Genomic DNA, 57,367 nt, shown 5'->3' with positions numbered 1-57,367 from the left:
AAAAAAGGCCTGTCCCAGGATAATACCGTTATTGTTTCCGGTATTGGCTGCTCGTCCCGTGCTTCGGGATATATGGATTTTGATACGCTGCATACGGCCCATGGCCGTGCCATCCCGTTTGCTACGGGAATCAAGCTGGCCAATCCGGACCTCAATGTGGTGGTTATCACCGGCGATGGCGACTGTACGGCCATTGGCGGCAACCACTTTATTCATGGCTGCCGCCGCAACATCGATTTGACGGTGGTGCTCTTCAATAACAATATTTACGGCATGACCGGCGGTCAGGCGTCGCCGATGACGCCCCTGGGCAAGAAGGCCACCACCGCACCTTATGGTTCGGTTGACCGCCCCTTTGATGCTTGCCATCTGGCTGAAGCTGCCGGGGCAACCTATGTGGCCCGCTCTACGGCGTTCCATGAGAAACATCTGGTGGATATGATTGCCGATGGTTTCGATAACAAGGGATTCTCCTTCATCGAGGCCTTGGTTCAGTGTCCGACGGCCTATGGCCGCAAGAACAAGCTGGGCAGTCCGGCCAATATGATGATGTGGATGCGGGACAATGCCGTGATGAAAGCGGCCTGGGATAAGCTGCCAGAGGATAAGAAGACTGGGGAGAAGTTCCCCATTGGCTGCTTCTACAAGGCAGAAGCGTTGGATTATGATACAGCCTATGACCAGGTTATTGAGCGGGCAGGAGGTGCAGCAAAATGAGAAAACAGCTGAGATTATCCGGGTCCGGCGGACAGGGCGTCATTACGGCTGCCATCATTCTGGCGGAGGCTGCGGTTATGGAAGGGAAAGAGGCGGTCCAGTCCCAGTCCTATGGCCCGGAGGCACGTGGCGGCGCCTCGAAGTCTGAGGTCATCATCGATGAGGGAAAGATTTTCCACCCCCATGTATTGGTGCCGGATCTGGTATTGGCCATGACCCAGAAGGCTGCGGATAAATACTACCAGGACCTGAATCCAGAGGGACTCTTGGTGCTCGATGACAGCCTGGTTCCAGAAACGCCGGACTTCCCGCAGGTCGTCCGCATACCGATTACGAAGCTGGCTATCGAAGAAGTGGGCAAGCCGCTCTTTGCGAATATCGTAGCACTGGGCGCTTTGGTTCATCTGACCGGAATCGTGTCCTTCGATACGATCAAGAAATCGGTGGCAAACCGCGTTCCACCGCATACGGTAGAGCAGAATATGAAAGCTTTGCAGGTAGGCTGGGATGCAGCGGCAAAGGCATAACCGTTAAAGGCATAACCGTTAAAAATAAGACCCCCGTTGACTTTTTCGAGTCAACGGGGGTTTTGCTGTTATGATTATGGTTTACGTCCAGATGTGTTTTAAGCAAAGGACGATGAAGCAGACGATGGCGATGCCAAAGGTAAAAAATTCGACGCAGCGGATGGGATAGGCGTAATGCAAAGGAATGTCGATGACACGGGGAACGTTGCTGGCCAGCAGTGATGTGGCAATGGAGACATAGAGCAGTACATTGACCAGTGGAATCATCAGTGCAGTAGCAAAAGCGCGAATCAAAAGATAAATCGCAAAGGCGATAAAGAAATAAGCTAACTTGTCAGCATGCAGGCGAACATTCATATCATCACTTCCTTTATTGTTTCTTATGATAGTATTAATATTTCGCTTGTTGTGAGAAAAATCCTGCCGCTTTTTATCGTGAGTGTAAGATTCTTTCGGATAATTTGCATTAACGAAAGGGGAAAGAAAGCGTTATAATAGAAATAATGGTTTTACGACTGATGGACTAGGAGGTGCGGATATGCGAAGCTTTTGGTCAGCGGCAGAAATTATGGGATTGCTGCTGATATTGACTTTTTGGGCAGCAGGCTGTGGTAGGACAGAACCGGTTCAAAAAAATGTCATGGTTATGGACACAGTGGTGACGCTGACTGCGTCAGGCGAAAAAGCCAATGATGCCGTGGAAGAAAGCATAAAGCGTCTCAAGGAAATTGACGAGATGGCCAGTGCCAAGGGGGAGCACAGCGATTTAAAAAAACTGGCTGCTGCCGCAGGCAATGGGGCGTGGATTTCCCTTCATCCTGAAGTCTTTCACATGCTGGCGGTATCCCAGGAATACAGCCGCCTCAGCGATGGCGCCTGGGATGTGACCACTGGGCCGTTGGTAGAATTGTGGGGCATAGGGACGGAGCAGGCAAAGGTTCCAACGGCTGAGGAGCTGGCAAAAGCAAAGGCAAAAGTCGGCTGGCAGAAATTGGAACTAAACCCGGAAACGCAGTGTGCTCGTTTACGTGAGGCCGGCATGAGCCTTGACCTCGGTGGCATAGCCAAGGGCTTTGCTGCCGATGAAGTGAAAAAGATTTATGAGAAATACGGCGTGAAAAATGGCCTGATAAATCTTGGGTCAAGTTCCCTTTATGCCCTGGGGAAAAATGCCAAGGGCGAGAGCTGGCGCGTCGGCATTCGCCATCCCCGCAGCGAGGATAAGGACAGCCGGCTGGCGGTGGTGGCCCTTTCCGATGGGGCTTTATCCACCTCGGGGGATTATGAACGCTTTTTTGAGCGGGATGGTGTCCGCTATCACCATATCCTGGACCCTCGGACTGGCCGACCTGCCGATAATGGTGCCGTTAGTGATACGATTGTGGCAGAGGGCAGCCTGCCTGATGCGGGCATGATTTCCGACTTGCTGACCACTACCGTTTTTGTATTGGGGCCGGAAGCGGGCCGAGACTTTTTGGAAAAGCTGCCGCCAGCGGTTCGCGGCATGGTTTGCGACCATAAGCTGCGGCTTTGGACGGCCCATGGTTTTCAGGAGTGCCTGCAGCAGGTTCAGCAGGATTTTATTTTAGCAAAATGACTTTTGCAAAGGATAGATTATTTATGAAAAATGACTTGAATGATAAATTAATGAAATTAAAGGCATATCTGCGGGAATTAGGAAGCGTGGCGGTAGCTTTTTCCGGCGGCGTTGATTCGACATTCCTGCTGCGGGTGGCGCGTGAAACCCTGGGGGATAAGTGCATAGCTTTTACTGCCGCCTCGGTATTTGTGCCTCAGCGGGATGTGGAGGAGGCAAAGGCTTTCGCGGAAAAAGAGGGGGTGCACCATATCCTCAAAACTTTTGACGTTCTGGCCCTTGAAGGGATTCGCATGAATCCCGAAGATCGTTGCTACCGCTGCAAGTATGCACTGTTCAGTCAGTTTAAGGAACTGGCCGCCCAAAAGGGGCTGAATTTTGTGGTGGATGGCTCCAATCGCGATGATGATGGGGACTACCGGCCCGGACGCCGGGCGCTGCGGGAGCTGGATATAAAAAGCCCCCTTTACTATGCCGGTATGACGAAGCAGGATATTCGCTGTCTTTCCGAAGAAATGGGTCTGCCCACTTGGAATAAGCCATCTTTTGCCTGCCTGGCGTCTCGTTTCGTTTATGGGGAGGAGCTTTCGGCAGAGAAATTGGATGAAGTCAACCGGGCGGAGGAATATCTCCTGCGCAAGGGGGTCCGGCAGTTCCGCGTGCGCCGTCACGGCAACCTCGCCCGTATCGAACTGCTTCCGGAGGAAATCAGCCGGTTTATGGAGCCGGAACTTCGTCAGGAAATCGCAGATGCCTTCAAGGCTATCGGTTTTGACTATGTGACTATGGATTTACAAGGGTACCGGACAGGCAGCATGAATGAGAGTTTGGATGTCAGGGGGAAATAAATTGGCCAAAAGCAATCAGACAACACTTTGCTATATTGAACGCGAGGGGAAGTATCTCATGATGCATCGCGTGAAGAAGGAAAAGGATATCAACAAGGATAAATGGGTGGGGATTGGCGGCCATTTTGAGGCTGATGAATGCCCGGAGGAATGCCTGCTGCGCGAATGCCGTGAAGAAACAAGCCTCGAGCTGACCGATTACCGGTTGCGCGGTGTCATCACGTTTATTTCCGACCGCTGGCAGACAGAGTATATGTTTCTTTATACGGCCAATGGGTTTGAAGGCGAGGTCGGTTCTTGCAACGAAGGAGATTTGGAATGGATTGATAAGTGCAAAGTCTATGATCTTCCCGTTTGGGAGGGGGATAAGATCTTTTTCCGCTTGCTGGAAACGCGTGCCGATTGTTTTTCGCTGAAGCTTCGCTATGTGGGAGAAGCTTTGGTGGAAGTCCTTTTGGATGGCAGGGCTGTCGATTGGCAAGCGATGATTTCTGCGATAGATTGAGTTATTTTTTTCGTGTGTTTTTTTTTATTCCTTATTGCTATAAGCAGGAGAATTTATTCGGGGTGGCGAAAATAGATAAGACAAGTATGGATCCCCCGGGGAGGGTAATTCGTTAGTTTTTTCCTATAGCTAGATAAGTAATATCTATAGGTGCAAGGAGATATAATTGTAGTTTTTTATTTTCGATAAGCGTATAATGAAAGTATCTTGTGGGGTACCTTCTGCCGGCTGATATTGAGCCATCAGCCTGAGGGATTCTATATGCAAGTATCCATACGGATAATAATGAGGAGGTAAAAAAGTGGACAAACGGGAGAGTATGTGGGATTTATATCTCAAAAAAGGCATGAGCCGCCGCACGTTCGTCAAGAGCTGCGTCGCGCTGACGTCGCTAATGGGACTCAGCACAGATCAGGTATCGAAGGTCGTTGAGGCTGCGGAACAGAAACCGCTGCCGGTAGTCGTTTGGATTCATGGTCATGAGTGCACGGGGTGTGATGAGTCGTTCATCCGTTCCGGTGCACCGCTGGCATCTGACTTGGTATTGAGCCAGATTGCTTTGGAGTATGACCATCTGCTGAGCGCTGCATCCGGTGCTCCGTTTGAAGCGCATCTTGAGGAGACTATTGAGAAGTACAAAGGAAACTATATCCTTTGCGTTGAGGGTGCTGCCTGCACGAAGGACAACGGAGTGTACTGCATGTCCGGCGGACACACCTTCACGCATCTGCTTCAGCATGCGGCTCAGAATGCGAAAGCAGTTATCGCGTATGGCACCTGTGCCGTATCTGGCGGTATCCAGGCTGCAAAACCAAATCCGACGGGATCTTCGGGGATCGGGTATTTCACTGGCGGCACGCCGGTGGTAAATGTTCCGGGCTGCCCGCCGATTCCGGAAGTCATGACGGGTGTCGTCATGCATATCGCCCTGTTTGGGACGGTTCCGCCCCTTGATGGCGAAGGCCGCCCGAAACAGTTCTATGGCAACCGTATTCATGATACTTGCTATCGCCGTCCGTTCTTTGATGCCGGCATGTTTGCAGAAAGCTTTGATGATGCTGGCGCTAAGGCTGGCTGGTGCCTCTACAAGCTGGGCTGCCGCGGCCCGGAGACGTACAACTCCTGCGGCAATCTGCGCTGGTTCCAGGGCATGAGCTACCCCATCCAGTCCGGTGCTCCGTGCATCGGCTGCTCCAACGCGCACTTCTGGGATGATGGTGCGATGACCGAGCGTCTGCCGAAATTCGGCCAGCCAATCGGTGATGTCGATCAGATCGGTGCTGTCATGGCTGCCGCTACGGCAGTCGGTGTCGCCGGTCATGCCGCGGCAAGCGTTGTTCAGAAGAAAAAACGCATTGCTGATGAAAAGAAGAACGAGGGAGCAGGTGAAGAATAAATGAAACACGTAGTAGTAGATCCGGTAACCCGTATCGAAGGTCATCTTCGCGTCGAGGTTCAGGTAGATGAAGCAACGGGCAAGGTAACCGATGCCCTTTCGTCCGGTACAGCATGGCGCGGTCTTGAGCTCGTCATGAAGGACCGTGATCCGCGTGATGCTTGGGCATATATCCAGCGCATTTGCGGCGTTTGCACGACGGCCCATGCATTGGGGGCTGTCCGCGCGGTGGAGGATGCTCTGGGCATCACGATTCCGAAGAACGCTCATTATATCCGCAACATCATGGCAGCTACGCTGACGGTACAGGACCACATTGTCCATTTTTACCATCTGCATGCCCTGGACTGGGTAAGTCCGCTGGAGGCAGCTGCCGCTGACCCCATTGCTACCGCTAACCTGCAGAATACTGTCTTGAATACCTATAAGCTTCCCTTCCGTGCTCCGGGCACGTCGGTAACGGAGGCTTTTGAGCATGATTTCCCGGCTGCTACGCCGCAGTATTTTGCGCAAATCCAGGAAAAGGTCAAAGCCATCGTTGCGAGCGGCCAGCTCGGCATTTTCTCGGCAAATTGGTGGGACCATCCGGATTATAAACTGCTGCCGCCAGAGGTTCATCTCCTGGCTGTAGCTCACTATCTCGAGATGCTCGACAAGCAGCGTGAGCTGGTTACGCCGCACGTCATCTTCGGCGGCAAGAACCCGCATCCGCACTATGTTGTCGGCGGTATGCCGTGCTCCATCTCGTTGGAGGACGGCAATGCACCGGTCAATACGGCCCGCCTCGACATCGTCGATCGTGCTATCAACATGGGCCGTTCTCTGGTCAACAACTATTATCTGCCGGATCTTCTGGCGATTGGCTCTGCTTACGTCAAAGCTGGCCGTGTCGATGGCGGTGGTATGGCCAAGACCTGCGTGCTCGGCTATGGTGCTTATCCGGAAGAGCCGTTCAGCGGTACGAAGAACGGTGGGTTCTTCAAGAACCTGCTGATCCGCTGCAATGGTGTTGTTGAAGACTTCGGTAAGGGGCTCGCTGGCTGCAAAGTCACCGAGGTCAATGGCGAGGATTTTGCGGACCGCAAGGTATTTACCGAGAGCGTCGATCACTCTTGGTACGAGTATCCGGCTAAGAGCGAAGCTGCACTGAACCCGTGGGATGGCGTCACCTCGCCGAAATACACGGGGCCGAAAGAGGGCTCGGCTACCGAGTGGAAGGCTCTCAATGAGACGGGCAAGTACTCCTGGCTCAAGACGCCGAAATGGAATGGCAAGCTCTGCGAGGTCGGTCCGCTGGCCCGCTATATCATTATCTATGTCAAGGCTAAGAAGGGCTTGCTCGGCGAGCTGACTTGGGCGGAGAAAATGATGATGGATCAGATCGATGCCGTATCGAAGGTCCTCGGCCTGGCTCCGGAAGTCTGGCTCCCGACGATGGTCGGCCGTACGGCTGCCCGTGCACTCGACTGCCAGCTGGCTGCCGAGATCAACAAGTACTTCTTCGACAAGCTCATTGCCAACCTCAAGACTGGCGATACGAAAGTCGCGAGCAACGAGAAATGGGACCCGTCAACCTGGCCGAAAGAGTGCGAAGGCGTTGGCATTTACGAGGCTCCGCGCGGGGCACTGTCCCACTATATTGCCATCAAGGATGGCAAGACGGACAACTACCAGTGCATCGTTCCGACGACCTGGAGTGCTTGCCCGCGTGATGATAAGGCCGGCCACGGCGCTTATGAGATGGCTATGATGGACACACAGGTCAAGGTTCCGGACAAGCCGCTCGAGATTGTCAAGGTCGTCCGTTCCTTCGACCCGTGCATGGCTTGTGCAACGCATATGTTCAATGCGAAAGGCGAGAAGATAAACGTCATCACCACGGATCCGTATTCTGGCACGCACGTTGAGAAATAAGCCGGATACCGGATGGAAAGGAAGGGAACAGTAGAATGAAAGAAGAAAAGCGTAAAATCTACTACCTGTTCAGTCCGTATTTGCGGATTTTCCATTGGATCATGGTGCTGGCTATCGTCGTGCTGTTCATCACGGGGCTACTGGTCACAAAACCGGTGACTGTGCTGGGCATTGAACCGACCTACACATCCATGTCCATGGACTGGGTAAGAAATATCCACTTTATCGCGGCGTTTGCCTTCTGTGCGGCTTTTATCCTGCGCATTTATGGCTTCATCGTGAACAAGGGAGATCGTCTTTTCCCACGCGTATGGGAAGGTCATTTTTATAGTGAAACCATTGATGTGGCCCTTCACTACATGCTGTTAAAACCGAAGCATGCGCCGTTTTTGCGCAACCCGCTGGCACGCTCCTCGTATGCCGGCCTCTACGCAATGGTACTGGTGGAGATCCTCACGGGCTTTGCCATGTACTATATGACGGAACCGTCGGAAATCGGCGGCCTGCTTTTCGGCTGGGTCAATGTAGTCCTGGGCGGTGAGATGATGACCCATTGGGTACATCATATCGTCGCATGGCTTATCATGCTGTTTGCTATCGGTCATGTCTACATGGTACTGCGGGCAGATATCATGGAGGCCGAGGGCGAAGCTTCGTCGATGTTCTCTGGGGTGAAATTCCTGGAGCATGTTCCGAAGGATGCCAATGAGGTAGAACCGCCGAAAGAGGCAAAATAAAACGTAACCTATCAGTCAGATAAAAGGAGAATCAGATTATGTGTAAAGAATGCGGCTGTGGGGAGACAAACGGCAACACGCGTCTCCAGTTCTTTGTAAAAGGCTATACGGAAGAAAATGCCAAAGAAGTCGAGAGGGCTCTGTTGGGGCTTCCGGGTGTGCTCTTTGTCCATATCCATGCACATGATGGCGAAACGGTGGTAGATTATGCACCGGCCAAGACAAAGCTCATGGATATCATCGGTGTATTCAGCGCACGTGGTCTTGAGGCTGCTTTGTAATTGATGCGTTAGTATGAGGGGGACCGCTGCTATAATGCGGCGGTCCCTTTGTTATGTACAGATAGGCTGCAGGAGGCCTTGAGGTGCAGGAGGAAAAACTATGCATGAAATGGCGCTGGCGGAGGGCATTTTGGATATTGCCCTGGATTATGCAAAACAGAACGAGGCCAAGCGGATAGCTGAGGTCGGCCTGCTGATCGGCGAAATGTCCGGTGTGGAGCAGGAATCGCTACGGTTTTCGTTTGAAATGCTGGTGAAGGGGACGATTGCCGAGGGAGCAAAACTGGTCATCAAGAATGTTCCCCTCATGGGGAAATGCAGCAAATGCGGCAAGGAATTTCACATCGAGCATTACGACTTCTGGTGCCCGGAATGTAAAGACGGGGTCCTGACGACGATTTCCGGCCGTGAGATGAAAGTAGAGTATTTGGAGGTGGACTAACATGGCAGAGATTCAGGTCATGAAAAATATTTTGGGAGAGAACGACCGCATTGCGGCGGAAAACCAGGCGATGTTTGCCGCCAAGGGGGTATATGTTGTCAATCTGATGGGATCGCCGGGGGCCGGTAAGACATCGGTGCTGGAAAAGACCATGGAAAAGCTCAAAGATGAGCTCAAGATGGCTGTCATTGAGGGGGATCTCTTCACCAGCAAAGATGCGGACCGCATTGAGCGGCATGGGGTTCCCGTCATCCAAATAAACACTGCTGGCGGCTGTCATCTGGATGCCCCTATGGTGCAGAAGGTTGCTAAGCAGATGGATCTTGATAATTTGGATTTGCTGATTGTCGAAAACGTTGGCAATCTGGTCTGTCCCGCTGAGTTTGCCGTCGGTGAGGACGACAAGGCGGTGGTATTGTCGATTACCGAAGGCGATGACAAACCACTGAAATATCCGTTGATCTTCAAGGAATCGGCCATTGCCCTGCTGAATAAAGTCGATATTCTGCCCTATTGCAATTTCGACATGGAGTCGGCCAAGGAGGATATAACCACCCTTCATCCCGGGATGAAGGTGCTGGAGGTTTCCTGCACGACGGAGCAGGGAATCGATGCATGGTGTGCGTGGTTGAAAGAAAAAGTGGCGGGGAAGAAAAATGGCTGATGTATTTGGAAACGGCTCGGAACGCGTTTCGAGCATCGACAACGTCCTGCACCGGTCGGAAGTAACGGTCCTTGGGGTAGGCAATGTAATCCTGCGGGATGAAGGATTTGGCGTTCGGGTGGTGGAATATCTCGATGCTCACTATGAATTCCCGGAAAACGTCCAGTTGGTGGATGGCGGTACCCTGGGGATTGAGCTTACCCAGTATGTAACGGGAACCAATAAACTCTTGGTCATTGATTCCATCAATGGTGGGGCGGACCCAGGAACGATGTTCTGCTTTCACAACGACAATGTCATGGAGCATTTTCAGGACAAATTGTCGGCCCACGAAGTGGGAATACAGGACGTCTTAGGACTGTTGACGGTGACAGGCCATAAGATTCCCGAGGTAATCGTGATCGGTGCTCAGCCCTTTGACCTGGAGGCTGGCGTGGAGTTGTCCGCCGGTATGCAGAAGCTGCTGCCTCAGGTGGTGGAAACAGCTCTGGAGAAACTTCGCGGCTGGGGAATCGAGCCGGTGAAAAAGAAAGTTCCCGATGCGATGGATTTCGGCGTCGTAGCGGAAGAGGTTATCAGGACTAGAGGATAAGGAGCGGTAATATGTGTCTTGCAGTACCAGCAAAAGTGCTTGAAATAGAAAATGCCATTGGCAAGGTTGAGATTTCCGGGGTCAGCCGTGAAGTTTCCATGATGCTTTTGCCAGAGGCAAAGGTTGGTGATTTTGTTCTCGTACATGCGGGGTTTGCCATGCAGATTGTCGACGAGAAGGACGCGGAGGAAACCAATGCACTGCTGGCAGAAATGAATGGTGCGCCACGAACTGTAGCTTCGCTAGAGGAGTCGGTGGCTCATGAATAAGAAAGAGGAACGTGAACTGGCGCAAAGGCTGGTAGCAGAAATCAAAACAATGGCCGATGAGGTGGGACGTAAACTCCGTTTTATGGAGGTCTGCGGCACCCATACGGTTTCGATTTTCCGGGCGGGCATTCGCCAATTGCTGCCGGACAATGTGGAGCTTGTTTCAGGGCCTGGATGTCCCGTATGCGTGACGCCCGATGACTACATGGACAAGGCCATTGCCTATGCCCAGCATCCCGATGTCATCATCACGACCTTTGGCGATATGCTGAAGGTGCCGGGGACGAAGTCCAGCCTTGGCGAAGCCAAGACCAATGGCGCGGATATACGCATTGTGTATTCCCCGCTGGATTCGATCCTGATATCAAGGGAAAATCCGGACAAGAAGGTAGTATTCCTGGCGGTCGGCTTTGAGACGACGGCGCCAACGGCGGCGGCTACCGTTCTGGCTGCTGAGCAGCAGGGCATAAAGAATCTCTTCATGTTGTCGGCGCAAAAACTCGTGCCGCCGGTCATGGAGGTGTTGCTCAGTGACGAGCAGGTGCATGTGGATGGCTTTATCCTGCCGGGACATGTTTCCGTGGTGACAGGGACGGGAATCTACGAGCCCATCGTCGCGAAGTATCATGTACCGGGTGTGGTTACGGGGTTTGAACCGTTACAGATTCTGCGTGCCCTTTACCGGCTGGTCAAGCAGGTAAAGAGCGGGGAAGCAAAAGTGGAAAATGAATACGAGGCCGTTGTACGGCCGGAGGGGAATCTGGTATCCCAGCGCATTACGGATACGGTTTATGAACCGGTAGATACGGGCTGGCGCGGCATGGGTGTTGTGCCTTTATCGGGGCTCAAGATGCGGGAGGCGTATAAGTCCTACGACATTGAAGAGGTTATGCCGCTGGCGATGGCAGAACTGCCGGCACCGAAGAAGACGGCCTGCCGCTGCGGGGAAGTGCTCCGCGGTATCGTGACGCCGCCACAGTGCCCGCTGTTTGCCAAAGCCTGCGTGCCGACCCATGCAATCGGACCATGCATGGTTTCGGTTGAGGGGGTATGTGCCGCCTGGTACAAATATGGTCAGGGGAGATTCGAATATGGTAAGTGATAAAGTAACGCTGGCCCATGGTGCTGGTGGTAAGTTAAGTCAGGAACTCATGGAAGAAGTCATTCTGCCGGCCTACGGCAATCCGCTGCTCAATGAGCTCCACGATGGAGCCCAGGTGCAGATGGGCGGTCAGGTAGCTTTTACGACAGATTCTTATGTGGTACAGCCGCTCTTTTTTGCTGGAGGCAATATCGGCAAACTGGCGGTATGCGGTACGGTCAATGACCTTTCGATGACCGGGGCGGTGCCCCGCTATCTGTCGGCGGGCCTTATCATCGAGGAAGGCTTTCCGGTAAAAGACCTCAAAGAGATCGTGGCAACGATGCGCAAGATGGCTGATGAAGCCGGCATCTACATCGTTACGGGGGATACGAAGGTGGTGGAAAAGGGTAAAGCCGATGGCATCTTTATCAATACGGCAGGTATTGGTGACGTCATTCGCGGAACCCATATTTCGCCCCAGAATGTCAAGCCGGGCATGAAGGTAATCCTGTCGGGCTATATTGGCGACCATGCGGCGGCAATCCTGGCTGGCCGTCACGGCCTTACCCTTCCCGATACGGTCAAAACCGACTGCGCACCGCTCTGCCATATGACGAAGGCAATGCTTGAGGCGGTTCCCGATATCGCCGTGCTGCGTGACCCGACCCGTGGCGGCGTGGCGGCGGTGCTCAATGAGATTGCTGAAGCCTCGGATTGTGGCATTCTCATCGATGAGGAGGCCTTGCCGATTCACGATGAGGTTCAAGGTGTTTGCGATATCCTTGGCTTTGATCCGCTTTACCTGGCCAATGAAGGAAAATGTGTGGCCTTTGTGCCGGCGGATAAGGCCCAAGAGGTGGTGGATATCATGCGGGCCCACAAATACGGCTGCGACGCGCGTATTATTGGTGAAGTTACGGATACGGCCAAGGGCCAGGTGGGCTTGCGCACGGCCATTGGTGGCATCCGCGTAGTGGATATGCCCTTGGGGAACATTGTCCCGCGCATCTGCTGATTTAGAATTCCGTTAAATTGCTTGCACTGGATGGTGTCCTACCTTATAATAATAACCGTTTATACGAGTTATGGTTATAAAAGGAAGCGAAGCCTATGCAAATAAAACGCTTTTTGACCCTTTGCCTGCTGGCACTGCTCATGCTCAGCAGTTTTTGCCAGGCCGAGGAGAATATGCAGTTTGTCGATGCGGATGGTGGCACCGGCTATTATGTGGATGTGAACTCCATCGCTTTTTCAGAGGTCACGGAGAAGGTCTATCCCGAGCCGATTCTGTCGGATGACCCGGCTAAACCGCCGGTGATTTTGCCGCCTCAGGAAGAGACCCGTGAGATTATCACGGCGCGCATTGCCGTGGTCAAGGCCTATACCAATAGGCGGTATCTTCAGTATGTGAAATTTGACCCTGCCCGCAGTGCGTATCAGATTTTAGCATCGAAGACCCAGCAGTATGATACGCGTAAGCAGCTGGAGAAAAGCGATACGCCGCAGCCCGTGATGAAGTATGGTCCGGAGTCTGCGTATCGGTCTATTGTCGATTTCATTTATGAGCAGAAAAAGTAATAGGATAAAAAAGCCTTCCTCCGCTGGGGAAGGCTTGTCGCATAAAGAGGGATGATTATGACGGAACAGGCAGCACTAAAAAAACGGACAGCTTATTTTTCGATTGTATCCAACACCATGCTGGTGATTTTGAAATTAATCGTCGGCATCTATGTGGGCGCTGTAAGTCTGGTATCGGAAGCTTTGCATTCCGGGGTGGATTTGGTGGCGGCCCTTATTGCCTTTTGGGCGATAAAGAAGTCGCTGGTACCGCCGGATGAGGAGCACGATTACGGTCATGGCAAATATGAAAACCTTTCGGCAGCCGTGGAGGCCCTGCTGATTGTTGGTGCGGCGGGCGGCATCCTGTATGAATCGGTGCTGAAATTCCAGGAGGCCGAAGTGCCTGAGAGCCTGGAATACGGTATCGCCATCATGGTGGTGTCCATTGTGGTGAATGTATTGGTATCACGGCGGTTGATTTACGTGGCGAAACTTACGGGGTCCCAGGCGTTGGAAGCCGACGGCCTGCATTTGCAGTCGGATGTCTGGACCTCGGTGGGCGTACTTGTCGGTTTGGCCTTGATGCAGCTTACAGGCTGGGCTTGGCTCGACTCGGTCATCGCTATCTTTGTTGCGGGCATCATCTTTCGCGCGGGCTGGCGCATGGTTATGGAATCGGCAATGGAGCTTACCGATGCCAGCCTGCCGGAGGAACAGGAGAACCACATTATCGCCATTATCGAAAGCGTTCCGGAGGTGGAGAGCTGTCACTGCCTGCGCACGCGGAAATCGGGTTCTTACAAGCTGTTGGATGTCCATGTGCTCTTTGATGGCAATATGCACCTTTCCCGGGTTCATGCCGTTTGTGATGAGTTGGAAGAAAAGATTCGCGCGGAACTGGGAACCTTTGATATCCTGATTCATCCGGAACCTGTGGGGTCGCATGACCCTGAGACCAAATCCAGTCATTATGAAGATTCCCAGCGGCGGGTAGAAGAATAAGATTTCCTTAATCTGTATTTCAGCAGGATTTCAAGTATTTCAAGATTTTTTATGGTACAATAGGAAACATAGTCAAATGATGAAACGGAGGAGATTAAATATGAAATTCCGTAAACTGTGCAGTGTGTTCCTCAGCACGATTATGCTGGCATCGTCGGTGAGCATGGCGGCAGCAGCTACCCCCGCAACGGTTCAGGATAAACTGGCAGCAATTGAGAAGGACACTTATGGTACGGAGCAGACTGGTGCGCTGACGGACCGCATTAATAAATTGGAGAAAGATTATACTGGCACGCATCGCACGGGCAGCATGATGACCCGGGTAGATGCCATTTACGACGAACTTTATACCAATAATGGCAAGACGTCGATTATGGCCGACCTCAATGCAATCGAGTGGAATGTCGATCATAAGGTCAGCATGAATTCGGTGGAAAAACGCATTGCTGACATGGAGATGACCATTAGCGGCAAGACTTCCGAAGGTACCTATCAGAAACGTATTTCCAGCCTGTCTAAAGTCTCCTTTGGCACCGAGACGCTGCCCATTGCTCAGGTAGAAGTGCCGGCCAATACCCTCATCAAAGTGGCACTGGTTGACCCGGTGAACTCCAAAGAGCTCAAAAAGGGTGATACGGTGCGCTTCCAGGTGGCCAGTGATGTTATTGTCAACAACCGTCTGGTCTTTGCCAAGGGCGAGCCGGGCGAAGGTGTAGTCACGAAAGTAAAACAGGCTAAGAACTTTGGCCGCAACGCCGAAGTCCAGATTGACTTCAAAAAGACCAAGGCCATCGATGGCACCTATGTGGAGACCCTCATCGGTGAGGAGTCTCAGAAAGAGATGAAGAATCTGGCCATGGCTGCCGGTGCCAGCCTCGCCGGCATTGCAGTGCTTGGCCCTATCGGTATCATCGGTGGTGCCTTCATCAACGGCAAGAACATCGAACTGCCAGAAGGCACGGAATTCTACGTGCAGACGAAGTCTGATACGGTTCTCTACGGTGTCGCTACGACGGCTCAGTAAAAGCAAATAGAAAGTATCAGCCTTCCTCTTTGAGGAAGGCTTTCTCTTGCTTGTAGACAAGCCGGGGATGTCAGCGAGATTTGTCGGTCGACAAAATCTCGGCAATGGCGTTATAATAGTAAAGTTAAAGCAATTTGTTGGTTTTAGCTAGATTATACAGAAGGAGTACCTTTTGATGAATAGAGAGAAGAAAATCCTGGCGGGACTTATGGCGGCAGCTGTAGTCATGCCGGCAGCTTCCGGCACCGTATCGGCGAAAACCTATCATGCGGATTCGGATACGGGAATCCAGGTTTTGGATTACATCGAAAACGAGCATCGGCAGGCGCGCAAGAACCGCTTGACGGATGAGCAGAAGAAACTGCTGGCCGATGCCAAGGATATGGAAAAACACCTGCGCCATCCGCTGGATAAGACGAAACCGTCGCCGGTGGCCTTTGAGGGCGATGATCTCACCTATGATGAACGGGACGGCAGCTTTATCGCTAAGGGCAAGGTCGACATCCTGCAGCTGGATGCCCATCGCTTTCAGGGCGAGAATGTCACAGGCAATGTAAAGACCCAGGATATCGAGATTCCAGAGAAGGCCCATGTCCTGCAGATGACGCCGGGGCAGATGCGGATTACCCTTGATGGCTATAAGGCCCATTACAACTATGGCAAGAAGATCGGTACTATGGTGGATGTCAAGGGCAAGGCCGATGCCCATTTCATCACGGCTAAGCGTTTCGAGTTCTATCCGGATCGTTTCGTGGCCTATGATGCCACGGAGACGGAGTGCAGTGCCAAGAAGCCGGACTATCATTTTGCGGCGAAAAAAATTACCATTTATCCCCAGCAGAAAATGATGATGGATAACGTCAAACTCTATCTCAAGGGAACGCCTATTTTTTCGCGCAAGCACTATGAGAAGGATATTACCCCGGGAGCAGCGGGAAAAGAGAACTTCCTGCCGCGAATCGGCTACAACAACGACGATAAATTGTACCTCAGATGGGACTTAGAATTCCCCTTACAGAAAAATCTGAGTGCCAATGCTAACGTATTGGTGACGGCTGCTGACGGCTGGCGCAGTAACTACGATTTGACCTTCAACAATGGGTATTTGCGCACTGGCGTAAGCTATGGCTATTTTGAGGACGATGACGATAAATGGCTCAAGAAAGAGCCGTCGTATTTCCTGAATTACAGTGACCATCTGGCCGGCACGCATTTTACCTACAATGTCGGGGGCGAATACGGGCGCTGGTATGAAAATGGAATCCACAGCAATCATGGCGAGTACGGGGCAGGCCTTGGCTATGATCCGATTAAATTTCATCGCTATACGCTCTATCTCAATACGGGTTATACCATTACCCATGAGTCCTTTGATGATTCGAAGGTCTCGGGCATGAAGGGCTCGGCTGTGCTGACGAAGGATTTCAATGACCGTTGGGCGGCTTATACGGGCTACCACTATGATAAGAAGAACTCCCAGAATACGCTCTTTAACTACGATACCGATGATTTCAGCAAGAAGCTGCAGAGCGGTTTCAGCTACCGTATCGATGACCGGAACCGTCTGGCCGTTGGCACGAAGTACGACCTTGACCATAGCAAATGGAAGAATGTCGACTATTACTGGTTCCATGACCTGCACTGCTCGGAAATCATCCTGCGGTACAAGTCCATGTCGAACCGCTGGAGTGTCCGCTGGCAGTTTACGCCGTGGTAATTTACCAGACCGCGAAATTAGTTTCGAAGAAGGTTTTATACGATGAAAAAAGAACTGGAACCTATCCTTGAGGAGATTCAGGGAAAGAATATCCTGGTTATCGGCGACATGGTTGCCGACATATATCTTGATGGGCGCATTTCCCGGATTTCCCGGGAAGCGCCGGTACTGGTGTTGCAGCAGGCTGGCGAGAAAATCGTCGCCGGCGGTGCGGCCAATGTCGTCAACAACGTGGCGACGCTGGGGGGCAATGTCTTTGCCGTGGGACTCCTGGGCCTCGATAACGCAGCCCGGGGGCTCAAGGCGGCACTGGAGAAGAACGGTGCCAATACGGAGGGCCTTTTCTGCGATGAGAAGCGTCCCACCATATCCAAGACTCGGGTCATTGCCGGCGGCCGGGCGACGGTCAGCCAGCAGATCGTGCGTATTGACAAGGAAAGCGATGCCCCCATGACGCCGGCTTTTGAGGCGGAAATCATGCAGTACATCAAGAATCTGCTGCCGGTTATCGACGGTGTCGTTATCAGCGACTATGGTTCTGGTACGGTAACGGCGAAGATACAGCAGCAACTTATAAGTTTCTGCCGGGCCCACGATATCCCGAGTATCGTGGATTCACGCTATGACATCCATCGCTTCAAGGATATTGGCTATGTCAAGCAGAACGATGCTGAGATTGCGGCGGCGGTGGGCCGGGAACTGCCGACGGAAGAAGATATCTACGCGGCCGGCCAGGAACTCCTCGAAGAGTTGGATGCCGATGGCGTTTTGGTCACCCGCGGGGAACTGGGCATGGTACTGCTGGAAAAAGACGGTGCTATCCACAATATCCCGGTATCCGACAAGAGTGAAGTATTCGATGTATCCGGTGCCGGAGATACCTGCGTGGCAACGGTCATTTTGGCCCTGGCTGCTGGCGTGGAGCCGGCAAAGGCTGCCGAACTTTCCAATATCGCCAGCGGCATTGCCGTCCGGAAACTGGGGACAAGTACGGTTAGCAAAGATGAACTGAAAAAAGTATTGGAGAAATGATATGCTGATTTCTACTGATGATATTGCCGCTTTTTGCGAGGTGCTTCGCAAAGGGGGCAAAAAAGTCGTCTTTACCAATGGCTGTTTTGACATTTTGCATGCCGGCCATGTTACTTACCTCGAGAAGGCTCGTTCCTTTGGCGATTGCCTCGTGCTGGGCCTCAATACCGATGCTTCGGTTCGTGCGAATAAAGGACCGAGCCGCCCTATCAATAGCGAATTGGATCGGGCCAAAGTCGTAGGAGCACTCAAGGCCGTTGACTATGTGGTTTTGTTCGGCGAGCAGACTGCGGAAAAACTGATTGCCAAAGTCAAACCAGATGTCTACGTCAAGGGCGGCGATTACACGCTCGACACGTTGCCGGAGGCCAAGATTGTCATGAGCTATGGCGGCAAAGTGGAATTCGTAAACATGGTGGAGGGACGGTCGACCACCAATGTGATTCAAAAGATTAAGCAGGGAGAGGACTAAGGCCTCGATGAAAAATATACTTGTAGTAAAACTAAGCGCCATCGGCGATGTCATCCATGCCCTGCCGGTGGCCTATGCCATCAAGGAAACGTATCCGGATGCCCATCTGACCTGGGTAGTAGAGCCGCCGGCCTATGACTTGCTCACGATGAATCCCTATATCGATGAGATTATTCTCTTCGAGAAAAAGAAATTCAAATCCATTGGCGGATTCCTCAAACATTACGGGCCTCTGAAACGCAAGATTCAGCAGCGTCGTTATGATGCGGTGCTGGACCTGCAGGGACTGTTCAAATCGGCAGCGATTGCCCGCCTCGGCCAGGCGCCGGTGAAGCTCGGCATGTGCAATATGCGCGAGTTCAGCGATAAGGTTTCAAAACCGGTCATCGGGCCGAATGCCAATGGACATATTGTCGAGCGCTATCTCGATGTGGCCCGGGCTATCGGCTGCCGCGTGGACAAGGTGGTATTTCCCTTGGAGGTGCCAGAGCGCGAAGCGGAACTGACCCAGCGTATCTTCAGTCAGGCCGGTGCCAATATGGCTAATCCCTATGTGGTGTTTGCCATCGGTGCCAACTGGCCCAATAAGCGCTGGCCCGTGGAGAATTTTGCCGAGCTTGGCGACTGGCTCTATGACCAGCGGCTGATACCTGTCATCGTGGGCGGTGGCGTGGTCGATGAGCAGCGGGCGGCGGAAATCTGTGCCAAGACGGAGATTCCGCCTATCAATCTGGTGGGCCGTACGAATTTCAAACAGCTTACCTACATTCTGCAAAACGCCCAGCTGGTGATAGGCGGCGACACGGGGCCAGTTCATCTTTCGGCTGGTGTTGGCACGAAGACCATCATGCTCATGGGACCGACGGATGCCAATCGTAACGGCCCCTATGGACAGCTGGCTAATACCATCGAGGTTGACCGCACCTGCAAATACTGCTGGAAGCGGGCCTGCCCGAAAAAACTTGACTGCCTGGCCAATATCCAGGTACATCAGGTGGAGGAGAAAATCAAGGATTTACTGACGATTTAACATCGAGGAGATTATCCATGCGGATTCGTCGCTATGATACAAGTTGGAATCGTCCCCAGGGGCGATTGGAAAAATATTTTCGCAATATCCAGCAGGATTTGAAACTCTTTTTCTTCCTGCTGTTCTTGTTTTGCCTTTACCGTGTCGTATTCATGGGGATCTTAGCCAATTTCATGGGAAGCGATGTGGGGGCAGGGGATATCCTGCAGGCCAATTGGACGGGACTGCGGCTGTCCCTAAAGAGTGCCGGCGGTTTTACCCTGCTGAGCTTTGTACTGGTCACCTTGCCTGGAATTTTGAATCCGCGCTGGTCCTGGGAGAAACTTCGCCTGGGAATTGGCACGGTGGCTTCCTTTTTGCTGGCGGTGCTGTTTGAAGCGCGGTTTCCCTATTACGAGGAGTTCCATATGACCTATGGGCTCCAGGTTATGCAGGGGGTTCATGATGACCGTAGTGCCCTGTTTATGACCATGGTGCAGGAGTATGGGCTCCCCTGGCGGCTGGCCATAGCCATTGCCCTTACGGGTATCAGCTGGTATCTGCTAAGAACCCTTTTGACCCGCGTTGGTACGGCTGCTTTGCCTAGCCTTGCCCGCAGCCGGCAAATCCTGACGATGCTCATGCTGTTTTTGGCGACGGTTTCCTTTGCCTTTGTGGCCCGCTTCGGCGGCGGTGTCAGCTATGCGACGGGCATCAACTGGGAAAACGCTGGGGTGACGAAGGACGAATTCCTCAACGAATGCATTTTGGACGATGTGCAGGGAATGTACCGGGCCATCCAGTCCGAAAAGCGGATGAAAGCCGGAGCTGTTTACGGGGTGAACAAAGACAAGGTTCGCGAAATGGCGGAACGAGCAGCCAAGCTTAATGGCAATACAGCGGCAGCTGGCGATGATATCCGTTCTTATATTGTGCGTCAGGCACCGGGGGCGAAAATCGCCAAGCCCAAGCATATCTTCATCATTCTTGGAGAAACCTGGGCCCAGTGGCCGATGCTGGAAAAATATGAGCGGCTTCATGCCGCCGATGGCATTAAGAGTCTTGCCAGCTCCCCCCAGGGATATTACACTCAGTCCTTCATGCCCAATGGGGATTTTACCTCTATCGCCATCACGGGGCTGATTACCGGCCTGTCGGAGGTCAATGTCCGGGCCAATTACCAGCCCCGGAGTTTTAAAGAAGTTTATCCGACGGCAATGGCACCCCAGTTCAAAGAGCTCGGCTATCAGGTCGACTTCTGGTATGGCGGCACCCCCTCCTGGGATAATATCAAGAAGTTGGCCCTGGCTCAGGGCTTTGATCATTTCTACGGTTATCCGGATTTTAAGGCCCCAAAGACGAATACCTGGGGAACCAATGACCGGAACCTTTTTGCAGCTCTCGAAAAAAGCCTGGGCGATGAACCGCCGACGGTTCACCTCATTATGACGACATCGAATCATCCACCTTATAACGTCGATGTGGCGGCGGAAGGTTTTGATTTGGAGAAAGCGAAATCCTTGGTGCGGGAAATCATCCCCGATGCCTCGGACCCGGATACGCTGGCATTGGAAATTGGCCATTATTGGTACATGGACAAGATCGTTACGGAATTTGTTCACGAAACCATGGCCAAGTATCCGGACAGTCTGTTTGTCATCACCGGGGACCATGCGGTGCGTACGAACCCGGGCCCGAAGCCGACGCTGTTTGAATTCCAGAGCGTGCCCTTTGTCCTCTACGGTCAGGGTGTGACCAAAGACATCCTGCCGGCTAATGCGGTGGGGGGGCATACGGGAATTGCTCCGACGCTAATCAACCTCATAGCGCCCCAGGGCTTCACCTATCATGCCATTGCCCCGGCCATTGGCGAGACGCCGGTGGCGTTTAACCGCGGCTATTGGCTCAACAATCAGGTGATGGGACAGGTGGAAGGCGAACAGACCGAATCCCTGCCGGGAACAGCTGGCGGTGACGCTGTCGCTGGCCGGGCACAGCTGGATACCTATCTGCCCATGATGCGCACGCTGTCCTGGTGGCTGTTGGAAAAAGGAACAACGATGAATTAAGTGGGAAGGAATCTCATGGAATATAAGAATATCCTGGTAATCAATTTGATGCATATCGGTGACCTGATGCTAGCAACGCCAGTGCTGCGCACCCTTCGGGCGAATTACCCCGATGCCCGCATCAGCTTGCTGGCGGACAAAAAGCTTCGCGACCTGGTGGAGCACAATAAGCATATTGATGAATGCCTGTTAATCGACAAAAAAGGCAAGGACGACCACTTCGGTTCCTTGTGGCAGTTTATCGCTGGCCTGCGCAAAAAGCATTTCGATTTGGTCATCAACCTGCATCGCAACGAACGGGCGTCGGCCATCGCGGCCTTCAGCGGTGCGAAACGCATCGTTGGGTACAGCAAGCCGGGCTTTTCCTTGTTGTTTGACGAGGTTATGCAGAACCCGTCGGTAGCCCACCACGTGGGGTGGGGGCCCTTCCACATGCTGCCGCCTCATCGGTATGTGCCGGGCTGGAAACATCAGGTGCATGCCCATTTGGAAGTATTGCAGCAGGCCGTCGGCGTGGAGAAAATCGACGATGGCGGCCTGGAAATGTGGCTGCCGGAAGCGGCGGAAAAAGAGGCCGAGGCCCTATGGGCCGAGCACTTTGCCTCTGAGGCCAAGGTCATTGCCTTCAACATCGGTGCCAGCTGGCGGACAAAACGCTGGCAGGACAGTTACTTTGCTAAGTGTGCCGACGAGCTTATCGACCGGGGTTATGAGATTGCCTTCTTTGGCGGCCCCATGGATTTGAAAATCGTCGAAAATTGCATCGCCCAGATGGAAAACCAGGATAGCAAATCCCTTCATATTTTTACAGGCAAGGTAAGCCTGGCGGTGCTGGCTGGCCTGTTGCGCCGTTGCTGCCTGTTTTTGACGACGGACAGCGGCCCTATGCACGTAGGCGTGGCTATGAATGTGCCGGTGGTTACCATGTTCGGTGCCAGCCCGGTACCGGGGTTCTATCCCTATGATGCGCGTTCCGTGCTCATCAAGGCGCCGGTGGACTGCCATCCCTGCGGCATTCACGAATGCCCCCATCAGGGAGAAGAAAACCTTGCCTGCATGAAGCAGATAAAACCCGCTGTCGTCATGAAGTACGTGGATGAATTGCTGGATAGATACCAGGGCCGACCGGCGTATAAATTGCCGCGACACTACGGCGAGTATCAGTGCCGGGTGGTGGAAGCATAAAAGAGGTGTAGTATGGACAAGCAGAAAATGCGTGATTTTGTCGCGGCTGGCCTGCCGGCCTGCCGGATTCTGGTCGTAGGCGATGTCATGCTGGATAAATATTTCTATGGCGAGGTCACGCGAATCTCGCCGGAAGCACCGGTGCCAATCACCCATGTGCTGTCCTCCAAAGAGACGTTGGGGGGTGCCGCAAATGTGGCACATAACTTAGCGTTGTTGGGCTGTGCTACGGACATCACGGGTTTTGTTGGTGAGGATTATCACTGCCAAAGCCTGCTGGATAAATTTGACGAACGTGGAATCTCGCATAAAGGCCTCGTTCGTACGGGCCGGCCGACTACTACGAAGCTGCGCATCATTGGTGGTCATCAGCAGATGATGCGCCTGGACTTTGAAGAGGCAGAACCCGTGGTTGGCAGTGAGGCAGCTAAGCTGCATGACTACGTCCGCAGGGCATTGTCCGATGGAGTGGATGCTATCATCATCTCGGATTACGGTAAGGGATGCTGCACGCCGGAGACTTGCCAGCAGATCATTGCGGCCGCGCACGAACAGAATGTGCCGGTCGTTATCGATCCCAAGGGTAGCGACTGGAATAAATATGCCGGAGCAGATTATATTACGCCGAATCTCAAGGAAATCAATGAGATACTGCCCGAGCGCATCAAAAATGAAGATGCAGCCGTCGAAAAAGCCGCGCATTATGCCATGGAAAAATACCAGTTGAAGAACATCATCGTAACGCGTTCGGAAAATGGTATGACGCTGGTAACCAATGAGAGCATCACGCATATTCCGACCAAGGCCCAGGAGGTCTACGATGTGTCTGGTGCAGGCGATACCGTTATCGCCGTATTCACAGCCGGGATTGCTGGCGGCATTTTGCCGGTGGAAAGTGCCCGGATGGCCAATCTGGCGGCCAGCGTAGTCGTGGCTAAACTCGGAACTTATGCCGTGAGCAAAGAGGAACTTTTGGAAGTATTGTAAGCTTAGGAGGAACCGAATATGATAATCGTAACCGGAGGTGCCGGTTTTATCGGCAGTAACATCGTCAAGGAGCTCAATCGCCGTGGACGCACGGATATCCTTATCGTCGACGACTTGAAAGATGGGCAGAACTACAAAAATCTGCGCGGACTGCAGTTCATCGACTATCAGCATAAAGATGATTTCATGCAGTCTATCGAAAACGATGATTTTGATGGTACCGATATCGATGCGGTGTTCCATGAAGGTGCCTGCTCCGATACCATGGAGTATGATGTCAACTTCATGATGCGGGTCAACTATGAGTATTCCAAATCCCTGCTGCATTTCTGCCTGCAGCATCGCATTCCGTTCCTCTATGCTTCTTCTGCATCGACGTACGGCAGCGGCAAACATGGCTTCCGCGAGGGGGATGAATGCGAAGATGCATTGAATCCGTACGCGTTCTCGAAGCTGGCCTTTGACCGTTATGTCCGTCAGGTCATGCCGGAGGCTAAGAGCCAGATTGTCGGGCTCAAATATTTCAATGTCTATGGCCCACAGGAACATCACAAGGGCAAGATGGCATCCATCTTCTATCAGCTCTATAATCAGATTAATGAATCGGGCACGGTTCGCTTGTTCAAAGGTTGGGGCGATATCAATGGTACTCCGGTTAAAGACGGGGAGCAGCGCCGTGATTTCGTCTATGTCAAAGATGTCGTAAACGTCAATCTCTGGTTCTGGGAGAATAAAGGGAAAAGCGGTATCTATAACTGTGGTACGGGCCATGCACATACCTATAACGAAGTGGCACAGGCCGTTATCGAAGCGATGGGCAAGGGCGAGATCGCTTATCGTGAATTCCCGGAAGTGCTCAAAGGCAAATACCAGAACTACACCGAGGCGGACCCGACGAATCTCTTGGCTGCCGGTTATGACGAAGGTTTCCATGAGATGAGCGATGCCGTAAAAGAATATGTGGAATTCCTCAATGCAGGAGGTTACTTTGTCTACGGCAAGAATTAATAACCTTCCCCTAGAGGGGAAGGTGCCTAAAGCTGTCTTTTTCGACCGCGATGGTACGCTCAACGTCGACATCCATTATCTGCATCGTCCAGAGGATTTCGTCTGGATCGAGGGAGCGAAAGAGGCCATAAAATACGTCAATGACAAGGGTTACCTGGCCATTCTTGTCACGAATCAGAGCGGTGTAGCCCGTGGATATTATCCAGAAGAAGATGTGAAGAACGTCTATGATTGGATGAACGCGGAACTTGCCAAGATTGGAGCGCATCTCGATGCGCTCTTTTACTGCCCGCATCACCCACAGGGGAATATTCCCCTGTATACGAAAACCTGCAGCTGTCGGAAACCGGAAACGGGTATGGTGGACGAAGCCTGCCGGCAGTTCCAGATTGATCGGTCACAATCCTTTTTCGTCGGTGACAGCGATGGGGATATGGAGTGTGCGAAGCGAGCTAATCTCACGGGAATACGATATACCTCTGGCAGTCTGTTAGGGCGCCTAGAGGAATTCCTATAAGGTGTGTCGAATTAGCCGTCAAGAAAGAAGTAGAAGAGGTGGTTGTTCGTGACCTTATTATGTTTTGCTATCCTGCCAATCTTCTGGCTGATTATCGCGTTATCGGTATTCAAAATGGCAGCCTGGCGGGCTTGCGCCGTAGCGCTTTTGTTATCGCTGTTTGCCAGTGTCGTATATTTTAGAATGCCGCTTACCTATATGGCTAGTGCGGTGCTTGAGGGGACGGCCTTGGCCTGCTGGCCGATACTGCTCATCATAACGGCAACAATCTATACGTATCATCTGTCGGTGCATACTGGCGGTATGGAACATATAAAAGCGATGCTGACAGCGGTCAGCAGTGATTATCGGGTACTTATCCTGTTGATTGCCTTTGGCTTTGGCGGTTTTCTCGAAGGAATGGCTGGTTTTGGCACAGCGGTGGCTATTCCGGCCAGTATGTTGGCGGGGATGGGGATAAATCCGGTGAGTTCTGTGGCGGTCTGTCTCGTCGCGAATTTCGTGCCATCAGCTTATGGCTCAATCGGTATTCCTATCGTGACGCTTTCGAGTATTATGGGAACCGATGCCGGGCAGTTGGCCACCTATGTGGCACTGCAGATTGGCATTCTGGGGCTTATGTGTCCGTTCCTGATGGTGGCGATAGCTGGTGGTAGTTATAAAGCACTGCAGGGGATGTTGCCGACATGTCTGGCTGCAGGGATAAGTTACGTGGGAACGCAGTTGTTGGTATCGTATTTTCTCGGACCAGAGCTGGCTGGTGTAGCGGGTGCTGTCTGCACAATGGGCGCTATCATCGCAGCGGTAAGATTGTTTCCCCCGCAACAATTCGCTTATGTGCTGCAGCGTGAGGAGGCTCCAGTAGTAAGTCGACGGCAGTCTTTTTTCGCTTGGCTGCCATTTGGCTTGATTTTTGTTCTGCTCCTGTTGACGAGCAAATTAGTGCCGGCGATTTATGATTCGATTTCACAGATCCGTACTTCCGTGCTCATCTATCGCGGCGAGGGTGGTACCCCTTATACGTTTCACTGGATTGCTACACCGGGAATGGTGATTTTCTTTGCCACCTTCTTGAGTGGTTTTTTGCAGCGGACGCCGCTTCGTGAGATGATTCAGGTATTACGCAAAACCCTTTGGAGTCTGCGCCTTACCTTCATCACCATTGTCAGTATCATCGCAACGGCAAAGGTTATGGGGTATAGTGGGATGACTACTACGATTGCCGATCATACCGTAGCCGCTACTGGATTGATGTATCCCGCTATCGCGGCATTCATCGGTTCCGTGGGTGGATTTATCACAGGCTCAGCAACGAGCACTTGCATCCTTTTAGGCAAGCTGCAGATGGATGCAGCCCTAGCTATTGGCGCATCGCATAATACGCAAATCTGGATTGCGGCGGCCAATGCCACGGGTGCCTGTGCGGGTAAACTCATCGCCCCGCAGAGCATCGCCATCGGTGTCGCCGCCATCGGCGTCGCCGGCCGCGGCAGTGAAAGCCGCCTGCTGGCCTTGGGAATCAAGATCTACCTGCCATTTATCCTACTGTTGGGATGCTTGGTTTATATTGGACGAATATGGTTGTAAGGGAAATGCTCTATCGATGAAGGATAGGGCATTTTTTATTGACTTATAACTTATAAGTAGTTAAAATGTGAAGTAAACGGTTATATGTTTGTGTTAATGGTTATAAGCTGGAGGTGAATGGCATGCAGGCGGAAGAGTTAGTGGCATTAGTGGAAGAAATTCGTCAACAGCGTAGTGAGCGTCAAAATATCGAATTGAAAGAAGCAGGAAAAGGCTTTCCTCATCGCATCTATGATACATTGTCGTCGTTTTCTAACCAAGATATGGGCGGCGTGATTATCTTTGGCGTAGGGGATAAGCCGACTTATAATGTCGTTGGTGTATATGACTTAGAAGATGCTCAGAAGAAAATCATGGAAGCGTGTAACCAAATGGAACCGAAGGTGCGTCCTTTGCTCACGGTTGGGGTGGTTGACGGAAAAGTCCTTTTGGCAGCTGAGATTCCGGGGGTAGAATATGCACTTCGGCCTGTTTTTTATACAGGAGCAGGAAGGCTGTCCGGTTCTTTTATCCGTATTGGCGATGCAGATGAAAGAATGACAGAATATGAAATCTACAGCTTTGAAGCTTTTCGGCGGAATATGCATGAAGAATTACGCCCAGTAGAACGCTCCGTAATGAAATTGTTAAATCAACAGCGAATGGACGCCTATGTTGAACGGGTCAGACAGGAGCGGCCGAATCTCTTTCGCAATGTCGAGATGACTCAATTGCTGGAACTCATGGGGGTATGCGAAAATGGTGCCTATACGTTGGCAGGTGCATTGGTTTTTTCGCAATATCCGCAAGCCTACTATCCGCAGTTGTGTATTACCGCAGTATCACTGCCGGGCGTACAGATGGGCGAGCTTGGTGACGAGGAAGAACGCTTTATCGATAATCAGCGGATTGTGGGGGCTATTCCGGATATGATCGATGATGCGGTGGATTTCGTTCGTCGGAACAGTCGCGTTCGCACGATCATCACAGAGGATGGGCGTCGGCGTGACCGCTATGAATATCCATTGAAAGCCGTTCGTGAAGCCATTATCAATGCACTTATCCATCGGGACTACAGCCGATATACCGAGGGGGTGCCGGTTCGTATCGAAATGTATCGGGATCGTCTCGAAATACGCAGCAGTGGGGTGCCGTATGGAGGGATATCCACGAAGTCGTTAGGGCACGTCCGTCCGGAGACGCGCAATGCGGCGTTGGCGAATATGCTCGAAATCTTGCAGATTACAGAAAATCGTTATTCAGGAATCCCAACGATACAGCGAGAATTGGCTGAGGCCCATATGCCGCCGGCAGAGTTTGCCGTTAATCATGAGGATTTCATTGTGCGGTTCCGGAACAATATCTACAACCAGCCTTTGGCCGTAAAAGAAGCAGTGGGGGCTGCATATGGCGGGAGCCGGCGGAAAAAAAGTCCCGAAAAAATAAAGGCTGAAGAACAGTTGTTGGCATTCTGCCAGCAGCCGCGGAGCAGTCAGGAAATAGCAGACTTATATGGAACATCACGAGAAAACATCATGGCACGTTTTGTCACGCCGATGATTCATAAGGGGGTTCTGTTGCGCACAATGCCTGACAAGCCAAGAAGTCCACGGCAGCGCTATGTAAGTGCGAAGATTGTGCCATAATGGAGAAGGAAAACGAAAGCCACCTATAAAATCCGCGCGAAAGTGCGGATTTTTTTTTCTAGGTATAGTATAATTAGATGTTAGTGACAAAATGAAAGAGTTAAAACTTGTAGAGCCTGTAACAGGGGCTGGTAATGGAAGATATCGGTTTCGAAAAGAAATGTATGGAGAATAAGTGTGATGGTGAGACTTGCAGTTATCATTCTGACCAAAGATGAAGAGAATAACATTGAGGATTGTATCAAAAGCGCGTCGTTTGCCGATGAGATTGTCGTAATAGATTCTGGCAGCACCGATGCGACGCAGGCTAAAGCAGAAGCGTTAGGCGCTCGCTTTGTGGTTCATCCCATGGGAGAAGCTGGCTTTGCGGGGCAGCGCAATTTTGCGCTTACCCAGACCGAGGCAGAATGGGTGTTGTTCTTAGATGCAGACGAGCGGATCGTTCCGAGTGCTGTGGAAACGATTGGCCGCATTGTGTCAGAAAATATTCCTATGGCTTACCGGATGCAGCGGAAAAATGTGGTCATGGGAAAGATGATGCATCATGGTGGACACCGGCCGGATTATGTAGCACGGTTTTATCCGCGTACGGGGATAAAGTGGCATGGCCGCGTTCATGAGGGGATAGATACAGATTTGGCGATAAAGGATTTGCCAAACTGCATTTATCATTACACCTATACAACTTGGCAGCAATATTTTGCGAAAACCAATCACTATACTTCCTTGTCCGCGCAGAGCATGTTTGCACGGCGGAAAAAAATCAGCAGCATAAGTGTGTTATCGCATGCTTTTTTTGCTTTTATAAAATCGTATGTCTTGAAACAGGGATTCCGTGATGGGTATTTGGGATTGGTGATGTCTATCTTGGCGGCTGTGGCAGCTATGATGAAATATCTGAAACTGCAGAATCTATATCGGTTGGAAAACGAAACGAAATGATGGAGGAAATATTTTGCGTTTGATACAGATTGCCCATGCACTTACGTTGCACGATGGCGCGAGTAAGTTTGTCCAAAAATTGGATGGAATGTTTCAAAAGTTGGGGTATGATACGGAAATATTCGCGCATAAGCTGGATGAACGGATACAGAATGACCATATCCAGACAATGGACAAATTTGATGGGACGGCAGAGGATATCGTCATTTACCATATGACGACGGGGACGTCGTTCAATAAATGGGTGGCAAACTATCCGCATCGCATCGTCCTATATTATCACAACATTACGCCAGCCAAATTCTTTTTTGGCAATGCCTGGGGGTCATGGCTGAAATGCATCCAAGGAAGGCGGCAGCTCAAGTCGATTGTGAAGAATACCTTCTATGCTTGGGGGGCTTCGGAATATTCCTGTGAAGAACTGCGTGCTTTGGGGATTCGTGAGGCAAAACCATTGGCGGCCATCGTTGAACCGGAAAAGTTCCTGGAACGCCCCGTGGTGCAGGCTATCTACGATAAATACCATGATGGAAGATTGAATCTTTTGATTGTGGGGCGTGGAGTCCCGCATAAGAAACAGGATGAAGCAATCGAGATTGTAAGATATTACAAGGAGCATATCGATGCCAAAGTCCGTTTGATTATTGTGGGGAATATGAAACCATCCTTTGCCAAGAAACTTCATCGGATGGTAGATCAATATAAGATGCAGAATGATGTTGTGTTTGCGGGTAGTGTATCGAATGATGAACTTTGCACTTGGTATCGGGTAGCTGATGCACTGTTATGCCTGAGTGAGCATGAGGGATTCTGTGTGCCGCTGGTAGAGGCAATGGTGTTTGATAAGCCGGTCTTTGCCTATGCAGCGGCGGCGGTGCCGGAAACAGTAGGTAAGGCTGGCGTTATATTGTTGGACAAAGATCCGGAGAAAACGGCACAGCTCATTCATACTACCTTGGAAGATAAAGCCTTTATGAAGCAGTTAGCGGAAGCACGGCGTGATAGATTGAACGACCTGTCCTATGAGAATATCTTTGCACAGGTCAAACAGGATATCGCACATATCGTATCTCGTTGGGGAGAGAATAATAAATAAAGCGGAGGAATCAGCGTTGGAAAGTTATATTACGATTGGTAAGAGAATCTATCGGACAGAAGTTTTGCGCGAGGCAAGGCGGTTGGTTATTTTTGTGGGGAGATGTCTCTTCAATCGGAAACGGATGAAAAAACTGGATGCATTTTTCCATCGGAATGAACTCACGGAGAAATTTATTGCAGAATATCCTTATGCCTATGAGCAGCCAACGCGTGCTTTCTTTTATAATAAATCGAATTTCAATGAGAGAGCAGAACTCCTGGAGAACCATATTGATTTCCTGCAGAAAATCTTCCAGCCGGAGGTATTCTTGAAATTCTATCGGTATGAAGACCAGAATATCTGGGAAAATACGGGAGAAGGAGAGCCTCTTCATCTGGCACTCTATTTTGAGCCAGGGCAGCGAAAAGAAGGCTTGCTGTCGATCGTTCTTCGCCGTGAGAATGAGCGGCCGCTTTACCAGATGATTTTTTGGATTGCTCCGAATAAAGATGGCGAATGGTCCCTTTGGATTGGGGCTATGCAGGGGCCGAATTTAGAGAATGCAAAAGAGGTAATCAAAAAAATCACGAAGCAGTGTCATGCATACCGGACAAAGAATCTCATCCTTCATGCAACCCAGGAGGCTGCCCGTGCAATGGGATTGAAGCATATTTATGCTGTGACGAATCATGGCTATTATGCCAATAACCATGTACGCCGTGACCGCAAACTCAAGACAGATTTCAGCAAGTTCTGGGAAGAATCGGGCGGGACACTGTGCAAGGATGAACGATTCTATGAGTTGCCAATGGTGGAATACCGCAAAACAATGGAAGAAGTGCCGACCCGTAAACGGGCTGTATATCGTCGCCGCTTTGCCTTGATGGATGAGATTGATGACGCTATCTTGAAAAATATCAAGGCAATGATGAAGGAGCAGGATCATGTATAAGTTCGAGGAGTATCTGAAAAATCATCGAGTCTTGATTTTAGATGGTTCGAAGCGGATGGCAAAATACCCGAATGTTACCTTGGATCGCATCTATCGTCCCTTGAAGAGCAAATGGGATCGAGACTGGCGAAAGGTCTATGAGCATGTCAGCTTCTTGAAAAATCGCAAGCAGTGGTATGGTGAGTGGTCGAAAAATGCGGAAGGGTACGATATGGGGATATTCATCAACGGCATTCGCGGCCGTGATGTGATTGAGTATTTTCGTGAGAAAAATCCCAATGCGCGTATCATCATGTATTACGAAACACCGGTGGAGAAACGAAACAAACCGAAGGATTATCAAGGATTAGGGGTTGAGTTCGTTTCCTTTGACCGCGATAATTGTGAAGAATGGGGAATGAAGTACTCGCATTTCTATTATGATTATTATGATGGGACAATTGAGGATATCCGTGAAGAACAGAAAGACTTTGAAGTCGTCAACGACATCTATTTCTGCGGATACGATAAGCATAGATTGGAATACTTGATTGAACTCCAGAATCGTTTTAATGAATTAGGACTCAGCAATGAGATGGTGGTAGTACGGACCCCGCACAAGCGATATGCCAAGAAGTTTGAAAAATACTTGTCACCGGGGCGGTTCCCCTATCGTGTATTGGCGGAGGGAATCTATAAGTCGAAGGCAATCCTTGATATTGTAGAACCTGGCCAACGGGGAATTACGCTGCGTCCGATGGAGTCGATATTCTTCCGCAAGAAACTTATTACGAATAACCCGGATGTTGTCAACTATGACTTCTATCGTAAAAATAATATCTTTATTATTGGACAGCAGCCGTTAGAGGAAATAAGAGAGTTCTTGGATGTACCGTATGAAGATGTGCCTATTGAAATTGTTCGAAATTATACAGTGGAAGCTTGGATGGAACGTTTTTTTTGAATGGATAAGGTGTTTTTATGAATATAATGAAATGGATATTTCATAAAAGTTATCGTCGTCAAATGGAATGGCGAAAACGGAATAAACATAATTATACAACATTGGTTAATCCGAGTGCATTAAATAATGTTCATGTTGGAAAGATGACGTATGGACCAATTAATGCGCAATGTTTCGGGAAAAATGATGGTCAATTACATATCGGCCATTTTTGCTCGATTGCTCAAGAGGTGACCTTTTTGTTGTCAGGGAACCATAGGATGGACACTGTGTCTACCTACCCGTTTGAAGCATACTGTTTTAATGAAGAGGGTGCATCTTTATCCAAAGGTGATATTGTTGTAGGTGATGACGTGTGGATTGGCTATCGATCAACAATATTGTCAGGGGTTAAGATTGGGCAGGGAGCAGTGATAGCTGCAGGCTCATTGGTTTTGAAAGATGTTCCTCCTTATGCCATTGTTGGAGGCGTCCCCGCAAAAGTTATAAAATATAGATTCGATTCTGAGTTAAGAACTTGTATGGAAAAAATAGATTACAATAATATCGATGATAATATTGTTAAAGACAATGAAGAATTGTTTCGGAGCCCTATAACAAAAGAAATGCTCATTCAATTGATAGAAAGGTGTATGTAGAATGATTATAACGCGGACACCATTTCGCATGTCGTTTTTTGGCGGTGGTACAGATTTGGCGTCGTTTTATGAGGAATATGGTGGAGCCGTATTGTCAACGACCTTCGATAAATATTGTTATGTAAATGTTCGTCATTTACCGCCTTTTTTTGATTATCGTACGCATTTGACTTATTCGCAGAAGGAAACGGTAAATTCAATTGATGAGATTGAGCATCCATTAATTCGTGAAGCTATGCGTTTTTTGGATATCCGCCAGATTCGTCTGCTTTATGATGCGGATTTGCCAGCCCGTACAGGCTTAGGCACCAGCAGTTCATTTGCGGTCGGTATGCTCAATGCGTTTTATGCCTTGAAAGGTAAGCAGGTGGATAAGAAGCGCTTGGCTGATGAGGCAATTTATCTGGAGCGTGAGATGTGCAAGGAAGCGGGTGGGATTCAAGATCAGATTGCCGCAGCGTATGGCGGGTTGAATCGTATCGATATGGATCGCTATGGGTATACGGTAAAACCGATTGTGATTTCGAATCAGCGTAAACGCGAGCTCAATGACCGATTGATGTTATTCTTTACAGGTTTTACACGTTTTTCAGCGGAGGTACAGAAAAAGACGAGTCAGAGCATGCCGGAGAAAATCAAGCAGCTCCTTCACATGAAGGAAATGGTCAATGAGGCGGAAAAAATCCTCATTTCGCGTGGCAGCTTAGATGATTTTGGGCGTTTGCTGCATGAGTCGTGGCAGTTAAAGCGTGGCCTTTCCGCAGGAATTTCGACGAATGCCATCGATGAGGTATATCAAAAGGCGATGCAGGCTGGTGCTTTAGGCGGCAAGTTACTCGGTGCAGGTGGCGGTGGATTCTTGCTCTTTTATGTGGAGCCGGAAAAACAGCCTGCGGTACGAGCCGCGCTCAAGGGACTGCTTCATGTTCCGTTCTTGTTCGAGAGTAGCGGAACGTCTATTGTCCACTACACGGCTGAAGATTATGAGCTGGAGGAAAACAGGTGAAGAAATCGATAGGAGAGGCTATTATACTAGCCGGTGGTTTTGGAACTCGTTTGCGTAAGGTAGTTTCAGATGTTCCAAAGCCGATGGCACCAATGGATGATGAGGGTACTCCATTTTTAGCGTTTGTACTAGATAAGTTGGTTTCGCAAGGTATTACGCAGGTGGTTTTATCTGTGGGATATTTAGCCTCTGTGGTTCAAGAGTATTTTGGAGATACCTATGAGGGAATAAAGATTTCTTACGTGAGGGAAGATGAGCCCTTGGGGACTGGTGGTGCTGTAAAAAAAGCATTGCGGATTTGTCGAGATGATGATGTGTTTGTGCTAAATGGAGACACTTATTTCGATGTTGATCTTGTTGCGATGAAAGAAGAGCATCAACGGTGTAATGCTGATTTTACTTTGGCTGCTCGTGAAATGCGTGATTTTGATCGGTATGGAGCACTGGAAATCGACGAAAATGGGTGTGTACATCATTTCGGTGAGAAAAAATATTGTGTAGCGGGGTTTATCAATGGGGGCGTATATTGTTTAAGGCGTACTTTATTGGATAATATACAGCAGGATGTTTTTTCTTTGGAGAAAGATTTTTTGGAAAAACAGGTTGAATGTATGCATGTTCAAGCATTTAAATCCGTTGGATATTTTATCGATATTGGAGTTCCTGAAGATTATGCAGCGGCAAGGGAATATATTGTGAAAAATAAATATGGGATAAAAGAATAACAGGAGGCTTTTCAACATGAAAGTTGTATTATTAGCCGGTGGCTTTGGTACGCGTATCAGTGAAGAATCTCAGTTTAAACCGAAACCGATGATTGAGATTGGTGGGCAGCCGATTCTTTGGCATATTATGAAAGAATATGCATATTTTGGATTTTCAGAGTTCGTGATTTGCGCAGGATATATGCAACAATATATTAAAGAATATTTTTCGAATTACGCACTGCATAAAAGTGACATTACTTTTGATTTTTCTAGCGAAAATAAAGTAGAGGTACATAACAATTTTGCTGAACCATGGAAAGTAACTATTGTTGATACTGGCTATGCAACATTAACTGGGGCGCGAATTAAAAAGGTTCAAAAATATATTGGCGATGAGACTTTTTTAATGACATACGGTGATGGTGTATGTGATGTAGATATTATAGAATTGGTAAAGTTCCACAAATCGCATGGGAAAATATGTACTTTGACAGCTGTAAAACCGGAAGGTCGTTTTGGTATTTTGGATTTGGAAGGGGACAAGGTTCAGTCGTTTCGTGAGAAAAGCCGAGACGATGTTGGGTATATCAATGGGGGATATATGGTCTTGGAACCGGAAATATTCGATTACATACATGGTGATGTGATGTTGGAACGTGAACCTATGGAAAAGGTGGCTGATGATGGCCAATTGATGGCATTTAAACATAATGGTTTCTGGCAGTGCATGGATACGATGCGTGATCGCCAAAAACTTGAGAAGCTTTGGGCTTTAGGGAATGCGCCTTGGAAAGTGTGGAAGAAATGAAATTAAATCCTGATTTTTATCGAGGGAAAAAAATCTTTGTAACTGGTCATACAGGCTTTAAAGGAACTTGGATTTGCAAGATACTGGAATCTTTTGGGGCTGTGGTTACAGGCTATTCTCTGACATCGCCTACCGATGAAGGCAGAAGAGTGTTTGAGCGTTCAGGGGTAGCACTTGGAATGCATTCGGTAATTGGTGATATTTGTGATTTTGATAGATTACAAAAGGCTTTTGATGAGGCACAACCAGAGATCGTTATTCATTTGGCAGCACAGCCTATTGTAATTGAAAGTTATCGCAATCCGGTGGGGACGTATGCTACAAATGTGATGGGAACCGTTAATCTTTTGGAATGTGTTCGCCAGTCGGATTGTGTTAAGTCATTTTTAAATGTGACGACGGATAAAGTGTACCAGAATAATGAATGGGCATGGGGATACCGTGAAAACGATCCTTTAGATGGATATGACCCATATTCAAATAGCAAAAGCTGTTCAGAACTTGTGACGCACAGCTATCAGAAAAGTTTTTTCAAAGATGGAAGTGTGGCTGTTTCGACGGCTCGTGCCGGTAATGTTATAGGAGGTGGCGATTTCTCGCCTAATCGAATCGTACCCGATAGTATTCGTGCTGCATATCATGATGAACAAATTGAAGTGCGGAATCCATATTCGATTCGTCCTTATCAGCATGTATTAGAGCCATTGTATGCATACTTATTGATCGCACAGGCACAGTATGAGGATCAACGATATGCAGGTTGGTATAATGTGGGCCCGGATGATTGCGATTGTGTGACTACAGGCGAGCTTACTGACATATTTTGCCGTATCTGGGGAGAAGGAATACAATGGAAAAATGTGAGTGTGGAGGGGCCACATGAAGCGAAATTCCTAAAACTTGATTGTTCCAAGATGAAATCTGTATTTAATTGGCAGCCACATTGGCATATCGATATAGCGATAGCAAAGACTATTGAATGGGCGAAGGCTTGGAGAAATGATGAAGATATCGCGAGTTTGATGGAAAAACAGATAAGAGAATTCATGAAATGAGGCAGGAGTAATGAAACACGCAATTGTTACAGGTGCTAATGGGTTCGTTGGGAGTGCAGTCGTTCGTGAATTGGTGGCTAATGGAGTTAGGGTAACAGCTATCTGTCATAACGGGAATAAAACGAATATTATTGATGATCCATTAGTAAAGGTATATTCGGCAGAGCTTGATAATATCGCAGCCTTAAAAGGCATCCTGCCCGATTCGGATTATGATGTTTTCTTTCATTTTGCATGGAATGGTTCTGCAGGTGCCGCTCGCGCAGACACGACTTTGCAGTTGAAAAATGCAGAATGGACGGTTGATGCATTGCGGGTAGCCAAGGTCTTAGGCTGTAAACGTTTCGTTGGTTCGGGAAGTATTATGGAACATGAAACGATGGCGGCAGCTTTTACGCAGGGAAATCAGCCAGGTTTGGGGTATATCTATGGCGCGGGTAAGCTCGTTTCACATATTATGTGTATGTCGATGGCGGCAAAACTCGGTATTGAATTAGTATGGCCTGAGATAACAAATGCTTATGGTGTTGGTGAAGTTAGCCCTCGCATGGTGAATACGACGATAAGAAAGTGCATAAATGGAGAAAATCCACAGTTTACAGCAGGAACGCAGAACTATGATTTTGTGTATATCGATGATGTTGCACGAGCATTTTATCTAATTGCGGAAAATGGTAAATCTTTCCATGAATACTTGATTGGAAGTTCGACGGCACGACCGTTAAAAGAATTTTTAATAGAAATGAAAAATGCGATTGCACCGCAGCTTGAATTTATTTTTGGCGATGTTCCGTTTACCGGGATTGATATGCCATTATCTAAGTTCGATTGCTCAGAAACAGAAAGGGATACAGGATTCCGGGCACAAATTTCTTTTGCGGAAGGAACAAGAAAAACGATGGAATGGTTAAAAAGTAGGGAGAACTGATAATGAATACGAAGTTTAGTTTCGAAAAAACAGCTATTGATGGCTTGATAAAGATAACTCCTTTTAATGCAGAAGATGTTCGCGGTTGTTTTACGAAAGATTATTCCAAGGAAGTTTTTGAAGCGAATGGAATTAAGCATGACTTAATGGAAGTTTTTTATACAACTTCGCATAAAGGCGTTATTCGAGCACTGCATTTTCAGCGAGAGAAACAGCAACCGAAGCTGGTTCGCTGTATTTACGGGCATGTGTATGATGTCGTGGTTGATATGCGGAAGGATAGCCCGACCTATAAGAAATGGCTTGGGTTTGACCTCATTGGTGAGGAACATAATGAGATTCTAGTTCCTGCAGGTTGTGCGCATGGATATCTGGTATTAGAAGATTCTATTGTTTCATATAAATGTTCTGAAAAATTTTATGGTGAATTTGATGGCGGAATCAAGTGGAATGATTCGGACATAGCAGTGGATTGGCCGTTAGATAAAATCGGCGGAGAAGAAAATTTGATTTTAGCGGATAAGGATAAAAATCTGCCTACGTTTAAAGAATTCGTTGATGAATATGGTGCATTTTGATTTTCAAATGGAGTAACTATGAATTTTCGAGAATTAGTATTAAAAAAAGAGGGCTTCTGTTTAGAGCGTGCCCAAGAAGGGGATTTTCACATCGGTGTGGGAGTCGGCCCGGATTTGATTGCTACGCTTGGAATTATGTTGACTTCAATAGCGAGAAATAATACAAAACGTGGTGTGCACATGTATTTTCTTGCTACTGCAATTGAGAAAAAGGATTTGGATCGCTTGCAGAAGATGGTGGAAGAACATAAGAATATTTGTCTAGAAATTCTTTATATTGATGCTGAGGCTGTTAAGAGAATTATCGGTGAGGGAATGCCAGTGGCAACATTCTATCGACTGTTATTGCCACGGGTGTTAGACCCATCAGTTAAGAAAGCCGTTTTTGTTGATGTAGATGCACTCTGCCTGGGGTCGTTAGATGAATTCGAGAAATATTCTTTTGATGGAAAAGCCTTTATGGCGGTTCATGACACTTTATCTGGCAATACGATAAAACAGCATCGAAAAGACATTGGGATTCCTGCAGATAGTAAGTATTTCAATGCAGGATGCCTATATATTGATATTGACCGATGGAACGAGCTTGAACTAACGGAAAAAGCTTTTCAAACGGCTTATGAGTGGCAGCAACAGGGAAAGTTTTTGTGGTTCTTTGATCAGGATGCATTGAATATTGTCGCTCATGATCAATGGAAAGAATTGCCATATAAGTTCAACTTGATGATTCCAGTCCTGCGTGAGAAATTACATGGAAAACTGCCGGAAGACACCGTTATTATTCATTTCGCAGCATGCTATAAGCCATGGAGTCTCTGGACGCCAGAAGGCGATGACTTCAGTAAATATTGTGTAGAGCTCGATATATATAATGATTATCGTAGTAAATCTCTTTGGGCAGATTTCAAAGGGAAGCCAATGAACACTATGGGTAAACGTCTCTTCTCTAAATGGATGTTGATGCAAGGGCATATATGGTTAGCATTAAAGTGGCAAGTAAAGTATCTCAAGGATAAATTGAATTTTAAACGTAATTGATGAATGGAGCGAGTAATGTTTACTTTCTATTTTATGGGATTACAACAAGACCTAAAGCTGGCACTTTTACCGCCGGCGGTTTGTGCGCTGTTTCGTTTAATCTTTATCTTAGTGTATAGGCCTAAAAAGAATCCGTTAGGTGAATGGCGAAAATGGATAGAATGTTTCCGTTATGGTTTTTGGTGGGGAATGGATTTCAACGCATACGTTTTTTTGTTTTCAATGGTGTTGGTTTCAATTCCCGTAGCATTCATACCGGCCTATTATGCTATAGGTGATACTGTTAGGTTGGCTGGCTTGATGGTATATATGGTGGTAATATATACTGCTTTCATGGGAAAGATGATTTTCTATTTTCATTTCCATGATACCTTTAACACGACAATGAAACTCGGTCGTAATGCAGATAAAAAAAATCTAGCGGATATATTTTTCAATCAGAACCATGGCGGTTGGATTCTCTTAGGATATATCCCCTATGTATGCTTATGCTGGCTGATGGGAAGTGCATTACTGAATTTGCCAAGTATCAATTATGTAGAGTGTGGGGCTCTTTGGTCTCAATACTTGTTGAATACATTGATCTTTTTAGGAGCGATTATATTCTTCTATTGGGTTCGTTATGGCGGAACATTGAATCACCGTAATAAACCAGAGTGGGATGAGGTTCCGACCTTGGTGAAAGATGATATCTTCATGGGGAAGGCAACTATCGATGATTTGGTGGCCTTTGAACTGGCATGTAAACGTGAGGTATGTGATTCGTTGAGACATGATGACAGCGAAGCAGCCGCTATTATGGAACCAATACTCTCGGAGAAGTTGGCTTCGGGGGCGTCTCCTTTGGAAATGTTTAAACATAGAGCTAAAGGTGCAAGGATACAAAAGCCTAAGCATATATTTTTCCTTTTGGGGGAAAGTCACGGCCAGTCGCCTTTTGATGAACTTTTCCATTATCTGCATTTAATGGATGCAAGCATGCGTTTTCGCAAAGAAACAAATGCGGTAGTTATGGATAATTTTTTGCCTGCTGGATTGATTTCACAACCGTCATTAGTGAGTTTGCTGGCTGGTATATATGATGCAGATTTGGAACTCAATGAAAATAAAGATTTTTGGTATGGCAATGTACCAACATCTTTACCACTGCAGTTAAAAAAACTGGGTTATCGTACTGAATTCTGGTATGGTGGTGGGTTGAACTGGGGAAGTTTGGAACATTTTGCTCCAGCTATTGGTTTTGATAAATGTCATGGTGGCCCGGATTTCTGCCCCCCTGATTCGGCTAGGACCTGGTTGGGGATTTATGACCATATATTTTTGGAAGAAGCCGCGCGGCTGATTCAAAAAACAGATAATGAACAACCGGTGTTTCATTTCTTGTATACAACCTCTAATCATGGGCCGTATAATATGCCTTATGAGGAGTATGGTTTTGATGTTGAGAAGGTTATGCCAAAGGCACCGGAAAAACTAAAACAAAATCATAAGGTCATGAGGCAAATGGCTGGAATTTGGTATGCTGATCAAGCATTGATTCATTTTGCCGAACAAATGCGAGAAGTATATCCGGACAGCTTGTTTATTGTGACTGGTGATCATACAATAAATATGATTCCGTATAAGTGTGATGTCATTGAGCGCCATGAGCCAAACCAACGCGAAATATTGTTGACTTCGTTTGCGATGATTCATCCAGAATTGACAAAAGAGATTTTGAATGGTAATACTATTGGTGGTCATATGAATATTATGCCGACAATTATAGAATTAATTGCTCCCAAGGGATACGAATATTATTCGATTGCTAAGCCGCTAACAGAAGCGATAGACCATGTGGTTACTCCATATTGTTGGATGACAAAGGATACACTGGGAGATTACCGCTATAGTTGGGCACAGGATCTTCGTGTATCGGAAAAACTGTTGCCAGTTGAACAGGAGCGGGTAATGTTTGCCGAGGAGCGCAATGCTTGGTGTGAGCTTACTGGATGGATGGTACGTCATCCAGAATTGCTTGGTGATGCTGGTGTCGGAAATAAGATTTAAAAGCTTATAGCGGAGAGAGTTATGAAAGAAAAAGTTGAAAAATGTCTAAAAGATATATGCCAACAGGCGCAGAAGGCAATTGCTAATAACAACATAGAGAAGGCATATACAGCGATTTATACATCTGCGGATATTCAATATCAGTGGAATCAGACATATACGGATGATGCTCTGGAATCTTGTATAAAACAACTGGTTAGTAAGAAGAGACATCTTGTAACAGATTACGAACCACAAGAGAATGTTATACTTTTTTATGATGGTTTTGGTTTAGATACTAGAGGCTTGGCACTTATATATCTTAAAGCTCTTTGTGATTTGAATTATTCGGTGGTTTACGTGGCAAAGGAAAAGGTTCGTAATCGACAGCCGGAGCTTCACAAGGTTACTGCAAATAAAAGAATTGCATTTCATTATTTGCGTCAAAAAAAAGGAGATGCTTTGACGACTGAACTTTTGCAGGCGTTTTGTAAACATCAGCCACAAGCAGCTTTTTTCTATACTGAGCCATCGGATGTTGAGGCTTGCGTGGCGTTTGGCGTTATGGCTGGTAAGGTTAGGCGATACCAAATAAACCTTACAGATCATGCTTTTTGGCTGGGGCGGAATGCTTTCGATTATTGTGTAGAATTTCGTGAGTATGGCGCCTGTGTTTCGCATAAATATCGGCATATTCCAGAAGATAAAATCAGATTATTATCTTATTACCCTTATTTTGATAAGAATGTTCCATTCGATGGTTTTCCGTTTGATGTAGGGAATCGGCAAATATTGTTTAGTGGCGGGTCGTTGTATAAAACATTTGATGATAAAAGAACCTATTATCATATGGTAGAAGATATCATGCAACAGCATAATGATTTGTTGTTTCTTTATGCTGGGACTGGTGATAAGTCTGGTTTGATAGATTTGCAGAACAAATTTCCTGATCGTGTATTTGTTATCGATGAACGGAAAGATTTATATGCTGTTATGCAGCATATAACGTTGTATCTGAATACTTATCCAATGATAGGTGGCTTGATGACACAATATGCAGCTGTTGCTGGAAAGTTGCCTTTAACGTTGGTAAGTAATATGGATAATAGTTTAGATGGTTTGTTGCTAAATCATAAAGATTTGGCAGTGGAATTCCAAGATAAAGAAGCAGTGGTTGCTGAGGCGAGTAGATTATTGTCCGATGAAGACTATAAGCGGGGAAAGGAAGAAAAAATAGTTAAAAGTGTGATAGATGAGAATAGATTTCGCGAAGAATTAGGAAGACTCATTGAAGACGGAAATACAGATTTTATATTCCATTTACATGATATCGATACTTCAGATTTTCGTGAATCATATATGTATAGATTTTCGATAGATGATTTGTTACGTTTGGTTGTTAACAAATATACTGTATTGTTGTGGTGCGATTATCCAAAACTTGTGCTTTATCGATTAATAAGAAAGGTTATAAGATTATTTCATAAATAAAATAATTATGACAATTACGAGGTGAATAATTTGCAGGTAGTAAAATACGTATTTCAGCCGCATGGTGATGATCGTGGACAGCTAATTGCTTTAGAGGAGTTCAAGGATATTCCTTTTAAAATCAAACGAGTTTATTATATGTATGATACAGCAGAAGGGGTAGTGCGAGGACATCATGCACATAAAAAACTGGAGCAGATTTTGGTATGTATTCATGGAAGTTGCAAGATTCGGTTGGATAATGGTAAGGAAAAGAAAGTTGTACCATTGGAAAAGCCATATGAGGGACTATATGTAGCGAATAATATGTGGCGAGAGATGTTTGATTTTTCTTCTGACGCAGTGTTGCTTGTATTTGCGTCGGAATTATATGATGAGAGTGATTATATTCGTGATTATGATGAGTTCTTGAAGTTTATTCAGAAAAATTAGATAGGGAATAGAATTTAGATATGAAAGAATTATTTGCTCTGCGGACATTAAGAATAACAGATGCTCCATTTATGCTGGAATGGATGCATGATGATAGTGTGACACACGATTTGCAGAATAATTTTGCGGAGAAGACATTAGAGGATTGTCTGTGCTTTATAGAACGTGCACTAGATAATCATGATGATTTACATTTAGCTATTGTTAATCAACACGATGAATATATGGGAACTGTTAGCCTGAAACATATAACGGATACAAATGCTGAATTTGCCATTACTGTTCGGAAGAAAGCTATGGGGAGTGGATGTTCTGGCTGGGCAATGAGAAGAATAATAGAGAAAGCGTTACATGAGATGAACCTACAAGAGGTTTATTGGTGTGTATCCCCTGCCAATAAAAGAGCATTACGCTTTTATGACAAGAATAGATATGAACGTGTGAATTTTAGAGAGTTGACAGTAACAAAACAAGAATGTATGCGAGCATATAGCGAACAGCAGTTGCAAGAATACATTTGGTATCATGTTTTGCAGTGATTATTAGGGAGGAAAATAAATGGAAATTCCATTTGCAGACCTGCGTCCGATGCATGATGAACTTCGTAGTGAGTTGGATGCGGCATATAAGAAGGTTATGGATAACAGCTGGTTTATCCAGGGTAAGGAATTAGAGGCTTTTGAGAAAGAATTTGCCGCTTATGTTGGTGTCAAGCACTGTATTGGTGTGGCTACGGGACTGGATGCGCTTTATTTGGTGCTAAAAGCCTATGGCATTGGTGAAGGAGACGAGGTTATCGTGCCTTCTAATACTTTTATTGCTACGGCATTGGCGGTTTCCTATGCGGGAGCAACGCCGGTATTTGTAGAGCCGGTATTGGAAACATTTAACATTGATGTGTCCAGAATTGAAGCGGCGATTACGTCGAAAACTAAGGCCATTATGACTGTGCAGTTGCAGGGGCGTTGTTGTGATATGGATGAAATCAATCGTATTGCAAAAAAACATGGATTGAAAGTTATTGAAGATGCTGCCCAAGCGCATGGTGCAAAATATAAAGGGAAAAAGGCCGGTGTATTAGGAGATGCAGCTGGATTCAGCTTTTATCCGGGCAAGAATCTTGGTGCTTTAGGGGATGGTGGCTGTGTCACGACCAATGATGACGAATTGGCGGCAAAAGTCCGTGCCCTTGGCAATTATGGTTCGGATTATAAGTATCATCATATCTATAAAGGGACGAATAGCCGTCTGGATGAAATGCAGGCGGCTTTCCTGCGTGTGAAACTCCCGCACTTGGAAAAATGGAATGAAGCTCGTCGTCAGGTGGCTGCCAGATACTTGTCAGAAATTAAAAATCCGCTGATTAAGCTGCCCTTGCCAACTTCTGAAGAATATGAACATATCTATCACGTGTTTGTTATCCGTTGCGATAAGCGGGATGAATTGGAAAAATATCTGTTGGATAAGGGAATCCATACGGTGAAGCATTATCCCATACCGATGCATATGCAGGGGGCTTATGCGGATTTGCATATTGCGGAAGGTGCATTGCCCATTGCAGAAGAAATCAGTCGGACGGTATTGAGTATACCGATGTATTATGGAATGACAGAAGAGCAGGTCAATTATGTGGTAGAAATAATTAATCGATTTAGGTGAAATATTCGTAGGTGAGGTGCTGTGAATGTTTGATAAGTTTGTAAGAAAACAAACAGAAAGATTGTTTAGGGGCGGACTGAAGGATCGAATTTTCTTGCAAGCTGGATTAGCTAGAGCAAATTCCTTTGGGGAACTAGATACTTTGTTTGTAGGGTCGTCGTATGCTGTGTATGGTATTATTAGCGATTTTTGGTCATATTCACTTAATCTAGGGGGGATATCTCAGGACTTTTACTATGCGAAAAAAATTATTGAAAACATTCATTCAAAGACAAAACGGGTAGTAATCATATGCGGGTATTATACACCGTACATAGATTTATCTTCGCAAAAGAAAGAGCGAGAAAATCTAGTGGGAAGTGTATATTGGCCTGTGTTTAGGGATAGCCATAACTGGAATGATCCATCAGATAATGCACATTGGCATAAGCAGTATCGATATCCGGTTTGGCTCCGTCGTATTTGTGAACGAAAGCTTTATCAATATTTTTATAGGTCAAATGCGTGGTTTGATGATGTTGTGCGGAGAAAAGGCGATTTTTCTTTGTTACCAGATGAATTGAGAGAAAATTTGGTTGTAGAGCGGACGAATGTTCATAATAAGCATTTAAAATATAAGGCATCTTTTGAAGAAAACAAAGACATCGTGAAATGTATAAAAGAAATAACGGAAAAAAGAGGAATGGAATTGTTTATTGTTATTCCTCCGTTTACTAGAGAGTACTTAGATCGAATTGATGCAAGATATATAAAAGATTCTGATACGTTTTATCGAGTCACAAATACATATGATGGATATATTGATTGTAATAAGATAGTTGGTTATACAAATGATTTTTTCGTTGATGCAGATCATTTAAATGATAAGGGAGCAGCACAATTTACGAAAGATTTGAAGTGGATTCTTAATGATAGATTATCATGATACTTGGGATAGTGAGTTCAAACTAAGTATGATAAATTTGGAAAAAACTCATCGCTGTTGATATAGCGAGTTAATGCTGTTTTATATTGTTTAAACATCTAGAATGGAAATCTATATCAATGGCATCGTTAATAACCGATGTTTTTAGAAAGCGTGGTTAGGATACATGGGGAATCCGCGATCGGATAAGGAACGCATTATAAAAAATGAGCTGGAGAAGTATGGTGAGTTACGCACTTCTATTAAAGTGGCTCGATATGACTTGTATAATTCGATAAAGTATCTGTTCCCACATTTGACGGAGCATCAGGTGCAGTACATCAATGATTGTTGTTTTTTGCATGCAGGAGAGAAGACTGACCATGAGATTATTAAGAATATGGTAAGGAAGCCTAAAACTAGCCATATAAAGAAGTATTTATTTGTTTTATTGGTACTGCTGACAGGGTTTATGTTGGTAAATAATCATAATGATACAGATGGCGCAAAAAACGCTCCAGTTGTAGAGCAACAGCAGAAAATACCAGAAACGATTCCCCAAGAGCCAGAAGCAAAAAAGCCGCCGGTTTTACCTAAAAGTGATATAAAGCAAGAAACTGTCAAGCAGGAACGTCCTCAGACACCTGCTGAGGCTTCGTATATTGCTAATGCCCGTTCGGGTGTTTTTCATCGGGATGGTTGCCAATACGTGAAGCGTATGAAGCCATCGAATATGGTGGAATATCATAATCGGGATAAGGCCATAGGTGATGGCTATCGCCCGTGTAAGGTATGTCGGCCATAAAAACGGATATTAACTGTTAAACGACTATTCCTTGACAGCTTGGCCTAATTTGGTAAAATGAATATAGAGCGATCTGGGAATCGATTTTTGATCGTACCCCCAGACAAACGATAGCCCCTGTGTTTGTTATGAGTACAGGGGCTATTCGTATACGAGAAAAGTGGAATTGAATCATCACACGGATTAGGAAAGTGGGGGCGTATGATGGCTCTGCAAAATAAGCTGGGAATCATGGATTCTATTGAGCTGGCACATGAAGAGAGTGGGATACATTCCTTATAGTGTAGATGAGATATATGGAATAAGGACTTCAGGAAAATATGGAGAATGCTTTTATGAATGAGCATGTAAAGCGGGTAAAGGATTTTGTCTTGGATTACATGCGTGATGAATCCGTTCATATTTATTTGTTCGGTTCATGGGCGAAGGGGACGGCGCGGCAGGGATCTGATGTCGATGTAGCTGTTGAATATCCAGATGGTGTATCTGGAGTGTTAAAGATTGGCGAACTTCGTGAGCAGTTGGAGGAGTCGACGATTCCTTACCGCGTCGATGTGGTGGATATGCAACAGGCTTCTCAAACGCTTTTGCAGGAAATACGGAAGGATGGTATTCAATGGAAATAACAAAGCGTTTTGCAACTGCTTCACGAGCATTGGCGAAACTTCACGAGGCTGTTACGAAGGAACAACTCTCAGAGATGGAACGAGACGGCTTGATTCAGCGGTTTGAGTTTTGTTTTGAAATCATGTGGAAGTGTGGCAAGGATTATTTGCGTGATGCAGAGGGCTTGGATGTTGCTTCGCCTAAGGCTGTAATCCGTGCGTTGCGTGATGTGAAGGTATTTTCAGACGAAGAAACGGTGTTGGCATTGAAGATGGTCGATGCACGCAATCTTACTGCGCATACTTATGATGAGGAATTGGCCATAAAATTAGCAGGGCAAATACCCGAGTATGAGCAGTTTATGCAACTGTGGTATCAGCGGATGACGGAGTGATTAAGATGGATTTACCGGAAAAGGTCATTACGGGGATAAAAAATCTGGCTGAGGAGTATGACGTCCAAAAGGTGGTTTTGTTTGGTTCACGGGCGCGTGGTGATAATGATCCGAAAAGTGATATTGATTTAGCTGTCTATGGTTGTGCGGACTTTACCAATTTTTCGCTGGATGTGGATGAGCGAGTTTGGACGTTGCTGATGTTTGATATTTTGGATATGGATCGTTATGATTATTCACAGGAATTGCTTCAGGAAATTGCGCGTGATGGGGTGACGATTTATGAAAAAGTATGAAAATTATAGTAGCAATTATAAGATTATTGCAGAGTATATTCCAGCGTTTATAGATTTTGGCGAAAATATAGAACGTATCTATGGATAAATACGAAACGGGAAAAAGATTCATGTAATCAACACGGATCAAGTAGTGCATAGCATGCAGGAACTAGTGCCGATTGCCATTCGGTATGTCTAGGCGTGTTTAGGGGCAAAGGTGGTTCCCGTGCATGACAGCGCGATGGGAAACGTGTATAATAGGTTTTGTGCCCGGTGCTTTTGGCATCGGGCTTTTTGCAGATAGTTTTCAGAGTCAAAGATTAGGATAGGAGTTAGCAGGTATATGCAGGTTTCAGTGTTGGCCAGCGGGAGCAAAGGCAACGCGGTTTATGTAGAAATGGATGGGTGCCGTTTGCTGCTGGATGCAGGCATCAGCGCGACGCGAATCAAGAAGGCCCTTCTGGCGCAGGGCGTCGATGCAGCTAGTCTTGATGGCGTGCTGATTACCCATGAGCATCGCGATCATATCGCGGGGCTTGCCACATTGTCGAAGTGGTATCACCTGCCAATTTTTTCGCGTCGGGCGACGTTTGAAAACATGAGCTGCCGCGGGCAGCTGCCACCAGAATGCATTTGCCCTGTGGAATCGGGGTTCAAGCTGGCGGGGCTGACGGTGACACCGTTTTCAACGTCGCACGATGCAGCTGATCCTGTGGGATATCGGATACAGGGATCGCAATGTATGGCGTTGGCCACAGACCTTGGGTTTGTTACGGCCAATGTGCAGTCCGCTATTGAGGGGGCCGACACGTTGGTGCTTGAGGCCAACCATGACCCGGAGGTACTCAAAAACGGTTCCTATCCCTGGGTGCTTAAGCGGCGCATCCTTTCGAACCGCGGCCATTTGGCCAACTCGGATGCTGCCTGGGCTATTGCCCGGATGAAGCGGCGCCCGCGGAAGGTTTTTCTGGCGCATCTGTCGGAGGAGAATAACCGTCCGGATTTGGCGCGGGATACGGTGCAGAGGATCCTGGAAAAGCAGGGAATCCGGCAGGAGATTATCATGACAAGTCAGACGGAAATTGTATCGGGATAAATAATTCTTTGGAGGGATTTTTATGAAATCGTTCTTTAAGGCTATGAATAATAAGAAAAAGAAGAATTTGGCTGCCGCTTTGCTGGTGGCTATGTCGGTTGTTTCCTTTTCGGGATGTTCGGCAGGGCAGGCTGATAATGGGGCGTCGTCCTCCAGTGCGGCTGCGGTTCAGCAGGCGGCCAGCAATCAGACGCTGTCGGATGCGCGCAATACGCCGGTGGTTCGTGCGGCCAAGGCTGTGGGCCCTACCGTGGTTGGCATCACCAATAAGGCGGTGGCCCGTGACTGGTTCAACAATCCAGTGGAAACCGAGGGCGTTGGTTCCGGCGTTATTTTCAAGAATGATGGCGGCAAGAGCTATATTGTGACGAATAACCATGTTATCAGCAATGCCAAGGAGCTTATCGTATCGCTGGCCGATGGCCGCACGCTCAAGGGTAAGCTCATTGGTGCTGATGAGATGACGGATTTGGCCGTTGTCCGGGTGGATGATGGCAAGTTGCCAGTGGCGAAATTTGGCGATTCGGATAAGATTGTCGTGGGGGAACCGGCTATTGCTATCGGCAATCCCATGGGATTGGAGTTCCAGGGCAGTGTTACCAGTGGCGTCATCAGTGCTTTGAACCGTACGCTGGATATCAGCGACAAACGGGTGAAACTGTTGCAGACGGATGCGGCAATCAATCCGGGAAATTCCGGTGGTGCTTTGGTCAATGCAGACGGTGAGGTCATCGGCATCAACAGCGCCAAGGTAGCAGCTAACGGCGTCGAGGGCATGGGCTTCTCCATTCCCATCAATACGGTACAGAATGTCATCAACGAGATTATGGAAAAGGGTTATGTAGCTCGTCCGTATCTTGGAGTGTCGGTGTTTGACCCCCAGACGGCTGCCCGCTATGGCTATCAGCTCAACATCGATAAGGGCGTCTACGTATTCCAGCTGACCTTGAATGGCCCCAGCGGCAAAGCTGGTCTCCAGCGCGGCGATATCATCCTGAAACTCGACGGCCAGGAGACGAATAGTGTTCAGGACCTTCGTGCGAAGATTGCCGAGCACAAGGTGGGCGATACGGTAAAGGTTACCTTTGACCGCAACGGCAAGCAGAAGAATGTGGATGTGGTTCTCGAGGAAATGCCGCAGGATAAGAATTGATGAAGATTACCATTGTTTGTGCAGGCAAAATTAAGGAAAAGTATCTGAGCGCGGGGATTGCGGAGTTCATGAAGAGGCTCCGTCCCTTTGCCCAGGTGGAGATAAAGGAAATCCACGAGGAGAAGATGCCCGATGAGCCTTCGGCAGCTGAGAAGGAACAGGTGCTGCAGAAGGAGGGCGAGAAGCTCCTGAAGCTGGTGCCTGCGGGGAGCTTCCTTTTCGTCCTCGATGTGTTTGGCAAAGAGATGCCATCGGAAAAGCTTGCCGAGAAGCTGGATCAGCTGGGGATTCAAGGGCGCAGCAATATCACGTTCTTGATTGGCGGTGCCTTTGGCCTTTCGAGGGAGGTTCGGGCGGCTGCAGATGAGCGGCTCAGTTTTTCCCAGTTGACCTTTACCCATCAGATGGTGCGGCTCTTGCTGGTGGAGCAGATTTATCGTTGCTTTAAGATCAATCGCGGTGAGAAGTATCACTGGTAATATAAGCCTTCCCCTTTAGGGGGAGGTTTTTTTGTGGTATGATATAAGGAGTATAATTTCGGTAAGTATGTCGTGCAGCGACAGGAGTGATATAGAGGAATGAAGAAGAGACGGTACGAGACGCAAAAGCATATTACCGGCCTCGCGATGTTTATGCTTTTTATTTTGGGAATAGTCGTCTTGCGTTATGGCTGGCTGCAGCTGATACAGGGAAATGAGCTCTCAGAGCGCATGAAAAATCAGGTGGGGCATGATTATGCCATTCAGTCGCCTCGCGGTGCGATTATCGACCGCAACGGCCGTGAGCTGGCGGTCAGTACCATGACTAAGTCCCTGTATGTTGACCCGAATCATGTGGAAGATCCGCAGACTTTGGCGGCGGATCTGGCTCCGCTTATTGAGAAGACGGAGCAGGACGTTCTCGATGATATTGCCGTGGGCGGTGGTTTTGTCTGGGTCAAACGCCGCATGGAACAGTCGGAATACGAGGCTGTGCGGGCGCTCATCAAGGAGAAGGGCTACTCCACTTGCCTGGGCTTCCGTGATGAGGCGAAGCGCTATTATCCCAACGACGTGCTGGCGGCCAATGTCCTGGGCTTTGTGGGGACAGACGATAAGGGCTTGGATGGCGTGGAACAGGCGCTGGACAGCCTGCTCAAGGGAGAAATCAAAGAGAAATATCTGACTACGGATCGCCGCGACCGGCCGATTCTCGATTCGATTTTTTCCAGCAGCCGTCATTATCGCGGGGATTACTGCAAGACCGTTGAGCTCACCATCGACAGCGGAATCCAGTTCATTGTCGAGCAGGAGCTTGATCGGGCGGTGGCGGAGAACCGGCCCAAGTCCATTACCTGTGTGGTCATGAATCCGAAGACCGGCGAGGTGCTGGCAATGGCATCGCGCCCTTCTTATAATCCCAATAAGTTTTGGGATTACAAGCCAGAGGTTTGGAAAAACCGGGCTGTGTCCTTTATTTATGAGCCGGGTTCCACCTTTAAATCGGTGGTTGCCGGTGCGGCCTTGCAGGAGCAGGTGGTTACGCCAAATCAGGTCTTTGTGGACCCGGGATATGTCATGGTATCGGGACGCCGCATCCAGAACTGGAGCGGTACGAGCTTTGGTACCGTTACGTTCACGGATGTCGTCAAGCAGTCCCTTAACACGGGCTTTGCTCAGGTAGGCCTGCGTCTGGGGGCGGACAAGATTACGGATTACGCGAAGAAGTTCGGCTTTGGCGAGGCCACAGGCATCGATTTGCCGGCCGAGGAGAGTGGTATCCTATTCGACCCAGAGCAGATGCGTGACTCCGATATTGCCACCATGTCGATTGGCCAGAGTATCGCTGTGACGCCGCTGCAGCTGGTGACGGCCATGTCGGCCATTGCCAACGATGGTGTGCTGCTGAAGCCTTATATCGTGAAGTCCATCCGCAATGCTGATGGCTCGGTCTATGAGGAGCGCAGCCCCCAGGAGGTGCGCCGCACGATAGAGTCGGCTACGGACAAGACCCTCATCGGTCTCTTGGAACAGGTCGTTGCCAGCGGTGGTGGTGCTAAGGCCGGCGTTAAAGGCTATCGCATTGCCGGCAAGACGGGTACGGCCCAGAAAATCCGTGAGGATGGTGCCGGTTATATGGAGGGGCGTTATATTGCCTCCTTCTGTGGTTTCGCGCCGGTGGAGGATCCGCAGCTTACGGTTTTGGTCATGATTGATGACCCGAGTCAGGGCAACTACTACGGTGGACAGATTGCCGCTCCGGTGGCCAGCCGGATTTTCTCCCAGCTGTTCCGCTATATGCGGATTGCTCCGTCCAGTGACCCGTTTGCGGGCATGGAGCCGCCGAAGACGCCGCAGCCGAAGCCAATCAAAGGGTACGAGGGTGTTGTGCCGGAGGGCATGATTGTCATGCCGGATTTCACGGGGAAAAGCCTCCGGGAAGCTGCCCGTATTGCCAGTGATAAGGGCTTGAGTTTTGAAAGCGAGGGATCAGGCTTTGCCTCGGGGCAGAGTATCCCGCCGAATACACTGGTGGACCAAGGCCGCAGTATTGTCGTATATTTCAAACCAGAATAATGAATGGGAAAAGCCTTCCGTTTACGGAAGGCTTTTTTTCGTGCCTGGAAAAATAAAATTTTCACAGATGATAAAAAACAAGGAAATTTGGAACAAAAAACGAATCTAGACAATAGGAAAACAGAGGAGGTGGCTGGATGAAACAGGAAGAAGGCCTGGTGGTGAAAGTCCAGGATGGTCTGGCCAGTATTAAGGTGGGGCGTCACGCAGATTGTTCTGCCTGCGGCGCTTGTCCTTCAAGCCAGCAGGTGATGGTAGAGGCCATCAATCGAATTGGTGCTAAACCTGGCCAGCGCGTGCGGTTCGCCATGCAGGAAACGCAGGTGCTGACGGGAGCTTTTGTGGTGTTTGTGCTGCCGCTTTTGGCGGCGGCTTCGGGGGCTGTGCTGGGCTGGCAGCTTGCGATTGGCGTGGGAGGAGAAATTTCCTTCTGGGCTGAGTTCGGTGCTGGCTTTTTTTTCGTTTTGTCACTGCTGGTAATCAAGCTGTTTGACCGGCAAGTGGCGAAGAAACAAGGGATGAAACCGGTTATTCTCGAGATTATAGAGGATTGACCGTTTCAGATATTTTAGGGAGCTATGAGGTGATTGTTCATGTTCAGGAGTTTTCTTGGTGGGATTCATCCGCACGATGGCAAGGAACTGGCAAAGGCTAAGCCCATTGAGGTGATGCCGGCGCCAAAGGAACTCGTCGTGCCAATGAGCCAGCATATCGGTGCCCCCTGCACCCCCTGTGTGAAGGTGGGGGACCTGGTGAAACGGGGGCAGCTTATCGGCACGAGTCCGGCTTTTATGCATGCGGATATTCATGCCCCGGTATCTGGTAAGGTCATCCGCATTGAAGAGCGTCCCCATTCGGGGCGCATCAGCTGTTCCGCTGTTGTCATCGAAAACGACGGGGAGGACAGTTGGGCAGACGGTCTGCCGCTGGAGCGGGATTGGACGGCGATGACGAATGAGGAGATTCTAAACGCTATCCAGTCCGCGGGCATTGTCGGTATGGGGGGAGCGACCTTTCCGGCCCATATCAAGTTAAAACCGTCGAAACCCGTGGATATTCTGATCCTCAACGGCGCTGAGTGTGAGCCGTATTTGACTGCGGATTACCGGCTGATGCTAGAGTCACCGGCGCAGGTGGTGGAGGGAACGCAGATTCTTGCCCGGGTGCTGGGGGTCAAGCGCAGTGTGATTGGCATCGAGGACAATAAACCGGAGGCTATTGATGCGTTGAAAAAGGCTGGCGCGGGAACCGGCATCGAGGTGGCAGCCCTCAAGACGAAGTATCCCCAGGGGGCAGAGAAGATGTTGATCAAAGTGCTGGCAGACCGGGAAGTTCCCATGGGAGGGCTGCCCATGGATGTGGGGGCCGTGGTGCAGAATGTAGGGACGGTGGCGGCCATTGCCGATGCGGTGGTACGCGGGGTGCCCCTTACGGAGCGGATTATGACCGTTTCGGGGGATGCCATTGCCGAACCGAAGAACCTGCGGGTGCGCATCGGTACGAAATATAGTGATGCTATTGCCTTCTGCGGTGGCTTTAAAGAAGAACCAGATAAACTGCTGGCGGGTGGCCCCATGATGGGCATGGCTCAGTTTACGGATGAGGTTCCGGTGATGAAGGGATCCTCCGGAATTTTGGCCTTGACCCGCAGGCTTACGGAGCATGGCCCAGAAATGAACTGCATCCGCTGTGGCCGTTGTGTCAAAGCCTGCCCCATGGGGCTGGTGCCCAGCATGTTATCGATACTTTCCCAGCGTCAGGATTTTGCGGCTTGCCGTGATTCCTACGGTTTGATGAACTGTGTGGAGTGTGGCTGTTGTACCTATATTTGCCCCGCGAAACGGAATATCGTGCAGTATATCCGCAACGCCAAGGGCTTTGTGCGGGCGGAGATGGCAAAGGCGAAAGCCAAGGAAGAACCGGCGAAGAAAGAGGGGGCGAAGGCATGAGTGAGTATACGATTTCTAGTTCCCCGCATATTCGCGATGGTGAGACGATCCCGGGGATTATGTGGCGGGTAAATGCAGCGCTGCTACCAGCGGCGGCATTTGCCGTCTGGTGGTTTGGCCTGCCGGCACTGGTCAATATGGTGGTGGGCGTCATCTTTGCGGTGGCGTCGGAGTACATCTGGCAGCGGGCAATGCACCAGCCGATTACGGCTTTTGACGGCAGTGCCTGCATAACGGGACTGCTATTGGCGATGTCTATGTCGCCGGTCTTGCCGCCGTATATGGTGGCAATCGGTTCGGTGCTGGCCATCGTGGTGGCCAAGCAGTCCATGGGAGGCTTGGGGTTCAATATCTTCAATCCTGCCCATATTGGCCGGGCGGCGCTGATGGTCTCTTGGCCGGTGGCAATGACCACTTGGACGAAGATGCAGGACATGAGTGCTGGGGTGGATGCCATGACCAGCGCAACGCCGTTGAATATCCTTAAACTGCAGGGGTATGATGCCCTGCTGGCAACCTTTGGCGGTCAGGCAGGTCTGTATTGGAATATGTTTATCGGAACCCGCAATGGCTCCTTAGGGGAGACCAGTACGGTGCTGCTATTGTTAGGCGGCCTGTATCTGATTGGGAAGGGGTATGTGAATTGGGTGGTGCCGGTGGTCATGATTGGCACCGTTGGTTTGCTGACCTTTGTCTTTGGCCCTGCGGGGCTCTTTACTGGCGACCCGCTTTTCCATATGATGGCCGGGGGCTTGATGCTGGGGGCGTTCTTTATGGCTACGGATATGGTTACGATTCCCATGACGGTCAAAGGGCAGGTCATCTTTGCCGTCGGGGCTGGGGCCCTTACGGTGTTGATCCGTCTGTTGGGCGGCTATCCGGAGGGCGTCTGCTATTCCATTCTCTTGATGAATGCGCTGACGCCGCTTATTGACCGCTTTACGAAACCGCGTATCTTTGGGGCTGGAGGTGACAAGTGATGGCTGAGGAACATTCGATTGTGAAGATTGCTTCGAATTTGGCGATGGCCTGTTTTATCTCTGGGGTGGTCATTGGCTCGGTCTATTACGTGACGGCTCCCGTGGCGGCGCAAAAGGCAGAACTGATGAAGCAGGAGTCCATGAAGGCCTTGGTTCCCGATGCGGATTCCTTCCAGGAAGTGAGTGGACATGAGGGCTGGTTTGCGGCGGTAAAGAACGGTCAAACCACCGCCTATATCGTCCCCAGTGAGACCAAGGGTTATGGCGGTAAAATCAAGCTGCTGGTAGCGGTGACGGTGGACGCCAAGGTCATCGATTACAATATCCTGGAACACAACGAGACGCCGGGCCTCGGTGATAATGCGCAGAAGCCCGCCTTCCGGCAGCAGTTCGCTGGCAAGGGAATGGAACATCTGGTGGTCACGAAGGACCCTGCGGATAAAGAGGACATTCAGGCTATGACCGGTGCGACGATTTCCTCGCGGGCGGTGGTGCTTGGCATCAAGCAGGCAGTAGAGGAAGTTGCGGCCTTGCAGGGAGGGAAATAAAATGAAGGAATTATGGAATATCTTCAGCAAGGGACTGGTGGCCGAAAATCCGATTTTTATTCTTGCCCTGTCCCTTTGTCCTGCCCTAGCGGTTACTACAAGCGTTGTCAATGGCCTTACGATGGGGCTTACGGTTACCTTTGTCATTACGACGAATAACGTGGTGGTGTCCATCGTGCGCAAATGGGTAAATCCTAAGGTGCGTGTGCCGGTTTACATCACTTCGATAGCGACCATCGTTACGGTGGCTCAGCTGGTTTTGCAGGCCTATTTCCCCGAACTTTATAAGGCGTTGGGTATCTATTTGGCCTTGGTGGTGGTGTTTGCTATCATTTTGGCCCGGGCGGAGGTCTATGCGTCGAAACACGGTGTGGTGAAATCCTTTGCCGATGGGTTTGGCATGGGCTGTGGATTTACGCTGGCCATGCTGATCATTTCAGTGATTCGCGAACTCATCGGTGCCGGGACGATTCTAGGTATGCCGGTGTTTGGCGACGGCTATGAGCCGATGCTGATGATGGTATTGCCACCGGGGGCCTTTATCCTGATTGGCTATTTGGTGGCGGCCACAAAAACCTGGAATAAACATGTGGAGGAGAAGAAGGCCCAGGAAGCCCGCCGCATGGAGACGATGAAGGGAGCTGAGTCGTAATGGCAGAATATCTTACCTTATTTATCGGCGCAGTTGTCGTCAACAACTTCGTGCTGACCAAGTTTCTGGGGCTTTGCATTTTCTTTGGCATATCCAAGAATCTCAGTGCTTCGGTGGGGATGGGCATGGCGGTTACTTCAGTTATGACCATGAGCTCGATCCTGGCCTGGATTGTGTATTTCTTTGTGCTTCAGCCCTTGGGGCTGACGTTCCTGACGACAATTGTATTTGTCGTGCTGACGGCAAGTTTTGTACAGCTGCTGGAACTCATCATCAAGAAACAGGCTCCTGCCCTCTACAATATGTGGGGCATTTACCTGCTATTGATTGCCACCAATTGTATCGTGCTGGCCGTGCCGCTGCTCAATGTGGAGAACAGCTACAGCCTGCTTAAGAGCATTGTGTTTGCCATTGGTTCAGGACTTGGCTTTGCCTTGGCTATTATTTTGATGGCATCCCTGCGGGAGAAGCTCGCCTATGCCGATGTTCCGAAACCCCTTGAGGGGATTGGCATCGCCTTTATCTTAGCAGGAATGCTTTCCCTGGCTTTCCTCGGTTTTTCGGGGATGCTGTGAGGAGGTTGTGACTGATGATGAATACTGCGGTTATGATTATTGTGGTGCTGGTGGGGATCGGTACTTTTTTTGGCGTGGTGCTGGCGCTGGCAGATAAGAAATTTGCCATGGAGGTAAATCCCCTTATCCATGAAGTAGAGGATATATTGCCCAAAGGGCAGTGCGGCGCTTGCGGATTTGCTGGTTGCGCGAAATATGCTGAGGCAGTGGTGGAAGATGAGA

The 57,367-nt window shown here is 48.7% G+C and carries 63 protein-coding genes (2 of these 63 running past the window's edge); 62 read left to right on the top strand and 1 reads right to left on the bottom strand.

Features of this window, described 5'->3' with window-relative positions:
• Together BLQ36_RS03145 and BLQ36_RS03140 are read left to right on the top strand one after the other, a co-directional pair.
• A protein-coding gene (locus tag BLQ36_RS03145; RefSeq protein WP_074513924.1) for a 2-oxoacid:ferredoxin oxidoreductase subunit beta crosses the window boundary here: on the top strand, positions 1-717 show its 3' portion. 108 nt of this gene lie to the left of the window's left edge; only the last 717 of its 825 coding nucleotides appear in the window; its start codon lies off the left edge, out of view; its stop codon occupies positions 715-717.
• Positions 714-1,244: a 2-oxoacid:acceptor oxidoreductase family protein gene (locus tag BLQ36_RS03140; protein WP_074513923.1), complete on the top strand. Its 531-nt coding sequence runs from the start codon at positions 714-716 to the stop codon at positions 1,242-1,244. Before BLQ36_RS03145 ends, BLQ36_RS03140 begins: the two co-directional genes overlap by 4 nt.
• Before the next feature lie 81 nt (positions 1,245-1,325).
• Here the strand turns inward: BLQ36_RS03140 and BLQ36_RS03135 are convergent, their stop codons facing one another.
• Positions 1,326-1,601 (bottom strand): hypothetical protein, encoded by a 276-nt coding sequence (locus BLQ36_RS03135; RefSeq protein ID WP_074513922.1) that lies wholly within the window; start codon positions 1,599-1,601, stop codon positions 1,326-1,328.
• Between the two features lie 181 nt (positions 1,602-1,782).
• Here BLQ36_RS03135 and BLQ36_RS03130 point away from each other — a divergent pair, with 181 nt between their 5' ends.
• The 60 genes from BLQ36_RS03130 to rnfB form a co-directional block, all read left to right on the top strand.
• The gene (locus tag BLQ36_RS03130; protein WP_074513921.1) at positions 1,783-2,841 is read left to right on the top strand and encodes an FAD:protein FMN transferase; all 1,059 of its coding nucleotides are present in this window, start codon (positions 1,783-1,785) and stop codon (positions 2,839-2,841) included.
• Positions 2,842-2,864: 23 nt separating this feature from the next.
• The gene (larE, locus tag BLQ36_RS03125; protein WP_074513920.1) at positions 2,865-3,689 is read left to right on the top strand and encodes an ATP-dependent sacrificial sulfur transferase LarE; all 825 of its coding nucleotides are present in this window, start codon (positions 2,865-2,867) and stop codon (positions 3,687-3,689) included.
• A gap of 1 nt (position 3,690) precedes the next feature.
• A complete protein-coding gene (locus tag BLQ36_RS03120; protein WP_318260900.1) occupies positions 3,691-4,194 on the top strand; it encodes an NUDIX hydrolase in 504 nt (167 codons plus the stop codon).
• Between the two features lie 301 nt (positions 4,195-4,495).
• Positions 4,496-5,590, top strand: coding sequence for a hydrogenase small subunit (locus BLQ36_RS03115; RefSeq protein ID WP_033170422.1), 1,095 nt, complete (start codon positions 4,496-4,498; stop codon positions 5,588-5,590).
• Entirely contained in the window at positions 5,591-7,504 is a 1,914-nt protein-coding gene (locus BLQ36_RS03110) for a nickel-dependent hydrogenase large subunit (RefSeq protein WP_074513918.1), read from the top strand.
• 35 nt (positions 7,505-7,539) lie between these two features.
• The gene (gene cybH / locus BLQ36_RS03105) at positions 7,540-8,241 is read left to right on the top strand and encodes a Ni/Fe-hydrogenase, b-type cytochrome subunit (RefSeq protein ID WP_033170424.1); all 702 of its coding nucleotides are present in this window, start codon (positions 7,540-7,542) and stop codon (positions 8,239-8,241) included.
• A gap of 38 nt (positions 8,242-8,279) precedes the next feature.
• Positions 8,280-8,522: a hypothetical protein gene (locus tag BLQ36_RS03100; protein WP_074513917.1), complete on the top strand. Its 243-nt coding sequence runs from the start codon at positions 8,280-8,282 to the stop codon at positions 8,520-8,522.
• A 100-nt stretch (positions 8,523-8,622) separates the two neighbouring features.
• Positions 8,623-8,964, top strand: a complete 342-nt coding sequence (gene hypA / locus BLQ36_RS03095) for a hydrogenase maturation nickel metallochaperone HypA (RefSeq protein WP_074513916.1) — start codon at positions 8,623-8,625, stop codon at positions 8,962-8,964.
• Between the two features lies 1 nt (position 8,965).
• Positions 8,966-9,628 (top strand): hydrogenase nickel incorporation protein HypB, encoded by a 663-nt coding sequence (hypB, locus tag BLQ36_RS03090; RefSeq protein ID WP_074513915.1) that lies wholly within the window; start codon positions 8,966-8,968, stop codon positions 9,626-9,628.
• Entirely contained in the window at positions 9,621-10,220 is a 600-nt protein-coding gene (locus BLQ36_RS03085) for a HyaD/HybD family hydrogenase maturation endopeptidase (protein WP_074513914.1), read from the top strand. Before hypB ends, BLQ36_RS03085 begins: the two co-directional genes overlap by 8 nt.
• An 11-nt stretch (positions 10,221-10,231) precedes the next feature.
• Positions 10,232-10,489 carry a HypC/HybG/HupF family hydrogenase formation chaperone gene (locus BLQ36_RS03080; RefSeq protein ID WP_074513913.1) on the top strand — a complete coding sequence of 86 codons (258 nt, stop codon included), beginning with the start codon at positions 10,232-10,234 and terminating at the stop codon, positions 10,487-10,489.
• Entirely contained in the window at positions 10,482-11,591 is a 1,110-nt protein-coding gene (gene hypD, locus BLQ36_RS03075) for a hydrogenase formation protein HypD (RefSeq protein WP_074513912.1), read from the top strand. Before BLQ36_RS03080 ends, hypD begins: the two co-directional genes overlap by 8 nt.
• Complete coding sequence (gene hypE / locus BLQ36_RS03070) at positions 11,581-12,588, top strand: hydrogenase expression/formation protein HypE (protein ID WP_074513911.1); 1,008 nt, start codon at positions 11,581-11,583, stop codon at positions 12,586-12,588. Before hypD ends, hypE begins: the two co-directional genes overlap by 11 nt.
• Before the next feature lie 95 nt (positions 12,589-12,683).
• Positions 12,684-13,151 carry a hypothetical protein gene (locus tag BLQ36_RS03065; protein ID WP_074513910.1) on the top strand — a complete coding sequence of 156 codons (468 nt, stop codon included), beginning with the start codon at positions 12,684-12,686 and terminating at the stop codon, positions 13,149-13,151.
• Between the two features lie 57 nt (positions 13,152-13,208).
• Entirely contained in the window at positions 13,209-14,135 is a 927-nt protein-coding gene (locus BLQ36_RS03060; protein ID WP_074513909.1) for a cation diffusion facilitator family transporter, read from the top strand.
• Between the two features lie 100 nt (positions 14,136-14,235).
• Positions 14,236-15,159, top strand: a complete 924-nt coding sequence (locus BLQ36_RS03055; protein ID WP_074513908.1) for a hypothetical protein — start codon at positions 14,236-14,238, stop codon at positions 15,157-15,159.
• Positions 15,160-15,334: 175 nt separating this feature from the next.
• Positions 15,335-16,876 (top strand): organic solvent tolerance protein OstA, encoded by a 1,542-nt coding sequence (locus BLQ36_RS03050; protein ID WP_074513907.1) that lies wholly within the window; start codon positions 15,335-15,337, stop codon positions 16,874-16,876.
• 42 nt (positions 16,877-16,918) lie between these two features.
• Positions 16,919-17,908 (top strand): bifunctional heptose 7-phosphate kinase/heptose 1-phosphate adenyltransferase, encoded by a 990-nt coding sequence (locus tag BLQ36_RS03045; protein WP_074513906.1) that lies wholly within the window; start codon positions 16,919-16,921, stop codon positions 17,906-17,908.
• Between the two features lies 1 nt (position 17,909).
• The gene (gene rfaE2, locus BLQ36_RS03040; RefSeq protein WP_074513905.1) at positions 17,910-18,380 is read left to right on the top strand and encodes a D-glycero-beta-D-manno-heptose 1-phosphate adenylyltransferase; all 471 of its coding nucleotides are present in this window, start codon (positions 17,910-17,912) and stop codon (positions 18,378-18,380) included.
• Positions 18,381-18,387: 7 nt separating this feature from the next.
• Positions 18,388-19,410, top strand: a complete 1,023-nt coding sequence (locus BLQ36_RS03035) for a glycosyltransferase family 9 protein (RefSeq protein ID WP_074513904.1) — start codon at positions 18,388-18,390, stop codon at positions 19,408-19,410.
• 17 nt (positions 19,411-19,427) lie between these two features.
• Entirely contained in the window at positions 19,428-21,458 is a 2,031-nt protein-coding gene (locus BLQ36_RS03030) for an LTA synthase family protein (protein WP_074513903.1), read from the top strand.
• A 15-nt stretch (positions 21,459-21,473) separates the two neighbouring features.
• Positions 21,474-22,643 carry a glycosyltransferase family 9 protein gene (locus BLQ36_RS03025; protein ID WP_074513902.1) on the top strand — a complete coding sequence of 390 codons (1,170 nt, stop codon included), beginning with the start codon at positions 21,474-21,476 and terminating at the stop codon, positions 22,641-22,643.
• Positions 22,644-22,655: 12 nt separating this feature from the next.
• Positions 22,656-23,630, top strand: a complete 975-nt coding sequence (gene rfaE1, locus BLQ36_RS03020) for a D-glycero-beta-D-manno-heptose-7-phosphate kinase (protein WP_074513901.1) — start codon at positions 22,656-22,658, stop codon at positions 23,628-23,630.
• Positions 23,631-23,648: 18 nt separating this feature from the next.
• Positions 23,649-24,638 (top strand): ADP-glyceromanno-heptose 6-epimerase, encoded by a 990-nt coding sequence (rfaD, locus tag BLQ36_RS03015; protein WP_074513900.1) that lies wholly within the window; start codon positions 23,649-23,651, stop codon positions 24,636-24,638.
• Positions 24,619-25,155: a D-glycero-alpha-D-manno-heptose-1,7-bisphosphate 7-phosphatase gene (locus BLQ36_RS03010; RefSeq protein ID WP_231473877.1), complete on the top strand. Its 537-nt coding sequence runs from the start codon at positions 24,619-24,621 to the stop codon at positions 25,153-25,155. The genes rfaD and BLQ36_RS03010 overlap by 20 nt, the downstream gene beginning before the upstream one ends.
• 48 nt (positions 25,156-25,203) lie before the next feature.
• Positions 25,204-26,742, top strand: a complete 1,539-nt coding sequence (locus BLQ36_RS03005; RefSeq protein WP_081342194.1) for an L-lactate permease — start codon at positions 25,204-25,206, stop codon at positions 26,740-26,742.
• A 122-nt stretch (positions 26,743-26,864) separates the two neighbouring features.
• Entirely contained in the window at positions 26,865-28,367 is a 1,503-nt protein-coding gene (locus BLQ36_RS03000) for an ATP-binding protein (protein WP_074513898.1), read from the top strand.
• Positions 28,368-28,547: 180 nt separating this feature from the next.
• Entirely contained in the window at positions 28,548-29,309 is a 762-nt protein-coding gene (locus BLQ36_RS02995; RefSeq protein WP_180364823.1) for a glycosyltransferase family 2 protein, read from the top strand.
• 13 nt (positions 29,310-29,322) lie between these two features.
• The gene (locus BLQ36_RS02990; protein ID WP_074513897.1) at positions 29,323-30,405 is read left to right on the top strand and encodes a glycosyltransferase; all 1,083 of its coding nucleotides are present in this window, start codon (positions 29,323-29,325) and stop codon (positions 30,403-30,405) included.
• Between the two features lie 16 nt (positions 30,406-30,421).
• Positions 30,422-31,339, top strand: coding sequence for a VirK/YbjX family protein (locus tag BLQ36_RS02985; RefSeq protein ID WP_074513896.1), 918 nt, complete (start codon positions 30,422-30,424; stop codon positions 31,337-31,339).
• The gene (locus BLQ36_RS02980) at positions 31,332-32,282 is read left to right on the top strand and encodes a hypothetical protein (protein ID WP_074513895.1); all 951 of its coding nucleotides are present in this window, start codon (positions 31,332-31,334) and stop codon (positions 32,280-32,282) included. Before BLQ36_RS02985 ends, BLQ36_RS02980 begins: the two co-directional genes overlap by 8 nt.
• A 17-nt stretch (positions 32,283-32,299) precedes the next feature.
• Positions 32,300-32,920, top strand: a complete 621-nt coding sequence (locus BLQ36_RS02975) for a CatB-related O-acetyltransferase (RefSeq protein ID WP_081342192.1) — start codon at positions 32,300-32,302, stop codon at positions 32,918-32,920.
• A 1-nt stretch (position 32,921) separates the two neighbouring features.
• Positions 32,922-33,926 (top strand): kinase, encoded by a 1,005-nt coding sequence (locus BLQ36_RS02970; RefSeq protein WP_074513894.1) that lies wholly within the window; start codon positions 32,922-32,924, stop codon positions 33,924-33,926.
• Positions 33,923-34,651, top strand: coding sequence for a nucleotidyltransferase family protein (locus BLQ36_RS02965; protein ID WP_318260899.1), 729 nt, complete (start codon positions 33,923-33,925; stop codon positions 34,649-34,651). The genes BLQ36_RS02970 and BLQ36_RS02965 overlap by 4 nt, the downstream gene beginning before the upstream one ends.
• Before the next feature lie 16 nt (positions 34,652-34,667).
• Positions 34,668-35,441: a glucose-1-phosphate cytidylyltransferase gene (rfbF, locus tag BLQ36_RS02960; protein ID WP_074513893.1), complete on the top strand. Its 774-nt coding sequence runs from the start codon at positions 34,668-34,670 to the stop codon at positions 35,439-35,441.
• Positions 35,438-36,496, top strand: a complete 1,059-nt coding sequence (gene rfbG / locus BLQ36_RS02955) for a CDP-glucose 4,6-dehydratase (protein ID WP_074513892.1) — start codon at positions 35,438-35,440, stop codon at positions 36,494-36,496. The genes rfbF and rfbG overlap by 4 nt, the downstream gene beginning before the upstream one ends.
• A gap of 10 nt (positions 36,497-36,506) precedes the next feature.
• Positions 36,507-37,424: an NAD-dependent epimerase/dehydratase family protein gene (locus BLQ36_RS02950; RefSeq protein ID WP_074513891.1), complete on the top strand. Its 918-nt coding sequence runs from the start codon at positions 36,507-36,509 to the stop codon at positions 37,422-37,424.
• A gap of 2 nt (positions 37,425-37,426) precedes the next feature.
• The gene (rfbC, locus tag BLQ36_RS02945) at positions 37,427-38,002 is read left to right on the top strand and encodes a dTDP-4-dehydrorhamnose 3,5-epimerase (RefSeq protein ID WP_074513890.1); all 576 of its coding nucleotides are present in this window, start codon (positions 37,427-37,429) and stop codon (positions 38,000-38,002) included.
• An 18-nt stretch (positions 38,003-38,020) separates the two neighbouring features.
• Positions 38,021-39,040, top strand: coding sequence for a glycosyltransferase family 8 protein (locus tag BLQ36_RS02940; RefSeq protein ID WP_074513889.1), 1,020 nt, complete (start codon positions 38,021-38,023; stop codon positions 39,038-39,040).
• Between the two features lie 15 nt (positions 39,041-39,055).
• Positions 39,056-41,089: an LTA synthase family protein gene (locus BLQ36_RS02935; RefSeq protein ID WP_074513888.1), complete on the top strand. Its 2,034-nt coding sequence runs from the start codon at positions 39,056-39,058 to the stop codon at positions 41,087-41,089.
• Positions 41,090-41,110: 21 nt separating this feature from the next.
• A complete protein-coding gene (locus tag BLQ36_RS02930) occupies positions 41,111-42,559 on the top strand; it encodes a hypothetical protein (protein WP_074513887.1) in 1,449 nt (482 codons plus the stop codon).
• A gap of 30 nt (positions 42,560-42,589) precedes the next feature.
• Positions 42,590-42,991, top strand: coding sequence for a sugar 3,4-ketoisomerase (locus BLQ36_RS02925; RefSeq protein ID WP_074513886.1), 402 nt, complete (start codon positions 42,590-42,592; stop codon positions 42,989-42,991).
• A 20-nt stretch (positions 42,992-43,011) separates the two neighbouring features.
• Positions 43,012-43,530: a GNAT family N-acetyltransferase gene (locus BLQ36_RS02920; protein ID WP_074513885.1), complete on the top strand. Its 519-nt coding sequence runs from the start codon at positions 43,012-43,014 to the stop codon at positions 43,528-43,530.
• 19 nt (positions 43,531-43,549) lie between these two features.
• Positions 43,550-44,650 (top strand): DegT/DnrJ/EryC1/StrS family aminotransferase, encoded by a 1,101-nt coding sequence (locus BLQ36_RS02915; protein WP_074513884.1) that lies wholly within the window; start codon positions 43,550-43,552, stop codon positions 44,648-44,650.
• A 25-nt stretch (positions 44,651-44,675) separates the two neighbouring features.
• Entirely contained in the window at positions 44,676-45,575 is a 900-nt protein-coding gene (locus BLQ36_RS02910) for a hypothetical protein (RefSeq protein ID WP_074513883.1), read from the top strand.
• A 166-nt stretch (positions 45,576-45,741) separates the two neighbouring features.
• Positions 45,742-46,359, top strand: coding sequence for an Ada metal-binding domain-containing protein (locus BLQ36_RS13565; protein ID WP_318260898.1), 618 nt, complete (start codon positions 45,742-45,744; stop codon positions 46,357-46,359).
• A gap of 335 nt (positions 46,360-46,694) precedes the next feature.
• On the top strand, positions 46,695-46,985 hold the full coding sequence (gene mntA, locus BLQ36_RS02900; protein WP_180364822.1) for a type VII toxin-antitoxin system MntA family adenylyltransferase antitoxin: 291 nt from the start codon (positions 46,695-46,697) through the stop codon (positions 46,983-46,985).
• Complete coding sequence (locus BLQ36_RS02895) at positions 46,976-47,359, top strand: HI0074 family nucleotidyltransferase substrate-binding subunit (RefSeq protein ID WP_074513881.1); 384 nt, start codon at positions 46,976-46,978, stop codon at positions 47,357-47,359. The genes mntA and BLQ36_RS02895 overlap by 10 nt, the downstream gene beginning before the upstream one ends.
• Positions 47,360-47,364: 5 nt before the next feature.
• A complete protein-coding gene (locus BLQ36_RS02890; protein WP_074513880.1) occupies positions 47,365-47,655 on the top strand; it encodes a nucleotidyltransferase family protein in 291 nt (96 codons plus the stop codon).
• Positions 47,656-47,980: 325 nt separating this feature from the next.
• Entirely contained in the window at positions 47,981-48,733 is a 753-nt protein-coding gene (locus tag BLQ36_RS02885; protein ID WP_074513879.1) for an MBL fold metallo-hydrolase, read from the top strand.
• Positions 48,734-48,776: 43 nt separating this feature from the next.
• Positions 48,777-49,886 (top strand): trypsin-like peptidase domain-containing protein, encoded by a 1,110-nt coding sequence (locus BLQ36_RS02880; protein WP_074513954.1) that lies wholly within the window; start codon positions 48,777-48,779, stop codon positions 49,884-49,886.
• The gene (rlmH, locus tag BLQ36_RS02875) at positions 49,886-50,365 is read left to right on the top strand and encodes a 23S rRNA (pseudouridine(1915)-N(3))-methyltransferase RlmH (protein ID WP_074513878.1); all 480 of its coding nucleotides are present in this window, start codon (positions 49,886-49,888) and stop codon (positions 50,363-50,365) included. The genes BLQ36_RS02880 and rlmH overlap by 1 nt, the downstream gene beginning before the upstream one ends.
• Before the next feature lie 99 nt (positions 50,366-50,464).
• Positions 50,465-52,441 carry a penicillin-binding protein gene (locus BLQ36_RS02870; protein ID WP_074513877.1) on the top strand — a complete coding sequence of 659 codons (1,977 nt, stop codon included), beginning with the start codon at positions 50,465-50,467 and terminating at the stop codon, positions 52,439-52,441.
• Positions 52,442-52,578: 137 nt separating this feature from the next.
• Entirely contained in the window at positions 52,579-52,995 is a 417-nt protein-coding gene (locus BLQ36_RS02865; RefSeq protein WP_074513876.1) for a SoxR reducing system RseC family protein, read from the top strand.
• A 39-nt stretch (positions 52,996-53,034) separates the two neighbouring features.
• Entirely contained in the window at positions 53,035-54,390 is a 1,356-nt protein-coding gene (gene rsxC / locus BLQ36_RS02860) for an electron transport complex subunit RsxC (protein WP_074513875.1), read from the top strand.
• Positions 54,387-55,370 (top strand): RnfABCDGE type electron transport complex subunit D, encoded by a 984-nt coding sequence (locus tag BLQ36_RS02855; protein WP_074513874.1) that lies wholly within the window; start codon positions 54,387-54,389, stop codon positions 55,368-55,370. The genes rsxC and BLQ36_RS02855 overlap by 4 nt, the downstream gene beginning before the upstream one ends.
• The gene (locus BLQ36_RS02850; RefSeq protein ID WP_074513873.1) at positions 55,370-55,918 is read left to right on the top strand and encodes an RnfABCDGE type electron transport complex subunit G; all 549 of its coding nucleotides are present in this window, start codon (positions 55,370-55,372) and stop codon (positions 55,916-55,918) included. Before BLQ36_RS02855 ends, BLQ36_RS02850 begins: the two co-directional genes overlap by 1 nt.
• 1 nt (position 55,919) lies before the next feature.
• Positions 55,920-56,570, top strand: a complete 651-nt coding sequence (gene rsxE, locus BLQ36_RS02845; protein ID WP_074513872.1) for an electron transport complex subunit RsxE — start codon at positions 55,920-55,922, stop codon at positions 56,568-56,570.
• A complete protein-coding gene (locus tag BLQ36_RS02840) occupies positions 56,570-57,145 on the top strand; it encodes an electron transport complex protein RnfA (RefSeq protein WP_033170468.1) in 576 nt (191 codons plus the stop codon). The genes rsxE and BLQ36_RS02840 overlap by 1 nt, the downstream gene beginning before the upstream one ends.
• 14 nt (positions 57,146-57,159) lie before the next feature.
• A protein-coding gene (gene rnfB / locus BLQ36_RS02835; protein WP_318260897.1) for an RnfABCDGE type electron transport complex subunit B crosses the window boundary here: on the top strand, positions 57,160-57,367 show its beginning. 626 nt of this gene lie beyond the right edge of the window; the window shows 208 of its 834 coding nt (coding positions 1-208); its start codon is at positions 57,160-57,162; its stop codon lies off the right edge, out of view.

Origin of the sequence: Selenomonas sp. WCT3 (assembly GCA_900100835.1) — a bacterium.
Classification (GTDB): Bacteria; Bacillota; Negativicutes; order Selenomonadales; family Selenomonadaceae; genus Selenomonas_A; species Selenomonas_A ruminantium_E.
Note: the sequence above shows the minus strand (reverse complement) of the source record. Positions and strands in the feature narration are given on the sequence as shown.

Coding starts and splice junctions, on each gene's coding strand:
- BLQ36_RS03140 (WP_074513923.1), top strand. CDS start 714: ATGAGAAAACAGCTGAGATTATCCGGGTCCGGCGGACAGGGCGTCATT.
- BLQ36_RS03135 (WP_074513922.1), bottom strand. CDS start 1,601: ATGAATGTTCGCCTGCATGCTGACAAGTTAGCTTATTTCTTTATCGCC.
- BLQ36_RS03130 (WP_074513921.1), top strand. CDS start 1,783: ATGCGAAGCTTTTGGTCAGCGGCAGAAATTATGGGATTGCTGCTGATA.
- larE (WP_074513920.1), top strand. CDS start 2,865: ATGAAAAATGACTTGAATGATAAATTAATGAAATTAAAGGCATATCTG.
- BLQ36_RS03110 (WP_074513918.1), top strand. CDS start 5,591: ATGAAACACGTAGTAGTAGATCCGGTAACCCGTATCGAAGGTCATCTT.
- cybH (WP_033170424.1), top strand. CDS start 7,540: ATGAAAGAAGAAAAGCGTAAAATCTACTACCTGTTCAGTCCGTATTTG.
- BLQ36_RS03100 (WP_074513917.1), top strand. CDS start 8,280: ATGTGTAAAGAATGCGGCTGTGGGGAGACAAACGGCAACACGCGTCTC.
- hypA (WP_074513916.1), top strand. CDS start 8,623: ATGCATGAAATGGCGCTGGCGGAGGGCATTTTGGATATTGCCCTGGAT.
- hypB (WP_074513915.1), top strand. CDS start 8,966: ATGGCAGAGATTCAGGTCATGAAAAATATTTTGGGAGAGAACGACCGC.
- BLQ36_RS03085 (WP_074513914.1), top strand. CDS start 9,621: ATGGCTGATGTATTTGGAAACGGCTCGGAACGCGTTTCGAGCATCGAC.
- BLQ36_RS03080 (WP_074513913.1), top strand. CDS start 10,232: ATGTGTCTTGCAGTACCAGCAAAAGTGCTTGAAATAGAAAATGCCATT.
- hypD (WP_074513912.1), top strand. CDS start 10,482: ATGAATAAGAAAGAGGAACGTGAACTGGCGCAAAGGCTGGTAGCAGAA.
- hypE (WP_074513911.1), top strand. CDS start 11,581: ATGGTAAGTGATAAAGTAACGCTGGCCCATGGTGCTGGTGGTAAGTTA.
- BLQ36_RS03065 (WP_074513910.1), top strand. CDS start 12,684: ATGCAAATAAAACGCTTTTTGACCCTTTGCCTGCTGGCACTGCTCATG.
- BLQ36_RS03060 (WP_074513909.1), top strand. CDS start 13,209: ATGACGGAACAGGCAGCACTAAAAAAACGGACAGCTTATTTTTCGATT.
- BLQ36_RS03055 (WP_074513908.1), top strand. CDS start 14,236: ATGAAATTCCGTAAACTGTGCAGTGTGTTCCTCAGCACGATTATGCTG.
- BLQ36_RS03050 (WP_074513907.1), top strand. CDS start 15,335: ATGAATAGAGAGAAGAAAATCCTGGCGGGACTTATGGCGGCAGCTGTA.
- BLQ36_RS03045 (WP_074513906.1), top strand. CDS start 16,919: ATGAAAAAAGAACTGGAACCTATCCTTGAGGAGATTCAGGGAAAGAAT.
- rfaE2 (WP_074513905.1), top strand. CDS start 17,910: ATGCTGATTTCTACTGATGATATTGCCGCTTTTTGCGAGGTGCTTCGC.
- BLQ36_RS03035 (WP_074513904.1), top strand. CDS start 18,388: ATGAAAAATATACTTGTAGTAAAACTAAGCGCCATCGGCGATGTCATC.
- BLQ36_RS03030 (WP_074513903.1), top strand. CDS start 19,428: ATGCGGATTCGTCGCTATGATACAAGTTGGAATCGTCCCCAGGGGCGA.
- BLQ36_RS03025 (WP_074513902.1), top strand. CDS start 21,474: ATGGAATATAAGAATATCCTGGTAATCAATTTGATGCATATCGGTGAC.
- rfaE1 (WP_074513901.1), top strand. CDS start 22,656: ATGGACAAGCAGAAAATGCGTGATTTTGTCGCGGCTGGCCTGCCGGCC.
- rfaD (WP_074513900.1), top strand. CDS start 23,649: ATGATAATCGTAACCGGAGGTGCCGGTTTTATCGGCAGTAACATCGTC.
- BLQ36_RS03000 (WP_074513898.1), top strand. CDS start 26,865: ATGCAGGCGGAAGAGTTAGTGGCATTAGTGGAAGAAATTCGTCAACAG.
- BLQ36_RS02995 (WP_180364823.1), top strand. CDS start 28,548: ATGGTGAGACTTGCAGTTATCATTCTGACCAAAGATGAAGAGAATAAC.
- BLQ36_RS02980 (WP_074513895.1), top strand. CDS start 31,332: ATGTATAAGTTCGAGGAGTATCTGAAAAATCATCGAGTCTTGATTTTA.
- BLQ36_RS02975 (WP_081342192.1), top strand. CDS start 32,300: ATGAATATAATGAAATGGATATTTCATAAAAGTTATCGTCGTCAAATG.
- BLQ36_RS02970 (WP_074513894.1), top strand. CDS start 32,922: ATGATTATAACGCGGACACCATTTCGCATGTCGTTTTTTGGCGGTGGT.
- rfbF (WP_074513893.1), top strand. CDS start 34,668: ATGAAAGTTGTATTATTAGCCGGTGGCTTTGGTACGCGTATCAGTGAA.
- rfbG (WP_074513892.1), top strand. CDS start 35,438: ATGAAATTAAATCCTGATTTTTATCGAGGGAAAAAAATCTTTGTAACT.
- BLQ36_RS02950 (WP_074513891.1), top strand. CDS start 36,507: ATGAAACACGCAATTGTTACAGGTGCTAATGGGTTCGTTGGGAGTGCA.
- rfbC (WP_074513890.1), top strand. CDS start 37,427: ATGAATACGAAGTTTAGTTTCGAAAAAACAGCTATTGATGGCTTGATA.
- BLQ36_RS02940 (WP_074513889.1), top strand. CDS start 38,021: ATGAATTTTCGAGAATTAGTATTAAAAAAAGAGGGCTTCTGTTTAGAG.
- BLQ36_RS02935 (WP_074513888.1), top strand. CDS start 39,056: ATGTTTACTTTCTATTTTATGGGATTACAACAAGACCTAAAGCTGGCA.
- BLQ36_RS02930 (WP_074513887.1), top strand. CDS start 41,111: ATGAAAGAAAAAGTTGAAAAATGTCTAAAAGATATATGCCAACAGGCG.
- BLQ36_RS02920 (WP_074513885.1), top strand. CDS start 43,012: ATGAAAGAATTATTTGCTCTGCGGACATTAAGAATAACAGATGCTCCA.
- BLQ36_RS02915 (WP_074513884.1), top strand. CDS start 43,550: ATGGAAATTCCATTTGCAGACCTGCGTCCGATGCATGATGAACTTCGT.
- BLQ36_RS02910 (WP_074513883.1), top strand. CDS start 44,676: ATGTTTGATAAGTTTGTAAGAAAACAAACAGAAAGATTGTTTAGGGGC.
- BLQ36_RS13565 (WP_318260898.1), top strand. CDS start 45,742: ATGGGGAATCCGCGATCGGATAAGGAACGCATTATAAAAAATGAGCTG.
- mntA (WP_180364822.1), top strand. CDS start 46,695: ATGAATGAGCATGTAAAGCGGGTAAAGGATTTTGTCTTGGATTACATG.
- BLQ36_RS02895 (WP_074513881.1), top strand. CDS start 46,976: ATGGAAATAACAAAGCGTTTTGCAACTGCTTCACGAGCATTGGCGAAA.
- BLQ36_RS02890 (WP_074513880.1), top strand. CDS start 47,365: ATGGATTTACCGGAAAAGGTCATTACGGGGATAAAAAATCTGGCTGAG.
- BLQ36_RS02885 (WP_074513879.1), top strand. CDS start 47,981: ATGCAGGTTTCAGTGTTGGCCAGCGGGAGCAAAGGCAACGCGGTTTAT.
- BLQ36_RS02880 (WP_074513954.1), top strand. CDS start 48,777: ATGAATAATAAGAAAAAGAAGAATTTGGCTGCCGCTTTGCTGGTGGCT.
- rlmH (WP_074513878.1), top strand. CDS start 49,886: ATGAAGATTACCATTGTTTGTGCAGGCAAAATTAAGGAAAAGTATCTG.
- BLQ36_RS02870 (WP_074513877.1), top strand. CDS start 50,465: ATGAAGAAGAGACGGTACGAGACGCAAAAGCATATTACCGGCCTCGCG.
- BLQ36_RS02865 (WP_074513876.1), top strand. CDS start 52,579: ATGAAACAGGAAGAAGGCCTGGTGGTGAAAGTCCAGGATGGTCTGGCC.
- rsxC (WP_074513875.1), top strand. CDS start 53,035: ATGTTCAGGAGTTTTCTTGGTGGGATTCATCCGCACGATGGCAAGGAA.
- BLQ36_RS02855 (WP_074513874.1), top strand. CDS start 54,387: ATGAGTGAGTATACGATTTCTAGTTCCCCGCATATTCGCGATGGTGAG.
- BLQ36_RS02850 (WP_074513873.1), top strand. CDS start 55,370: ATGGCTGAGGAACATTCGATTGTGAAGATTGCTTCGAATTTGGCGATG.
- rsxE (WP_074513872.1), top strand. CDS start 55,920: ATGAAGGAATTATGGAATATCTTCAGCAAGGGACTGGTGGCCGAAAAT.
- BLQ36_RS02840 (WP_033170468.1), top strand. CDS start 56,570: ATGGCAGAATATCTTACCTTATTTATCGGCGCAGTTGTCGTCAACAAC.